Genomic DNA, 55,364 nt, shown 5'->3' with positions numbered 1-55,364 from the left:
CCCTTAAAGCTTTGTATTTTTCCAGATATAGTATATTGTTTCCGCAAAACAAATTTTTCCTTCATGTAGGGCTGATTAAACCATTTTCCTTTTATTATTCCATTGTTATATTTAAAAACTACCGTAGATATTACTCTTTTAGTTTTTGTTCTTACATCCCTATCTATTTTGATAACAGTACAATTAATAACAACCTTATTTCCATCTTTTGTACTATCTAAATTTTTATCCAATAATATTTTCTCATAGTCCCTTGGAAAATAAAGCAATAAATCTATTACATTATTTATCCCACAATTATTTAAGAGTTCTTTCATCTTAGGTCCAATTCCTTTTATATAACTTATTTCACTATATAAATCCATAGTTTAACACCTCAAACCTATAGATAATAAAAAAAGCCCACGGGCTTTTTTTATTCAACAGCTATTAAAAAATAGTAAAGCGGCTGTTTGCCATTATAACTTTGAATATCCTTATCAGGATACTTTTCTTCCAATTTTTCCACAAGAAGATTAACTTTATTTTCTTCTACGTCCTGTCCAAAGAAAATAGTAATTAGCTCACTGCTTTCTTTAGTTATATTATTAATTACAGTTTCACATACTTCATAAACATCTTTACCTACTTCATTAATTTTGCCTTCTACAAGACCTAATATATCTCCTTCACTGATTTTCTTTCCATCCATTTCTGTATCTCTAACTGCATAGGTTATTTGTGCAGTTATAACATTTTTAATAGCTTCTTCCATAGCAGCAATATTTTCTTCCAAGCTAGCTTCAGAGTCAAAAACTGTAACACAACTTATACCTTGAGGAATAGTATTTGCAGGTATTACAACAATATTTTTATCTGTAAGTTCAGCAGCTTGTTTAGCAGTCATAACTATATTTTTATTGTTAGGAAGTATAAAAATATTTTCAGCATTTATATTATTAATACAATTCAACATATCTTGAGTACTTGGATTCATAGTTTGACCGCCTTCAATAACATAATCAACACCAAAATCTTTGAAAATGTTTTTTATCCCTTCTCCCATTGCCACTGATATAATTCCAAACTTTTTCTTTTCTTTTACAACTTCTTTACTTACAGATTCTAAATTTTCCTTTTCGGTAAGAACATAATCATCATTAAGTATATGTCTATGTTGTTCTCTCATATTATCTATTTTAATTTTAGACAATTCACCTAGCTTAACAGCTTTTGAGAGTGCTAATCCAGGATCATTAGTATGTATGTGTACTTTTACAGCATCCTCTACACCTACAACTATTATTGAGTCCCCATGTGGTTCTAATTCATTTCTAAAGGACTCTACGTTAATATTATTACCTAAAACAAAAAACTCAGTACAGTATCCAAACTTAATATCTTGTTCATCTATAAAAGAAGCTGGATTAGATATATAAGATTCTGCGTTAACTGCATTTAATGCTTTAGCTTGAATATTGTCTTTTAATGCTTCATACATACCTTTTAGTATAATTAAAAGACCCATTCCACCAGCATCTACAACTTTAGCTTTTTTCAGCACAGGAAGCATTTCAGGAGTTTTATTTAATATAGCTTCACTATGTTCGCATACTTCTTTCATAAGCAAGGTTATATCTGTACTACTGCTCTTTACTGCACTTTCCCCAGCAGCTCTTACTATAGTAAGTATAGTTCCCTCTGTTGGCCTCATAACAGCTTTATATGCAGCTTTTGAACCCTCCAGTAAGCTATTTGCAAATTCTAAAGCATCAACCTCGTTCTTATTTTCAAGTCCTTTTGCTATTCCTCTGAAAATCTGTGAAAGTATAACACCTGAATTTCCTCTTGCACCCATAAGTGCCCCTCTAGATACTTTCTTTGAAACCTCTCCTATGGAAGTATTGTGCATGTCTTTAATCTCTGATACTGCTGCTCTAAAAGTCATAGACATATTAGTTCCAGTATCTCCATCTGGAACAGGGAATACATTCAATGAATTTACAAAAGCTTTTTGTTCCTCCAACTTGTTTGATGCGTTTACTACCATGTTATAAAACTGTATTCCATTAATTTTAAAAAATTCCATTAAAAGTACCCCCTTAGACTCTAACACCTTGTACATTTACTGTTATACTATTTACTTTAAGTCCAGTATAATTTTCTATGTTATATTTTATTTTCTGAATTATATTATTAGCAATTACAGAAATTTTAGTTCCATATTCTACTATTATATATAATTCGATAGACAAATTATTTTCTTTAGAACTAATTTTTACACCTTTACTTAAATTTTCGCCTTTTATAAGTTCCCAAAGACCATCCTTTGCATTTTTAGAAGCCATACCAACAACACCATAGCATTCCATGGTTGATACACCTACTATATTTGCAACGACTTCTTCTGAATAATTAAGATATCCATTTTCATTTATAATATTACCTATCATTATAACCCTCCTTGCATAAAAGCACCATATAGACCATTTTATATTAAATAAATAATTTATTCAACAAAATAAATATTTAATTATATTTATTATAATAATTTTATATTCTACTTGAAAAAATTATACAATATATGATAAAATAAAACATGTTTGAATTGAGAAGATTACTCTTCACAATTTCTAAGGAGGTGTTTTTGGTGTCAAGAAGATGTGAAATTTGCAATAAGGGTGTTATATCTGGATTACAAGCAAGCCATTCAAACCGTAAAACAAAAAGAAAATGGGCTCCAAATTTAAGAAAAGTTAAAGCTGTTGTTAATGGAACCCCAAGTACTATACACGTTTGCACAAGATGCCTACGTTCTGGCAAGGTTCAACGTGCTATATAAAAAATAAAAAATGCAGTTGTTAATCAATTGCATTTTTTATTTTTTGTTATTTTTTACAATATACTAAGAATGTTTTCTTCTAAAGAATCTTATAATTGAAGATATAAATTTTGGAAGTTTAATTGCTATTATCTTCATATTTTATTTACCCCCCTTTAATGATGAGATTGCTCTATTAAGTACCAGCCTACATAGATCAAAGCAGCCCCTACTCCTATTATCCACCACCATACAGGTATAATAAATGTTATAACTATACCTATTCCTATAAATACAATAATCCATCCTATATTATGCTTCCATTTATGTCGTTTTGACAAACACTATCCCTCACCCATAACTGCTTTACTACTATTATATGATTCAAATTTAAATTTGTTCCATAAAAAAATAGGATGCAATGCATCCTAATCTACACTTCTTATCACCAACAAAGTACCGCTTTTAAATGTTATTTTCACTTTATTTTTTAAAAACTCATTAGAAACAGTTAGTCCATCTCCCACTTTTAAGTAATAGCTATTTAAATTATACTTTGCTCCATAAATTGTTAAATCTACAACTGGTTCATTATAAGCTAGAAGAGAGAAATTACTATTTGTTTCACCAATTATTTCAGTACTGCAGTTTATCATATTTATTATATTATTGTTATCCTTTATACACGCTTCAAGTTTAAGAGTTAAACACTTTAAAAGTAATCCTAAATTACTTAAGGTATGGTCTAATCTGCTGCCTGTACATCCAAGAAAAATAACTTTGCTGACTTTTAACTCTTTGGCCTTAAGTAGCGCTAGTTCTGTATCAGTATAATCCTTTTCTTTAGGGTATCTTTCTATGATACATCCTTTTTTTGCAAAATAATCAAAAACCTCCTCATCAATTGAATCGAAATCACCTATTAGGTAGTCAGGAACAATCTTATATTTATATAAATGATTTGCTCCACTGTCTGCACAAATTAAAAAACAAGGTTCTTCCAATTCATTTTTTATAAGTTCCATTGATGGAGAAGCTCCACCAGAAACTATAACAGCTTTCATTTTAAAATCCTCTTTTTAAAGTTTCTATATTTTCTTTTATTTTATTCTCTTTAAATATTGAAGAACCTGCTACTATAACATTTGCTCCAGATGAAACAACCTTACCAATTGTACTGCTATCAATACCACCATCTACTTCTATTAAAAGCTTCGGGTTTATTGTTTCAGCTAAATTTTTCACTTCTTTTATTTTATTTGTTGAATATTCAATAAATTTCTGCCCACCAAAGCCAGGATTTACTGTCATAATCAATACCATATCTAAAAAACAAATTATATCTTTAATGTTTTCTACAGGAGTACCTGGATTTAAAGCAACAGCAGCCTTAACTCCAAAGCTCTTAATATAGTTTAATGTTCTATCTATGTGTCTATCAGCTTCATAATGAACCGTTATAATATCCGCACCAGCCTCAACAAAATCTTTAATATATCTACCAGGTTCTTCTATCATAAGATGAACATCAAAAGGCAAGTCTGTGTATTTTCTAATACTTTTAATAATAGGTGGTCCTAAAGTAATATTAGGAACAAACTTGCCATCCATAACGTCAATATGAATCATATCTGCTCCACATTTATCAAGTTCAATAATTTGTTCTCCTAGTTTTGAAAAATCCGATGATAATATTGAAGGTGCTATTTTTATCATCTCTTATTCCTCCTATTCATTAACTCCTCAATTGTTTTTACATAAAAATCATATCTTATGGTATTTATTTTTTTATCCTCAACAGCTTGTTTGACTGCACATTGAGGTTCCTTGTAATGTAAACATCCAGTAAATTTACATAAGTTCATATAATCTTGAAACTCGGGGAAACAAAATTGCAGGTTTTCTTTAGTTATAAACTCCATTTCTAATGAAGTAAATCCAGGTGTATCAACTATAAAACCATCTTCAAATTCTACTAATTCACTATGCCTTGTAGTATGTTTACCTCTGCCTAGCTTCTCGCTTATTTCTCCAGTTTTCATTACATCCTTCATTAATAACTTATTTAAAATAGTTGATTTTCCAACTCCAGAAGGGCCACAAAAAACAGTTATGTTTTGTTTAAGTTTTTCCTTAAGCATTTCTAAACCATAACCTTCTTTTGCTTTAATAAATATTACATCATAACCTGCATTTTGCAGCATATAAATTATCTCAGTATATTTAGATGCTTCTACCAAATCCATCTTATTAAAGCATACAACTGCTTTTATATCGTTATATTCACAGAGCACCAAGAATTTATTGAGCAAATCTATATTTAAATCTGGATTAGTAAAAGTAAAGATTACAAAAGCCTGAGTAACATTAGATACAGAAGGTCTTATTAACTCACTAGTTCTAGGATATATTTTATCAATAACTCCCTTATTATTTTTCACTATGATCTCTACTCTATCACCTACCATAGGAATAAGTTCATCGTATCTAAACTTACCCCTAGCTTTGCATTCATACGTATCTTTTTCAGTTCTAACATAATAAAATCCACCAATACCCTTCACTATAGTTCCTTGCATAATTCCTCCTAAAAATATCTACTTATGCTTTTATTTTATCATTGCTGAGTACTATTTTGACTTTGCTCTTGTTGATCTTTCTGCTTTTGTTCCTGCTGCGGCTTAGCTTCTAAGATAATCTTTGTTCCTTTTACTACTGTACCAGCTCCAGGATTTTGAGAAGTAACCACATCATTCATATTTCCTATTGATTCAACTTCTAATCCTTTCGACTTTAGGATATCTATAGCTTCCTGTAATTTAACTTTATCTTTAACAAAGTCTGGAATAACTATTTTTTCAGGTTCCTTGTATTTATAATAAGTTATATCAACAGTGCTTCCTTCCTTAATATTTTGTGTATTTGGTGCTGGATTTTGATTTGCTATTTTATTGTCTTGGTTTTTATCTTCAGTATCTATAGAAGTCTTGTTACCAATTTTAAGATTTACACTTCCTAATAGATTATCAGCTTCACTAAGACTTCTTCCAATCAAATTAGGAACAGTAGTATATTTGATTTCTGGACCTTTACTTAATACCAAATCAATTTTAGAATTTTTCTCTGCATCCTTATCTCCTTCTGGACTCTGTCTTATAACTGAGTCAGCTGGAATAGTATTATTAAACTCATAATCTACTTTACCCACTTGAAAACCATTATTTTTTATTATTTCAGAGGCAACCTTATAGTCTAAATTTACAACGTTTGGAACTTTAACTGCCAAAGCTCCTGCACTAATATAAACTTTAACCACTGAACCTGTTTTTACCTTTGTTCCTTCTTCAGGAAAAGAGCTTAAAACAACGCCCTCTGGTTTATCACTTTTTTCTCTAGAACCTACTATAAATTCAAGTCCACTATCTTTAATTAATTTTTCGGCTTCTTTTTCATTTAACCCTACAATGCTCGGTATAACTATTTCATTTGAAGCAGCATTAAGATTACGTGAAGCAGAGTACTTACTTACAATATACCAGCCTAAAAAAGAAAATACAGCTATTACAATAAGAGCTAAAGGTATTAAGGTTAATACTAGTTTTTTGTTATTTTTTTTAGGTTTATATAAATTATCTTCGTCATCTTCCTCATCACCAATTATTGGAGACATCACTCTTGTTTGCTCTGCAAGAGGATTTTCTAATTCAACTTTATAATCAGCATTATTTTTAATCCTCTGTAAATCTAACAAAATATCTTTTATATTTTGATATCTGCTTGATGGATTCTTTTCCATAGCTTTAAGTATAAGATTATTTAAACCCTCAGGCAAATTGCCGTTTATCTGTTTAGGCGGAACTACAGGCTCTTGAAGATGTTTTAAAGCTACTGACACAGGACTTTCAGCATCAAAAGGAACCCTACCAGTAACCATTTCATATATTACTATACCTAAAGAATAGATATCAGTCCTTCCATCTACGAAAGTACCTCTTGCTTGTTCAGGAGAAAAATAGTGTGCTGAACCCATTACTTTATTAGTATTAGTAATAGTTACAGAATTAGCAGCTTTGGCTATACCAAAATCTGTAACTTTTACATTCCAATCATCAGTAACCAATATATTTTGAGGCTTGATGTCTCTATGTATTATATTATTTTTATGTGCACACTCTAAAGCCTTTGCAATTTGAATTGCAATATCTAATGCTCTGTTATAATCCAATCTTCCATTTTGAATTATAACTTCTTTCAGCGTCCTACCTTGAATATATTCCATAATAATGTAATTAATATTATCTTGAGATCCAACATCATAAATATTTACAATATTATTATGTGAAATACTTCCTGCAGCAGCTGCTTCTCCTTTAAACTTATCTACAAATTCTTTATCTTCAGAGTACTCTTTCTTTAATATTTTTACTGCAACAAATCGATTTAATAGTCGACATTTAGCCTTATATACCTCAGCCATGCCTCCTTCCCCTATTTTTTCTATTACTTCATATCTATTGCCCAGTAAAGTCCCTACCATCTTTACACTCTCCTTCAAAAATAATAACAGTTATGTTATCCCTACCACCTCTTTTTTTACTTAGCTCTACTAACTTATGACAAGCTATATCATGATTATTTTTTATTATGATCTCATACATTTCCTTTAATGTAAGAAAATTAGACAAGCCATCAGTACATAACATTACTTTGAATATATCCTGTAAATTAACTTGGTACGTATCAACCTCGACTTTGGGACTTGTTCCTAAAGCTCTCGTAATAATGTTTTTATTTGGGTGTGTCTCAGCTTCTTTTTCTGTTATACTTCCACTATCTAAAAGTTCTTGAACTAGTGAATGATCTTTTGTAATCTGATACATTCCATCCCTGTCAACTATATAGCATCTACTGTCTCCTACATTAGCTATTACCATCTTACCACTATTTATTAAACAAGCCGTTAGCGTGGTACCCATCCCATATAGAGTAGAACTAGTTCTAGATAATTCATAAATTTTTTTATTTGTAAATTCTACTGCTTCCCTTAACACTTTTTCTAAATTTTCTAATGAACAAATAGAATTTATATATTCTATAATAGTATCTACAGCAAGCTTACTTGCAACTTCTCCAGCATTATGTCCTCCCATACCGTCTGCAACTATGTATAGCTTCTTTTCAAAATCTTCATGATAACCATAATAGTCTTCGTTAACTTCTCGAATATTACCTATATCCGAAAGCATCCCCGCCATCTACCTACACTCCTTTATTTTGCTTATTACTTTTTAAATAACTTCGTCTAAGTTGGCCGCAAGCAGCATTAATATCTGCTCCCATCTCTTTTCTAATAGTAGTTTCAATTCCAAAACTTGTCAATATATTATAAAATGTTTTTATATTTTCTGAGGAAGGTTTTCTGAATTTATTCTCCCTTACTTCATTTACGGGAATTAAATTAATATGACATAGCATATCCTTTAATAATTTTACTAGCATTTCAGCATCTTCTCTTCTATCATTAACATCTTTTACTAAAGCGTATTCGAAGGTTATCCTTTTATTTGTCTTTTCTATATAATATTTACACGCTTCAATTAACTCCTTAATTGAATATTTATAAGCAATAGGCATCATAGATTTTCTTAAAGTATCATTAGAAGCATGTAATGAAATAGCCAGGGTAATCTGCATTTTTTTATCTGCAAGCTCAATTATTTTTGGAATAATTCCACACGTAGACAAGGTTATATGCCTTTGACCTATTTTAAATCCATAATCAGCATTAGCATAATTTATAAACTTTATAACATTATCATAATTATCTAAAGGCTCACCGCTTCCCATAAGTACAATATTTGAAATTCTTTGCCCTATTTTCTTTTGAGCTACCATGACTTGTGCCAGCATCTCACCTGCTGTAAGATTTCTAACTACACCTTCAAGAGTTGAAGCACAAAATTTACACCCCATTTTACAACCTATTTGAGTTGAAATACAAATCGAAATACCATGCTTATATTTCATTACAACACATTCAATTACGTTTCCATCTGCATATTCCAATAAAAATTTCTCTGTTTCATCTAAATTCGATTTTAGACATTGCAAAATTTTAGGTATACCTATATAAAAATAATTTTGAAGCTTTTGCCTTAATGATAAAGGAATATTTCTCATATCATCAAAATCCCATACATTTTTGTAAATCCAATCGAAAATCTGTTTTGCCCTAAATTCACTTTCCCTATTTTCTCTCATCCATAATTTTAAATCTTCCAGGCTTAAATCAAGAATATTGGTCATATAAACACCTACCGTACTTTTTTAAATTTAGCGATAAAAAATCCATCCATATACTTGTTAGGTAATATAGTTAAACCAAAATCACTATAAATAAAATTATCAACATTCCCAAAAAAAAGAGGCTCCAGCTTATAATCTTTATAATTGTTTAAAAACCATTTAACATTTTCTTCATTTTCTTCTTTATTTATAGTACAAGTTGAATATAATAGTACTCCTCCAACTTTAACATATAAGGCTGCATTACTCATAATCTTTCGCTGAATTTCTATAATTTTATTAAACTGTTCATACTCCTTAGTCCACTTAATTTCTGGCTTTTTTCTTATTATGCCAAGTCCAGAACATGGAACATCAATTAAAACTCTTTCAGCAGAATTTTTTAAATTATTATTATAAATAGATGCATCCATTACTTCACAAATTATATTATTTATTCCAAGTCTTTTAGCATTTTGTTTTATTAATGATAGTTTATCTTTATGTATATCGAAGGCAAAAACCTTTCCTGTATTATTCATAAGCTCTGATATATGTGTTGCTTTACCCCCAGGTGCACTGCAAAGGTCCAAAGCAACAATTTCAGATGTAATATCCATAGAAGAAGCTACTAACATTGCACTTTCGTCTTGTACCGTTGCTAATCCCTCTTTGAACAATGGATTATGTTCGATGCTTCTTCCCCTTATAATTCTCACAGCCTCTGGACACACTATTCCCTCTTCTATTTCATAACCATATTGCCTTAATTTTTCACAAGCGTCTTCATAATTTACTTTTAAACTATTTATTCTAATAGTCACATTTGGCGTACTGTTTAATCCATACAATATTTTCTCTGCAGTCTCTTCTCCATATTGCTTTATAAATAACTTAACCATCCAAGGCTCATAAGAATAATTAAAACACAAATGTTCTATTTTATTATCAGGATTATAATATACTTTAGATTTGTTTCTTAAATAATTTCTTAATACAGCATTAACTAATTTAGATGCACCTATTGATTTATACTTTTTAGTCATTTCCACAGCTTCATTTACAGCTGCAAATTCTGGTATTTTGTCTAAATATCGAATTTGATAAATAGTAACTCTTAATATATTTAAAATAGTACTGTCTTGTTTGTTAATAGGAGTTTTTAAAAAACTGCATAATATTTTATCTATGGTATACTTATATTTAAGTGTACCATAGATAATTTCTGTAACTAAAGCTTTATCTCTTTCTTCTAAATTTACTTTATTAAGTTTTGCATTTAAAACTATATTTGAATATCCACCTTTATTTATTATTGCATCCAATATGTCTACAGCAATTTTTCTAGTATTATTCATCCTATAACCTCATTCTATTACTAATCTCTATTACGGTTGCTTATTAAAATAAGCCTCAAAAGCTGAGAAACTGCCATTAAAGCAGCAGCTACATATGTCATAGCAGCAGCATCTAATACAGCTTTAGCTCCAGTCAGCTCATTTTCAGAAAGAATAGATTTATTTCTTAATATCAACAATGCTCTTTTCGATGCATTAAATTCTACAGGCAAAGTAATGAGCTGAAATACAACTACTGCACTAAATAGTATTATACCTAAATTAATAAGTCCTGCCCACCTTAATACTATTCCTATAAAAAATATTACCCAAGATAAATTTGAACTTATATTTACTAATGGCACTATAGAGTTTCTAATGTTTAATGGAACATAATTTAATTTATGCTGTATTGCATGGCCAGTTTCATGTGCTGCTACTCCTATGGAAGCTACAGAAGTACCATAAAACACTTCATAAGATAAACGCATAACTCTTTTACTAGGGTCATAATGATCCGAAAGCTTACCACCTACTATTTCTACAGGCACATCATATAAACCATTTGAATCTAACAGTATTCTAGCCACTTGAGCTCCTGTATATCCGTTAAAACTATAAATCTTTGAATACTTATCAAAGGTAGAGCTAATTTTCATCTGTGCCCAAAAAGATATTACTAAAGCTGGAATAAGAATCATAAAGGTTGAATCATAAAACATATAAACCCCTCCTTTGAATTAAGTTAGTATTACTCCATCTTTTATTATATTACCCCTTATATACTCTTCTACACTTAGAGGCTTTCCGCCTGGAAACTGAATTTTTTTAATTAAAAGTATTCCCTCTCCTGTTGCCACTTCTATGCCTTTTTTTCCTACACTAAGTATTTGACCAGGTATTTTCTTAATATTAATATTTGCATCTATAGCTTCTGCTTCATATATTTTCATAATATCTCCATTATACTGAGTATAAGCAACAGGCCAAGGGTTTAATCCCCTGATTAAGTTTTTAATTTCTTTATTTTTTAATGCCCAATTTATTTTTGCAATTTCTTTATTGAGCATAGGAGCATAAGTACTTTTACTATGATCTTGTTTCTCTGGAATGATTTCATTTTTCAGTATTTTTTTTATTGTTTGGATTAATAGTTCTGCTCCATCTTGTTTTAAAATATCATAAAATTCTCCATAAGTCATATTTTCATTTATTTCATATTTACTTTTTAATAGCATATCTCCAGTATCTAAACCAACATCCATAAGCATAGTAGTATTACCACTCTCAGTTTCGCCATTAATTATAGCCCAATTTATAGGAGCTGCACCTCTATATTTAGGTAAAAGAGAAGCATGTAAATTTATACATCCATATTTAGGTATATCAAGCACTTCTTTGGGAAGTATTTGTCCAAAAGCTACTACTATTATAAAATCAGGATTTATTTTTTTTAAGTTTTCAATGCTTTCTATATCGTTTTTAATTTTCAAAGGCTGATATACTGGGATTCCATGTTTTATTGCTTCCTCTTTTACAGGTGACATAGCGATTTTTTTTCCCCTGCCTTTAGGTCTATCTGGTTGAGTGAAAACTGCAGTTATACCGAATTCTTCTATAAGTTTTTTTAAAGAAGGTACAGCAAATTCAGGTGTACCCATAAAAACAATATTCATTATTGATTCTCACCCTCTACTATTTTATCAACAAATAATACACCATCTAGATGGTCTATTTCATGACATAAAGCTCTTGCTAAAAGGCCTTCACCATCTATTATAATTTCCTCACCTTTTTCATTTAATGCCTTAGCTTTTACCCGTTCAGGTCTTGCAACTTTTCCATGTTTCCCTGGTATACTTAAACAGCCTTCTTCATCCAAATATTCTCCTTCAGTCTTAATAATCTCTGGATTTATTAAATTTATTGGTCCATTTCCTACATCTATAACTACAACTCTTTTAAGTATTCCTACCTGTGGAGCAGCTAAGCCAACTCCCTCTGCCTTATACATAGTATCCTGCATATCCTTAAGCAAAGTAAGTATTCTATCATTTATCTCTTCAACTTTTTTACTCTTTTTTCTTAATATTTCATCACCAATAGTTCTAATGTTTCTAATTGCCATGATTTATACCTCCAAAATTTATTTTATATAAGACTATTAGGGTTTATATCAAGACTTACCCTAATTTCTGTATATACTTCTTTTAAAGTTTCATATACAGTATTTTTTATATCATTAGCTAATTTGTTGTTTATATCACCTTTTAATAATATCTGCCACCTAAAATGTTCATTAATTTTAGAAATTGCACAAGGACAAGGTCCTAACATTTCTATTTTATCATTATGCTCTAAAATATTTTTTAATATTACGCCAACGTTTTGTATATTTTTTATTAATAAATTTTCATTTTTACTGCTCATATTTATTAATAATATTTTTGAGAAAGGAGGATAACCCATATCCCTTCTTATTGATATTTCCTGATTATAAAAGTTTTTATAATCATTTGCTATAGAATTCAGTATACTGTAATTTTCAGTATTATAAGTCTGCACTATTACTTTTCCAGGTTTTTCACCTCTTCCAGCTCTTCCTCCTACTTGAGTTATAAGCTGAAAAGTCCTCTCTGCTGAGCGATAATCTGGTAAATTTAAAGATAAATCCGCTGCAATAACACCTACTAAAGTAACGTTTTTAAAATCTAAACCTTTTGCTATCATTTGTGTTCCTATCAATATATCTGCTTTATTATCTTTGAACAAGTTGTATATAGTTTCATACGAATTTTTTTTTCGAGTAGTATCAAAATCCATTCGTAGTGTTTTAGCCATTGGAAAATATTTTTTAATCTCCTGCTCAACTTTTTCTGTTCCAACACCGAAATATTTTACATACTTACTCTTGCATTTTGGACATACATTAGTTACCTTTCTTTTACTGCCACAATAATGACAGCTAAGTATCCCATCCTCATTATGATATGTTAATGAAATATCACAATTATTACACTTAAATACAAAACCACACTTTCTGCAGGATACAAAAGTTGAATAACCTCTTCTGTTTAAAAAAAGTATTATTTGTTCACCATTTATCAAGCTTTTCTCGATCTCACTATACAATTTTTTACTAAATATAGACTTATTATTTGCTACAAGTTCTTCTCTCATATCAACAAGTTCAACTCTAGGAAGTACAGCATTATCAGCTCTATTTTTCAAGACTAAAAGCTCTAGTTCTCCTAAAGTAGTTTTATAATAAGTTTCAACAGAAGGTGTTGCTGAACCTAATACAAACTTACTTCCTTCTATGCTACATCTATACTGTGCGATTTCTAAAGCATTATATTTAGGATCGCTATCAGATTTATAACTGTGTTCATGTTCTTCATCAATTATAATCAAGCCTAAATTATTGAAGGGTAAAAAAACAGCAGACCTAGCTCCTATGGCTACTTTTACTTCACCATTTTTAACTCTAAACCATTCATCAAATCTTTCACCTTCAGATAGCTTACTGTGAAAAACAGCTATATTTTTTCCAAACCTGCCTTTAAATCTTTCTACCATTTGGGGAGTTAAAGAAATTTCAGGAACCAAAATAATTGAATCTTTTCCATTGTTAATCATATTATTAACAAGGTTCATATATATTTCTGTTTTCCCACTTCCAGTTATACCGTGAATTAAAAAATTATTATTATTTGAATTTACAATTCGATCAAAAACATATTTTTGTTCTTTATTAAGAACTTTTTCTGGATAACTACTGAATATCCTTTCATCATATCTATTTATAGTTATTTTTTCAGTAGTTAAATAACCATACTTTAACAAAGTATTTAAAGAAGAAAGTGAAACTCCAAACTTTTTACTAAATTCATTCTTATTATACTTTCCATTATTTTCTGCAATTAAACTATATATTAATTTATAATTTTCCTTTTGATACTTTCCATCCAGATTTTTACCAACATATATTACATCACTAGTTTTTCTATTTATTCCTTTTATAATCCCAGTTGGAATAATAACTTTAATAGCTTCTAGATAAGTACACAAATATTTTTCTCTCATAAATTTAATAAGCTCTATATCTTCAAGCCTTAATATTGGATATTCATCACTAAGTTCTAATATTTCTTTTATGTTGGAGTTACTAGAATATTCTTCATATAAAGCAACTATAAACCCATCTATTATTTTGTTACCAACTCCAAAAGGAATCTTTACCCTAAAACCTACTTTTATAATTTCTCTTAACTTTTTAGGTATATAATATATAAAAACTTTATCTAACTGTATAGAGTTATTATTTACTATGATTCCAGCATATTTGTACACTTAATCACCCTTCTAAAATTAATAAATTAAAAGGGCTTAATCCTGTAATATAACTACCAGGTTTGCCCCTATAAAAAATAAACTTGACATTATACATTTATAAAATTAAAAAGCTCCCTAGCCACCATTTTTTTAGGCATTTTATCAAGATTTATAATTTCACCGTGTTTACTTAATATTACAACTTTGTTATTATCTGAAGCAAACCCTGTATCACTGCTAGTAATATCATTTGCAACAATATAATCTAAGTTTTTATTCCTGAGCTTTGCTTCAGCATTTTCAATCAAATCATTGCTTTCAGCAGCAAAACCAACAAGTATTTGCTTTGTTTTTAATTCACCCAATTTTTTTAATATATCATTATCTTTAATTAATTTTATTTCTAAGCGTTCATTATTTTTCTTAATCTTTTTGGGCGAGTACTGTTCAACTTTATAATCCGCCACTGCTGCAGACTTAATAACTATATCTTGAGAATCAAAATGCTTTAATACCTCATTATACATCTCTTCATTTGTTTTAACATTTATTACATTTATACCAAAAGGATGCTCTAAACTAGTTGGTCCTGATATCAAAGTAACTTTAGCACCTCTGTCTCTAGCTTCTTCAGCTATTGCATAGCCCATTTTACCAGTAGACTTATTGCTTAAATACCTTACAGGATCAATGGGCGAAATAGTAGGTCCAGCTGTAACTAATACTCTTTTTTCAGTCATATCCTTTATATCATACAACATGCTGCATACAATAGCACTTATAAGCTTTGTATCAGCTAATTTCCCTTCTCCTACATCGCCACAGGCTAATCTTCCGCTAGAAGGAGAAACAAAATTATAACCATGCTGCTTTAACTTGTTAATATTTTCCTTTACTATAGGGTTAGCAAACATATTTGTATTCATAGCAGGTGCAAAAATAACTGGAGCTTTTGTTGCCATTATTGTAGTAGAAAGCATATCATCTGCTATGCCGTTTGCAACCTTACCAATTATATTAGCAGTGGCTGGCAGTATAAGCATTAAATCTGCTTTTTTTGCCAAAGATATATGTTGTATTTCCCATGCCTTTGGTTCTGCAAACATATCTGTAACTACCATATTTTGACTAAGAGCTTGAAAAGTAAGGGGTGTCACAAACTTTGTAGCATTTTTAGTCATTATAACATTGATATTTATATTTTTTTTCTTTAAGTCACTTATTACATCTAATGCTTTATAAGCTGCAATACCGCCACATACTCCTATAACTACAGTTTTTGAAAAACCCATGTTACTTTATTCCTTCTTTCAAAGTTTCATAAGTAATAACTCCAGCATTTACTTCATTAATAGCAACTGTAAGAGGTTTATTCTTTTCTACATCAATTAAAGGCTTATCACCTTCAATTATTTGTCTTGCTCTTTTCGAAGTAATTATAACTAATGAATATCTATTTTCAACCTTTTCTAATAAATCTACAATAGATGGATTAATCATAGAGTTGTTCATGAATTAACTCCTCCTTTGAATTTAAAATAGTATCTTTCATTCTATCAACTCTGCATCTTTCAGCAATAACAATGCTTTCAATTTTTTTAACAGCATCTTCAACAGTATCATTTACAACTGCATAACTATATTTAGATACATAATTTATTTCTTTATAAGCAGACTTAAATCTAGTCATTAAAGATTCAGGAGTTTCGCTGCCTCTTTTTATAATTCTTTTCTTTAGTTCATCCATAGAAGGCGGAAGTATAAAAATAAAAACTCCTTCTGGAAAAACTTCTTTTACTTTTAAGGCACCCTGAATATCTATTTCTAATATTACATCTTTACCATTTTCAAGCATTTGTATAACATTTGATTTAGGGGTTCCGTAAAAATTACCATACACCTCAGCATATTCAAGAAAATCATCATTTTCTATTTTTTCTAAGAACTCATCTCTACTAATAAAGTAATAATTTTTCCCATGAATTTCACCCTGTCGTGGCTGTCTTGTTGTAGCAGAAACAGACAACCAAAACTCATTTTTATCTAACAATGCTTTACATATAGTGCCTTTTCCCGCACCAGAGGGGCCAGAAATAACTAATAAAAGTCCTCTTTTCTTCATTATTCATCAACCTCGTCAATTTCTACTTCGTCTTTATTTGTTGACAATCTGTGTGCTACGGTTTCTGGCTGTACAGCTGATAATATAATATGATCACTATCTGTAATTATTACAGCTCTTGTTCTTCTTCCATAAGTAGCATCTATAAGCATTCCCCTATCTCTTGCTTCCTGAATTATTCTTTTAATTGGTGCTGATTCAGGACTTACTATAGCTATTAATCTGTTGGCAGAAACAATATTACCAAATCCTATATTTATTAACTTTATGCTCATCATTATCCTCCTAATTTATTCAACATTTTGCACTTGTTCTCTAATTTTTTCAACTTCATTCTTTAAGCTTAAAACTATATTAACAAGTTCTAAATCATTTGCCTTAGAAGCTATAGTATTTATTTCTCTATTCATTTCCTGAACTATAAAGTCCAATTTTCTTCCTATTGATTCATTTAATTCAAGTGTCTCTTTCAATTGTATTAAATGGCTGTTTAATCTGACAATTTCTTCATCAATATTGACTTTATCAGCGAATAAAGCAACTTCTAAAGCTAGTCTACTTTCATCTACAGCAGTATCATTCAACAAGTCATTAATCCTTTTTTCTAATTTTTCCTTATATTCTTTAACAATCATAGGAGATCTTTTCGATATCTTATCAATACAATCTTTTATGTAATCACATCTTTTAATTATGTCTTCCTTTAACTTTAATCCTTCTCTTTCTCTCATAGCTATAAGTAAGCTGATTGCTTCATTTAAAGGCGTGCTTAAACTTGACCATACCTTATCTAAGTCCTCTTCCTGCTGATTAAGTGTAATTACCTCTGGAAACCTTGATATAAGAGATACGGAAATATCATCCTTCACATTATATCTATCTTTTATTTCCTGAAGACACTCTACATAACTATCTGCTAACAAATAATTAAAGTTTGCAATAGCATTATTTGAAGCAAAAGAATTTAAAGTGATAAAAACATCAACTTTACCCCTGCTTATCATTTTAGAAATCGTATTTCTTATCTTCTCTTCAAGAGATATTAAGTTTCTTGGCATTTTAATATTTAAGTCTAAATATCTATGATTAACAGACTTTATTTCAACTATAAAGCTTTTACCACTTTCTTCGATACTCCCTCTTCCAAATCCTGTCATGCTTTTCAACATATTTGACTCATCCTTCCGACCAGTATTCAGTTTATAACTAATTATACATAAATCCTCCTAAGAAATGCAAGATAAATTTAGAATCTATAACGTTTTTCAAAAAATAATAAATAAATATATGAACATTATTAATTTTATAGATGTTTCCTTTGACACATAAAATTATAATCAAAAGAAACATCTATAATAAGATTTCATCAAAAAATCAATATACTTTTAAATTGCTAAAAGCTTGCACTATTTCCTGCTTATCTTTTGTTAGAGCTATTCTAAAATAATCTTTACCTAAATCTCCAAATGCAATTCCAGGAGTAACTATTATTCCATAATTGTTTAATAATTCTTCACAGAAGGTCTCAGTAGTATACCCAGCTGGCGTTTTACACCAAATATAAAAAGTACCTACACTTTTAAAGAAATCTATATTGTGTTCTGTTAAAACTTGCTCAGCATTTTGTCTTCTCTCATCAAAAATCTTTCTAATATTATCTACATAATTTCTGGTAAGTTTTAGTGCTTGTATTGCCGCATATTGAATAGGAATAAATTGCCCTGAGTCAACATTACTCTTCACTTTAAGAAGAGCCTTTATAATTTGAGAATTCCCAACAGCATAACCAATTCTAAATCCTGTCATATTATATATTTTAGAAAAAGTTCCAAATTCTATACATTGCTTTTTCTTATCTATCTGCAATAAACTTAGAGGAGCTTCACCCTCTTTAATTATTTCGTTATAGGCTCCATCATTATATAAAACAATATCATTTTTTATGCAAAACTCTATTATTTCCTTATAAAATTCACTGTTTGCTACTGCCCCAGTAGGATTGTTAGGATAGTTAAGCACAAATAACTTGCTTTTTGGCAAAATATCCTTAGGTATAAATTTTACTTCTGGTAAATATAAATTTTTTTCCAGCAAAGGAATTTCAAAAGCATTTACCCCCCAAAGATGACAGGATGTTTCATAAACTGGATAAGCAGGTTTTGGTATAATAGCATAATCTCCAATATCACAAACTGCAGGTACTATATTATTAATACCTTCTTTTGAACCTATAAGTATTAAAACTTCTTCAAACTCTAATTTAACAGAAAAAACTTGTTCATAGTATTTTATTATACCTTTCTTTAACTGCTGTATTCCTTCATATGGTGGATATTTATTAAAATCTTTTATTTTTAATCCTTCTATTAAAGCATTAATAATACTATTTTCAACAGGCAAATCAGGATCGCCAATACTTAGATCTATAATTTTTTTGCCATCATTTAGCATATTTTTTTTTATTATATCTAACTTTTGAAAATGATATTCCGATATAGTTTTCAATCTATTATTGGGTTTCATTAATATACCTCCATTTATCAGTTTTTTATTATACTATTCTAAAAAACTGATAAATGTTACAAAGGGAAAAATCCAAAGTTAACTACTCTGATAATGACCGAATTCAAATATTTGTTTTATTTCACTATTATTATTTGTTTTACCTAAAGCAACCATAAGTTTGATTCTGGCCTTCTGACCTGGAAGGTTGTCTCCAAAGATGACTCCTAAGTTTCTAAGTTCTTTTCCTCCTCCAGGGTAACCATAAGAATCTAACACTCTTCCTTGATAGCACCTAGATACTAACACTACTGGTATTCCTGTTTTTATTGCCCTTTTAACGCCATCAACCATTTTAGGAGGTATATTCCCTCTTCCCATAGCTTCAACTACAATTCCTTTTGTACCACGTTCAACACAAAAATCTATAAATTTAGAATCCATTCCTGCTGCACATTTAATTAAATCTACACTAGTTTCAATATTGTTAGTTTTAATATACTGTTTCATAAGACTGTTTCTATAAAAAATAACTTCATTACTATCTACAATTCCAATAGGACCAAAGTTAGGACTTTTAAAAGTATCAAGACTCATAGAATTTGCTTTAGTAACTTCACTGGCACAATTTAATTCATCGTTTAAACAAACTAACACTCCTCTATTTCTGGCTTCTTGTGAAATCGCTGTACATATAGATGCTGATAAATTAGCTGGACCATCATAACCTAATTCAGAGCTGTTTCTCATAGATCCTGTTACAACAACTGGCTTTTCACTGTTTATTGTTAAATCTAAAAGATATGCAGTTTCTTCCAAGGTATCTGTACCATGAGTAACTACAACCCCTGTAATGTCTTCTCTTAACAATATATTTTGAATATATTTTGATAATTCAAACATAGTTTTAGGACACATATGAGGACCCGGTAAGTTTGAAAAAGTATGAGACTCTATTTGAGCATACCTTTCAATTCCTGTTACCATAGACATAATCTCCTCACCACTTAAGGTAGGTACAGCTGCTCTTATCCTAGGGTCTACTTTCATGGAAATTGTGCCTCCATTAAAAATAACTGCAACTTTTTTCAAGACTTTTACCTCCCACAAATAATGTAATGAATTTATTAATATTTATTGATTTATGATTTATTCTTTATTATTCTACATCTTTTAACTGTATAAAACTACTAAAAATTATAATATGTTTTAAATTTACATGCATACTGTTAATAAAGTTACACATGCTAACCTCAAGGAGGTGTCTTTAATGAATGTTAAGCCTATAGAGCCTGAAGAAAATGAATCATTATTTTTAGAAAATACAGATTCATTTACAGAAATGGATGATGCTTATGGATATAATGATAATATTACTGCAAAGTTAGGTGGCAATTTCACAAAAATTATTGAATTCTATGATAATCATTTATAAAAAAATTTAAAGCCTGCGAACAATAAGTTTGCAGGCTTTATCATGGTCTGGGTAACAGGATTTGAACCTGCGACCTCTAGAACCCCATTTATAAAAAACCTGCTTTCACTTAATTGAATAAGGCTTTATTAATTTAAACAAGCCCTTTATTTATCATAAAAAATGAATTTTTTATTTCATTAAATTTCCATTCATTTCACCAGTTTTTTGTTAGATTATGGTCGAAATTATGGTCGTAAATTTAAGTGTATATATTATGAAGAAATCTTTTACCTACCTAATGTATTTTCATTATAATTTATAAGCTGTTTTATTTTCTTTTCATCAATTTTATAATAATTAGATATTAATTTAACAGCATTTTCAAAATAATTCTTATCTTTCTTAAGTTCTTTTAATTCCTTATTAAGTTTTTCATTTTCTAAAATTATATCAATATTATATTTTTTATAAATTTTTAAAGTATTTTGTATTGATTTTAATTTAAGCTCTACTAGTTCATTATTCAATGCTTTAGCTTTAACCTGTTCTAAATCTTTTTCGTTTAGCTGTTCATTAATAAGTGTGTACCATTTTCTAACTTCTATATGTTTAGCTTTACTATATTTTATTCCACGATTAAGGCTTTTAAAAGTGCTTTGCATTGAGGAAGCGTAATTATCCTGCCATGTTCTTAATTTATCTACGCCGTCAAAATAACGGGCATTAGAGAGTATATAACTTTGCTTCTTCTCTGAGTAGAATTTAGGAATAATTAAAGCATGTATATGCCATGTGCTTTCATCTTTATGAAGCACAGCATAAATACAATTATCTTTAAAATTGTTTTGTAACCATTCTTTGTTTATTGTTTTCCATTGTTCTAACTGTATATTAGATAACCCTTTAAAAAATCCTGGTGAAGCTGTTAAAAGTATTTCTCTAGCTATTACATTATTGCTACGAAGCTTAACATCTTTTATATAATTTATAACTTTGTCATATACATTGTTATCTCCTATCAGTATTTCATTAGGTATTTTAGTATCAGCATTAGGTACATCTATTTCCCTTTGCATATGTTTTTGAAATCCTCTTATACTTATCATAGCTTTATGTTTTTTCCCAAATCTTAAAATGCAGTAAAAATAATTACTGTTAATACTTCTATAAGTAGGTTCTTTGTATAATTTTTCTTCTTTGTTTTCTACATCTTCCCATACCATATATTCCTCCAATTTATTATTAATATAAAAAATATTAATATAAAAAATATTAATATAAAAAATATAAAAAAATATAAAAAAAACTCACTACGGTTTATTTATTTTTCTATATTAAATATTGTTTGTCTACAAAAGGTAATTTATTGTGAGCAATAATTAAAACTGTATCATCACTATTTTTATTACTGTTAGAAAGCCTTCTAACTTCATCTGGCGTAAATAGTTTTTTTGAATGTTTTGTAATCTTGCCTTTATCATGATTGATAATTACCTCTGTTTCTCCACATAATTCACTAACATATTTAAGTGCTTCTAAATCACTAATGGAAGGCAGTATACACTTAGTTTTTAAACAGTTTAATATAGTCATAGCATTATTTTGCCCGTAAATGTCATAAAGTTTAGATATATTTTGCAGGCAGCATAAAAAAGGCATTTCGTAAATTCTATTTAATGCTAAAATACTTTCTAAACCTTGAATTTTCCCTAAGTTCTGTAGTTCTTCCAACATAAAAATAACAGGTAGACTATTTTCAGTATAAAAATCCATTGTTTTTTCTATCAGTTGTGTATAAAAAATACCTAAAAAAGGCGAAAGATATTTAGCTTTTGAAGGTTCATAAGAAATATAGAGTGCTATAGGTTCTTCTCTTAAATCTTTTGGTGAAAAGCTGTTTTTAGATATGGTTTTAATGAGTTTTATATCACCATATAAAGCAAGACTTGTAGCCAGAGTACTTCTTATACTATCTACAGTTCCTGGACTTCTTAGACTTGTTTTAAATATTAAAAATTGCTTTTGTGCTTGTGGATTTGATTTTAAAAACTCTTTCTCTAGTGTTTCTTCATCATTTAATATTATTAAATCTAAAGCTTTATCTATAGTATTTTCTTTAAGCAAAGCTGCTGTAAGAAGTGGAGCTGACATACTAATCCATTCGCTGTTTTTATTGTCTTTATCAACTTGTGCATTTTCTAATATATTTATTGCAAGTTTTCTTATCTCTGCAAAATCATCGCAGTTGCTTAAAGGGTTATAAAATCCTTCTTCTCCTAGTATTTCAAATTTTATAATTTTTCTTCCTATGCTTTTTTGATAATCTGCTGTACTTTTCCATAACTCACCTTTTAAATCAGGTATTACTATCGAACTTTTTGGGAAACAATTATTTAAAAGATTTGTTGTAAAAAACGAGCGTGTTTTCCCCTCTCCTGGTGGAGCAATAACGACTACATTTTCACATGATTTTTTAAAATTAAGCTGAAAGTTTTTAGATAAAATAAATCCATCATCACCTGTTAATTTACTCCTTTCAATTTGAAGTTTTGATGTGCCAAGTTTATTTTTTTTTACTTTTCTAACTTCAAAAAATAGCCATAAACCGCATCCAAACAAACCTACCTTTAATAGTTTATCAGCTAATAACAAACAATAAAATAATGGTTCCATTATGCCCCCATGTATAAATTATTATGTACGTGAAAATACTATTTTAAAGGAGTTGGTTAGTATGATTTTACTTTTAGATATACTATCTGCTATAATAGCTATAGTTACAGGTTATATTGGCTATACTATTTTTAAATAAGAGGGCATTTGCCCTCTCTTAGTCCCCAAGAATATTATCTATAGCATTTCTTATTTTGTTATCTTTAGTTTTTTTTACAGATTCTAACGTAGCCGCTATTTCACCACAATCTTTATTTATTAAATAAGTTAAATAACCGCTGAAAGTCATTCCTAATTGTTCAGCTCTTTTTTCACCTTTTTCTATTACTTTATTATCCATACTTATAGTTTTTCTACTCAAATTTATCCACTCCTATTAAATAAAATGCTTTTGCATTAGCATAAATATCTTCTTGTTTTATCTTTACAGGAAGATAATCTTTTAATATATAACTTCCACCTCCTATAAATATCCTTTTGCTTGTGTCATATTCACTAAGCCCGTTTTTAATATTTCGTAAAATATTTTCTGTGTGTTTTTTAAGTATTTCATCGACTAATTCCTTAACATTAATTGTATTACCATCTTTTATAATGTTACCTGTATATATAATACTTTCAGCTTTTAAAATATCGTAAGATACACCATATATAGATTTTATAATTTGTATTATCTTATCGTATAATTTTAATATTCCTAATTCATAAGTTCTGCTTTTTAACAGTTTCATATCATTAAAGTAACTAACATCAACAGTTAAACCTCCTATATCAACTATAATATTATCACCTACAAATTCAGAAGGATTTAACACAAATAATCCAGCACTCTGAGGAAAAACTAAACAGTTAGTTATAGTAAATCTTTTAGGCTCACCATTATAAATAACAGTTGCTCTGACACCTTTTAAACTTTCTACAAGTTCCTGTTTTTGTGTTTTATAATATTCAATAGGCAACCCAGTAACAAGATTTATTTCATCTACTAGATTATTTTTCATAGCTCTAGAAATAGCAGTAAACAAACATAATTTAAAGGTTAAATCATTGATTTTATTTATATCTGTAGAAAAAGCTCCTGTTTTTTCTCCTATTGTATATTCAATGCCTTCATATTCAATTACAATAGCTTTGTTAATATCATTTACACCTTCTTCTACTGTACTCATGAATATGTCAATTCCTTTGCTAGAACATGTTTTCGTCATAGAATAACCTACATCAATGCCTAATATCATATAACCTCCTTACATCAAAATTGCTTAAAAATTAATTAAAAATTAATTAAAAATTACTTATTATAATTTATAATATGATAAGATTATGTAAAATGTGCTTAAAAATTAAATAAAAATTATGTAATAGAAAATTAAAATGAGCAAGATGAGCTTAGAGAGAAGTATTATAGAAGATAAAAAGGTAACCTCGATTGAGGTTACCTTTTTTAATAAATTTAAAAACAATTATCATCAAATTCTATTTTATCTACTTTTAATTTTTTAACATTATTAGAATTATTTATTATTATCAGTATTACTACTAATTTTAAATTTTGGTATTTCATTATTATAAACTGTATATGGGAGATAGCTATCATTACATATCTTTTCTACTTCGTTGTTTACATATCCTATTAACATTATATAATAAATATCCCTTTCTTTTAATGATTATTTACCTGTTAGGTTAATTTAATGCATGTTTTTAATAAAATTTATTTTTTATATTTCTACAAAATTATAAAAAATCCTCTCAAAAAAATAAAAAACCCGGGGAATTTCCCCGGGGTAAATTAATCACTTATTCCTGGAGTAGTTGGATCTATTACAACACCTAATATTGTAAGTATCACTAGAATTGTATTAAATATATCTGCAGCATTATCCGGAAATATATTAACACCTAACTGCTGACATAATAAAAGTACCGCAGAAAACAGCGATACTAAAAAGGTTTTGTTTCTCAACCTTGATTTTATATCCATTTTACACCCTCCCAATAAACTTTAATACTTGAATTATAGTGTCATATCTATCTTTACCAGTAATAATTTTCTTTGCGTAACTTGTCCATGGTAAACTTGGAGCACCACCTACACAATATACATTCTCTACGTTGCTATAATCATAAGCAATGTTGCCGTCTAAAGTTGCACAACCTAAATAATCAGCCAGATATTCTGCTGCCCTTTTATCAATGCTATTTCCATATACGACTAAATTTTTCACCTTTACTTCCTCCTTGACATTAATTTGATTTACATTTAAATTTTTTACTTCATTCATAAAAGCATTTTTATCTATTGAAGTACCTGGGCAGGTCTTTGGAGCGTTTTCTCTGTGAAATCTTATATACCTGCCTTTATCATAAAAATATCTTGCAAGTTTTATTATGCTTTCTTTTTGAGCCCCTTTTAAAACATCATTTCCAGAATCAAAATTCCCCAGCATTTCACAAGCAAAAGCACCTGTATTATAGCCTGATATACTGGCAGGAGTTTTTGCAAAATCTCTGCCGGTAACAAAAGTACCATCTAAAAGTAATGTAACATGTTGTCCTATATCATTCCATTTCAGAGTATTTACATGATAATCTCTCATGCTTTGCTGAAGCTTAACACCATTTGAACCATTGAAATCTTTATGGCTTGGTTTCCAAGTATGATGTACGTGAAGCTCTTTATGATTATATTTATCTAGTCTTTTTAAAAGCTCGTCAATAGTTATAACCTCAAACAATATTAGCACCTCCTATTTACCAATTAAAAAAGCTATAGCCCCTGTAATTACTGCACCTACTACAGCTCGCCATAGCCACGTTTGATTTTCTTCAAGTTTTTTAATTCTTTCTTCGAGTTCTTTGGTCTTTATATCTGTAATTACAAATTTTTGCTCGAGTAAAGTTTCTATTTTAATAAGTCTATCTCTTAAATCTTGTATAATTAATTCGTCAGCCATTTTGCACCTGCCTTCTTAAAGTTTTCTACTCTCCAATTCAGTTCTAACTCTATCTCTAAGATTTATAGGCACTATTGGAATACCACCATCATTTTCTTCTAAAGCTCTTAAACCTTGTTCTACAAGGTCAGCATAAATTTTAATCATTATATACCTCCTAATATAGTTTCATACATTTCTGCAATAGCAAGTTTAATTTCAACATTTTCTTTTTTTAATATTTCTAATTCTTCTGTTTTATTTATATCAAATTCTTGTCCTTCTTCTAATGTGAAAACAGAAAAATCAGTTATACCTTTAAAAGAAAAAACTTCATTATCTCCTATGTAACCAATTATTTTATTTTCGTATTTTATAATTTTTTCAGCTTCTAAAACTTCATTATCAAAAAATAGTTTTTTCATCATACTATCTGACCCCCTTTAATTGCTGTTTCATTTGCAGTTGTTCCTGTTGGTTGAGTTCCATATTTTCCAATTTTACCAGCTTCACTTACATATAAACCATATATATTACTTCCACTAGCTGCATACCAATCTGCAGAATACACTTCGCTTCTTAATGCAAGTAAAGCATATTGTCTGTTTCTAACTTCACAGTTTTCAACAGCACCTTTTGAAGCAAAAAATCTAAATGCTGACTGGTCTGAGCTATTAATAGATTTACATTGACTGAATTTTACATATTGACAATAATCAACAGCAAACGTAGCAGAACTTATTCGTGTACATCTTATTCCTGTTACAAAAATAGGACATGCACAATTAGCAATACTTATTGAAGTAGTTTGATGAGTGTCTCCACTTATATCAGCACCAATTAATCTAATTTCACCTCTTCCTACAAAACCATTTATGCCAATTGTTTCGGCATAATCTCCAGCAGCTAGATTAATTGTTATTGTGTGAAAAATGTATTTGGGTAAAATATCAATTGCTTTTTGAATAGTTCTATATGGATTACTGCTACTTCCGTCTCCAGTTGAATCGCTTCCAGTTAAACTTACATAAATTTGCATGTCTGCCTGTGTTCTACCAACTTTATAATTGCTTAAATCACTTAAAACAGTTTCTACATTACTTCCAGTATTTGTCGTAACTTGACTTGCTTTTGTTTGAAAATGAATTGTATCAAAGTCTGTACCATTATGCACCTTATAAATTGCGTTTTTAATTGTTCCCATATTAAAACCTCCTTTATGTTAGTTGAATCCATACATCTCCATTAATCGGAGATGTTGGAGATGAACTGCTTACAGTTTGTCTTATAGCGTTTACTGTAAATCCTACATCATTCTCAAACTGACTTAATTTTGTTGGCATATCGGTTATTTGAGTTTTTGTATGAGTGTGTCCTTCAATACTGACGTTCTTTCCTGTTCTATCTTGAAATGTATTAAGATATTTCATTATCCGGTCACCACCACTCTATATTGTCCACTTGTTGGGGCTGTAGCAAATAATAATTTTATATTGTTTGCATCTACCATTTGCCAATCTGTTATTACTCCATTATAAGGACTTGCAGTTTCTCTAAGTGAAACAATAACATCTGTAGTATTTAAATTATGAGTTACAGTTATAGTTGTAGATGTTCCATCTCCAATATTTGCAGCATATTTTCCTACCGCTCCTAAATTTGTTCTTGCTCCTGAGGCAGTAGTAGCTCCTGTTCCTCCGTAAGCTACTCCTATTGCAGTTCCTTGCCATGTTCCTGTTGTAATTGTTCCAAGAGTAGTAATTGATGTTTGTCCAACGTAAGTGCTTGCAATATCAATATTATCCGCATTTACAATTATTCTATTTGCTGTACCTACAACATCTAATTGATTACCTGATTTTGTAAGACCTGCACCTGCTATTATATCTGAAGCTTGAAAGTCTTTTGTGAAAGTTAATGAAGTTGTACCAAGAATTATGGTATCATTTGTTGTTAATACCCAACGGCTATCTCCGTTTGTTGTACCCTCATTAACCCATACGCAAAGCCCAGCTTTTACTTCTGAAGAAGTATTTGCATCTGATGCCCTCGACCAAGCCCCAGAAGCAACTACATATATACCATTCTGACTTGCTGTTGTTTGATTTTTGACTAAAACTCTATCACCTGCAACTACGGCCACGCCATCTATTGTTTGAGTACCACTTAGCGTAATATTAGCTGTCGTTGCAACTCTTACAGGGTCTTTAACACTTAACCCTGCTCTTGCAGCATCAACATAATTTTTGTTAACTGCATCTGTTCCGTTAACTGGGTCAGCTAAATTTGTGATTTTTTTACTATTCATTGATATATCAGCTGTCGGAACTGCCATCTGGTCAAGTCTTGACGTTCTTACCTGTGTATCAAAATCAGAAATTTTTGAAGCTGTAAGCGAAGGTATATCGCTTGCAGTTAAAGTAGTTCCTGCAGTTGCTCTACCTTTGGCGTCAACTGTTACTTTTGTGTACGTACCTGCTGTTACTCCGCTATTTGCAAGCGTTAATGCAATGCTTGCATTTGCTGAGCCGTCAAAACTTGCAGAACCTGTTGCATCTCCTGTAATTGAAATAGACCTTGACGTTTGAAGTTTCGTAGCAGTTGAAGCATTTCCAGATAAACTCGCTGTTATAGTACCTGCTGAAAAATTACCAGAAGCATCTCTTTGTACTAATGCATTTGCTGAATTTGAATTAGTTGCAGAATCTAGTTTTGATTTATCTGAAGCAGACATCAAACCATTTGATGATGTTGTAACTAATGGTATTGGGTCAGTGCCTCCAGTTAAGTGTTCACTGGCATGTATAGGATATGGTGTTACATTTATAAGCTGTATATATTCAGCAATAACTGTATCTCCTGCGTTAAGTCCTGTTTTTAAAGTGAAACTTGTAGTAGATGTTTCAGTAAATGAATCAGAACTCAATTTTGTTCCATAAACAAAAATAGACAAAGCCCCTAGTCCTTGCCTATAACTTCCTTGTGTTAAATTAAAAACCGTTTGCCCCTCTGTTGCTGTAAACTTTTCCTGTTTAATAATATATGATGTTGGATTGTCATTTGCATTTAAAACACCATTTGCGTCTATAGTTAAATTAGCTCCTACTTTGATACCTCCAAGTGTATCAGCACTTGCTACTGGTGGAGTGAATGTGCTAGGTTTTCCTGTTACATTCGCCCAATCTATAGTATCCTGTCCACCCATTTGTGTCCAAGTACCTAAAGCTGTATCTTTCCATATTTTTTTTGTATCTGTAGATAGATAAATTGCCCCGCTACCAGTTGCTGATGGTCTTGAAGCTTCTAAACCAGATTGAATTGACGGAGAGTTACCATTATTTTTTACAGCGTCTGTTATACCATAACCTGATAAAGTAGTGGGGTTTGTACCTGCTGTTACTCTACCTTTGGCATCTACCGTTACAGATTTATACGTACCTGCAGTTACTCCACTGTTTGCAAGTGTCATAGGTATTGTTATATTAGCAGAGCCATCAAAAGATGTAGCTGTACCAGTAACATCACCAGAAGCTGCTATTGTTCTTGAAGTAGTTAATTTCGTTGCAGATAATACGTTTTTATTTACATCTGCTGTATTATCTACATTGCCAAGTCCAACATCTGCTTTTGTTGTGCCGTGAGGGTTTGTTCCACTTCCAGGATGTGTATATACAGTTGTTTCAGTACCATTTATTTTTATATTCCCATTTGTTAAAGAATTTGTTACGACTAAACTCAAGTCTACCCATGACGTACCATTATACCCGTAATATTTATTATCTGTTGTATTATAATATATTTGTCCAGTTACAGGACTACTAGGTGCTACTGATAAATTTTGTACTCTTGCATTTTGAAGCTCATTTTTATTTAAATCTAAATTACTTAACCATTTCACTCTCATAACCTCACTTTTATTTAATTTAGATAGGCATTACCTGCAAAAGCTGACGAAAAAGTAATTTTCACGTTATTTTCATCAATATATTGCACATCTCCAATAACTGTATTCCCAGAACTATCAATTATTGTTACACTAGGCCTTTTGTTTAAATTATGATTTATGTTCCAAACTGATATTGGAGCAATTTGTGTATAAATAAAAGTTGATGTTCCTATAGTCTGTTCTATTTTTTTATCAACTTCTGTTTTAGTATAATATCTTTCATCATATTTAGTTTCGCTAGGTGTTTCTATAACAGGATTGTCAATTACCTTTTTTATTTTATCTGTTAACGTAGGTATGCTATTTCCAAATGTTACCTCAAGTTTTAAACCTGTATTTTCGTATATTTCTTTAACTTCTGTTATTCTAGTGTCCATAGTAATACCCCATTTTCTATTTTGGCAGGTTACTATGTCTCCTAAATTCCAGTCTTTTTCATATTCAAATACATTGTTTATAATTTCTGAAGTAAAGCTCTGTATATTTTTAAATTCTAATAGTTTTTGAATACCTCTTTGAGCTAAATCTTCATTTTCGTTTATATCTCTAGCATCTATGAATGTTTCAATTCTATCAAAACCAGTTATTTCATCACCAACTTCAATAATATTTCTTTCTTCACCTTCACCTTGACCACCTACATAACCATAATTTTTATACCCTATATCACTATCTGTATATTCTTGATTTTGTATATTGTCAAAATCTATAGAAAATATAACTGGTGGTAAAATATTTTGATTAACTGTTAAATCTCTTCCTTGAAGAATATCAAATACAAATTTGAAATTATTAAAATCTAAATATATTTCATAACCAAGTCCGCTTAATTCACATATTTTACTTACTTCTTCATCTAGTTGTTTTAGTCTACTGCTATATGATACCTGTTTTCCTCTACCTTTATCTTCTGCAATAATTAAATTTGAAATCTTACGTTTGACATCAATCGGATTAACGCAATTAACATCAACATAATGTTTTATAGCTGTTTCTCCAAAAGAGTTAATAGTATCATAAGCTTGATTTACAGGTGGTATAGTTATTCGCCTGTTTAAAATCGAACCTAAAGTATATCCTTTAATTAAAAATTCTTCTCCATTCTCATTTTGGTTTATTTCTCTATGAAGTATAATGCCTGATTTTCTACCATTACCGCCCAAAACAATAATATTGCCTTTTTGTAGTTTATCTGCATTAAGAACATCAGCACCTATATGTATTTCAAAATCGCCATAGTTAGAATATTTTCTAGTAAAAATTAAGCTAGTATAATTGTCTATTTCTCCAATTAAATTAAAACTTCTGTCTATTATTCTTATAGGCATCATATTCAATCACCCTTTAGATATATTGTATCCATATATCCCCTTGTGTTAAATTAGGTTGAACGGCATTCAAAATTATAACAGGTTTTACAATCGCTGAAGCTAAACCGCATACACTTAAATCATATCTTTCATCGGTAATATTTGACGCTGATATAGTAGTTGCTCCTGCTGATACATAAATCTTTGCTAGGCTAATCTCGTATATATTACTATCTCTTTGTAAACTTGGAGCAAACGGTGAACTTGAAGTATTTCCTTTCTTTACTACTGCGTGAATTGTTCTTGCTATTAAATCAAGTTTCAAAACAATTCTATCTATTCTAGGCAAATTAGGGTCTGAATTTTCAATTGCAATAGCAAATGCTCCGTCATTCTTGTAAAAATAACCTTGAATTATTGCAAAACCTTGAGCTAAAGAAACATTCATACCGCTTGTAGCAGAAATTTGTAATCCGCTACTTACTCCTGTTGTGAAAAAACTTCTAAAATATTCTGCAAAAGTATTTGCTGTGTATTGCCTGGTATCATTTATTCCACTATCAAAAAAACCATAACTTTCTGCCATAATTTCACCTCGCTATACTCCTATGTATCTATTTTTATATTTAATTGATACACTAGACGGATCTATACCATTTTCACTGCTGTATTCCAAAACATTATCACCTACTTGAAGTTGAAAAAAAGTAGAATTTAAATCAATATAGTTAAAAGCATTAGTTTTACTTCCATCTACATTGAAAATTTCCACCTTTTTATTACCAAACTCAGTGTTTATTATTAAAGTTTCATCAGCAGTTAAACTTTTTTTTACTCTTATAAACTCACCCGTAAGTAAATTTGTTATCTTAGGATTTGAAGCAGGTCCTTTAAATATTATTTCTATTGGTGTTTCCACATCTCCAACATTTATTATATTTTTCTTTGTTTCTCCCTTAGTTGCAAAAGATATTGGGAAACTTATAGGAAATGCTGCTCCACCAATCCAAGATATTATTTCTTCTCCTGTTACAAATGTATCAAGCCAAAAGGGATTTAAACATAATAAATTAATATTAAAAGTCTGAGTAAAATAAGAATTACCATGAGGGAAAATAGGAGCTTCTTCAACTTCACACAATATTTGTTTCTCTCCTCCATCATATTTATAAGTCAAAACGCCCTTATATTTTGGATTGAATGCTCGAATCAACAATGCTCTATACTCCATCATATCTTTTTTATTGTATGCTAATATACACCCTTCAAGGCTTAAATCTCTTAAATCAAGCGTAGAATTTTGTTTTGTAGCTCCATCTTGAAATGGACTTTTAAAAGTGCTTATATTGTTTTTTACACTTCCAAACCCATCAAACTTTTGCAGTAAAAAGGGTTTTTTAGTGCTTAATTCTACGCTTAAACCTTTTTCGTTTTCATATATAAGAACATTAGCCACTAAAAAACCTCCTTTACAAATCTAAAGCAAGCCTTTGACTAGCTTTTTTCACCTGTCTTGCAACTTCACTAGGTGAAGCGGTTGGACTATAGATATTTATAGTCTGATTTATTCCTGCTCTACCTTGCATACCTACTTTTTCAATTGCCCTAGCCATTAATTCGTCAAGTCGGTCAATTGGAAGAACTGCCTCTGTTCCTGCTTCTCCAACACCGATTATACTAGGTCTGTTAAATATACCTCCCTTTGCATACCAATCAACGCTTAATTTTGGCAATCCTTCAGTAGGCCAATTTATTGGATTCAATGACCCTGAAAAACTAAAATGCGGCTTTTTGATATAAGTATCAAAAATATTAGATATAGCATTTTTTATTTTACTTATCCACCCGGCTATATTATCAAAAGCACCTGAAAATGGTTTTGTTAAAATATCAATAATAGGGCTGACCTTACTTGTTATACCGCTTATTAGTCCGCTGAAACTGCCAGTAACATCAGATATAATAGTTTTAACTTTACCTAGTAAAGAGCTTCCCCACTGTCCAATTTTTTTAATGAAATTCCCTAAAAGCTGTTCAATTAAAAGTCTTACGATAAACTCCAAGACATTTGAAAATATTTGTTTTATACCATCCCAAACACTCTGCCAATCTCCTTTAATCAGTGATGTAATAACCTTAAATATACCGCTAATAACACCTAAAATATTTCTTACTCTATCTAATAAAAGTTGAAGATAAAGCACAGCAAAATCAAATATATACTTACCGAAATTATTCCATATAAAAAGTATTATAGTTACTGCATCATTTATAATTTGTTTTATATAAGTCATACAAGTACTAAAAGTATTTATAAGCCTGTTTATAGTATCTTGATTATCTGTATACCATTTTTTAGCAACTTGAATTATGTTAGTTACTATATCAACAAAACGGTCTTTTACAGTTAGAAAAATATCCTTTAAAATATTTAATGCATTTCCTACTGCTCCAGCTGTTCCACCAGTATCAGAGAGCTTTTTGATAAAATCTGTAATATTAAAGCTTTGAACCCTTGCTTGAAGCTGTTCAACTATTCCAGTTAATCCTTGAACTATTTTAACAGCACCAGAAAGTATGGGACTTCCTAAAACATTTAGAAATCTATCCCATGTAGCTTTAAGATTTTCTGTAACGTTTGACCAATTATTAGCCTCTCTTGCACCTTGCCCCATAGCTCCACTATTTTCATAAATCTTTGAAACGGTATTTATGAGAAGGAATTCCTTTTGAGTATCAGTTAAATCTTTCCAAGCTTTACCGTATTCTTTCTTTGCGGCGGTATCCATCTTTGTTGCATTAATATTAACTCCAATAGCGTCACCTGCTTCAAAGTTTCCCATAACTAAAGATTTAAGCCTTGAACTAACATCTTCTAAAGTTAAATCATAATACGCAGCACCATCTGCAGCTAATCTCATATATTTATTTGTAAGTTCTAACGCTTGATTTGCGTCAGCTCCATTACCCCTAAAAGTTCCATAAAAAGACGCCCAAGTACCTTTAAGCCTATCTACATTTATACCTTGCTCTTTAGCTTGTTTTGTAATTAAGTCTAAAGCTTTCGCCTGGTCACCTTTAAAAGTCTGAGTAAACTGACTGTCTAACGCTTGTATTTTAGCAGTAGTTTCAATCATTTGTTTACCAAAATCTATAATCTTATCTACTGCAAAAGCTGTTACTATGGCTGTTCCAATTTTCTTAAAAGCTTTTGTCATACGTCCTTCTGACTTCTCAGCATTTGAAGTAATATTATCAATATCCTTATTAGCTTCATCTGCATTTGTTGCTATTTTACCAAACAATGTAAATAACTCCATTATATCACCTCCTTGGCACTATATATTTAAATGCTTCTTCCATTACTTCATTTACTTCCTTCTGCGTCATCTTTTCAGCTTGCATCTGCTTAGTTATTTTATCTTTAAAATCAGAATAACTAATATCACTAAATATTGATTTGTGTAGATAATATTCATATATTTCTTCATCCATAGATTTATCTAATAATTCTAAAAGATACTCTGTTAAATCTTTAAAGTCATTGAAGGTACTTAACAACTCATTAACATTTGAATACCTTTTAAACAATAAATCCTTTATCTTAAATTCTTGAATACGTTGGATGAAGAAATACATTTGAAAAAATCACTTAATTCATCCTTAGCAAAGAATTCCATAACTAAAGTTGTATAATCTATCATACTTAATTTTTTTATTTCATTTACACTAACATTACATAAATCTGCTAAAAGTTTATTTATATCTTCCTTAGCCAAGTCTAAATTGCATAATGCAGTATCAATTATATCTGCAAATACTGCCATACCTATATCTTTTGTTTCTTCTTCAGTAAATTCTTTCTCCCATTTACTTAATTCTTCTCTCTTTTTTAAAAAATCTAAAACCATATCCTTAACTTTCACTTTACTTAAAATCTTAAGCATAGGAAATAAATCCTGCCCGCTCAAAGTTCTCATTATAAGTTTATTATCTTCCATTTTTACCTCCTAAAATAAAAAGACCAGGACAAAATCCTAGCCTTAAATCGTTGTTTCAGGATATATAATTTCCCAAATACCGTTAATATCTTCTGGTTTATCTGAATCTGCCCTGGCTTCAAATTTGAATGGAATGCCTGCTTCATCTTTATCCTTAGCTTCAAAAGATAATCCACTTGTATTTATAGCGTTTTTCAGCATAATAATTACAGGTTTATCTTCTCCAGATATTTTCCCCACATAACAAATATTATTTACATAATCAGTAGGCAATATTGTACTTCTTCCAGTAATAATTTTATAATTTGTTGGAGCTGTAATTCCATCTCCAGTAGTAATATCTCCAAATAAAGCTTGAGATATATTTTCTTTTTTCCATTCTTTTAAAGTTCCTTCTATAGTAGCTTCTACACTTTCTATTAAATCATTACCTTTAACTTTTGCTAATACCCCGTCTACTTCTGGCTGTCTTAAATTAACTTTAATTTCAAATTTAGCTCCGCCAACAGTAGCACCTAATGGTTCACCTTCATATTTACCACTGGTTGTATTATAAGCTACATTTTTAAATATAGCACCTGTATTAAGTAAATAATGTTTTGCAGTATCAGCAGTATATCCATTTGTTTTAATCTCCGTGGTCATTTTTAATTCCTCCAATCCACTTTACAATATAATTGAATCCAACGTCTTCTAAGAGTGGTCGAGCCTGTTGGAATATTTCTACTTGTTTGATATTGAAATTGTAACAGTAAATCATTATTTAAAATAATATTACTTTTAAAATGTTGCTTAATATCATGAGTTAATTGCTCTAAATTAAGCGTATTTGCCCCACAGTTATCGAATATATCTACATCAATATAAAAACCTTCTTGATTTTCTAAGTTCTCACTATTTAACGTATATGTTAAATATGGGTATATTACGTTAGTAGCCGTATTGTACTCAAGATAACTTTCAGGACACACCTTTTTAAATTCCTTATTTAACTCTTGTAAAAAAGGTATCATTAAATCACCTTATTTCTTTTTAAAACTTACGGATGCTTCAACACCTATTTCTTTAAGATATTTCTCAAGCAGAGCCTTTACATTCTGTTTTTGGCTTCTAAAGCCTGGTCTCATGTAGGGTTTTGGGTGACCTCCTCGTGTGAATATCAAGTCACCAGTTTTATAATTCTTAAACATCCATCCACCTTTACGTCCTTGCCCATTTTCTGCATATTCTCCAGTACCAAATTCCACATACATGGCATAATGTTCCCCAACCCCTATAATAACCTCCATCTTATCAATATCCACTTTATAATCTAAGGATGTTTTAAGACTAGAAGTATCTACTGGGATTAACGGCCTTATAGCACTTACCAAAAGTTCTCCAACAGCATAGAGCCATTTCTCCTGAGCCCTTCTTATAGCCTTCTTACATGCTTTTGAATTATCATGAAAACTCATACTTTATTACCAACAAACTTTAGATAAACTTCTAAATGATGATGAAGATTTAAAGGATCATCTACTAAAATTATATTGTAATGATTGCCTTTTTCATCTACAATCCAATGCTCTTTGCTTTTAATATCTTGTCTATAATCTGTTAATAAAATATGAGAGGATTCTTCCATAAAAGTGTTATTAGTAGTTAATTCATTACCTGAAAGTAAATCCAAATAACCTTTAATTTTAAATAGTTCTATTGGAGTTTCTATAAATCCGCCTATGCCATTAAACGTTTGGATATTTCCATAAACTGTATACTCAAGACAATTTAAAGTATCCATTATGACCACCTCAGCTTTTTATATTTATTTAAAAACTTCATAAGTGTTACTGGATAACCTTCTATACTTTCAGTACTATTTAAATCATAGTAAGTAACTGAATATCTTGATATAGTTTCCTGTTTAATACCGATTTTGTTCGACATTTTAAAATCGTATTGTATAAGTTTTATAACTCCTTGTACTATATCATAAGGATACACAACCTTAGTAATCATTGTCTTTATACCGGTTTCATATTCTAGTATCTTATCTACTATTATGCTGCTGTTATCAATGGCAGTTATAACATAAATACCGTCATTTAATTTACTATCAACTATTTCAATAGTATTATCCTTCCTGAAACCATAATCTTGAAAATTAATTCCCATTATTTTTTTATCTTGGAATAAAAAATTACCTTTTACCCTTATTCTCGTATCTAAAAACTTATTATTAGTTAAATTTCTAATAGTTATTTCTAAAGATTTTAATTTCTCTTCAAGTTCATAATCTTTAGAGTTGTCATTAATTCCTAAAAGTTTTTTTGCATTTTCAAGTGTAGTTATCAAATTATCACCACCTAAAAGTTAAAGAGCAGTTTATTTACTGCTCTTTTTAGGTTCTTTTTTAATCTGCTGTTCTACTAGCTTATAGCCTTGTTTTATAAGATTATCTCGAGCGTTTTCACTATTTACAACACGCTCTACATTCAATTTAATTAATCTAAACATTATACAGGTTTAGCCTCCTTATAGTTAACGTAAATAGAATTTGCGGCGTTATCCTTTACCCATATATCATGATATCTTCTATAATCCATAGCCCACGCATTAGCTTTTTGGTTAGTTTGTGGGTCAAATATTCTCATATTATCCTGTTTAGTAATTGCTATTGGTGTAGTTCTAGGTAATATAATAAAATTTATTTGAATACCATTAGAAGCCTTTGCATATCCTCCCTGTTCTTGTCCAGAAGTTACTCCGTCATACAACTGAATTGCTGAATACATTCTATTTTCAGGTGTTTCAATTAGCGGACACCCATCTATAGCTGGAACCTTAGTAGTAATTCCTCCTCTTGAAAAGTCTGTACTTGATATTTTACCTAGTAATGCAAGCTCAATTTCCATCATAGTATCATAAGTTAAATGTATAACAAGATTGCTATTATATCCTTGTTGTCTTATTTTCTTGATTCCAAGTTTAATTTGTTCTATAATATCTGTTTTATCTGGAGTATAGGAATAAACTTTATTCTCCTCTAAAGCTAATGCTGATAAAGTAGATAATCTGTAAGCATCTATTTCTGGTATAACCTTAGTTCTTTGGAACTCACCCATGATATTACCAGCTGTTACAACAAAACCAGTTTCATCAACATCATTTGCATCAATAGAAAAAGACCTTCCTCTATCCTGGGTCATAGTTTTAGTTTCATACCCAAAAGTTACACTTCCGCTAGTAAATCCATTTCCACCAATTCTATCATAGTCCGCAAGTCCATCTACTGATAGTTTTGGGATTTTTACTTCTCTTCCACCAGTATATTTTACTTGTCCAGCATTACCATCCATCCAGCCTGTTACCATTTCTTGAATTGCAATTTTATCCAATTCATTTTGGAATATAGTTGAATATTGTAATAAATTTGCCATTATTTATACATCTCCTTTATTAATTAAAATTACCATTTAAAGCTTTAGCAAAAACATTTGCCACATCATTATCATCAGTACTTGGAGTACCCTCGGGTAATTTATTTTCAATTACTTTCGGTTTGTTTTTATTATCACCTTCTAAGACTTTAAAGAAATTAGAATTATTAGCCTGTAAATCTTTTATTTTATTATCTAAATCTTTAATATTACCCTCAGCATCCATTTCAAGCTTTGAAATATCACCAAGTTTATAGATCATATACTCTACATCAATAGCACCTGCTTTTTCTAAAACACTTTTAATTGTATATATTTTTCTGTCCTGTTCTCTGGCTGTTTCAAGCTCTTTCATCTTTTTCTTATAGTTTTCAATTTCAGTTTGAAGAGCTTCAACATCCTTATGATTTTTCTTTAAATTCTCCAATATTTTATTAGCTTCTTTAAGGTCATTAGATACCTCATTAAACTTATCCTTAGGAACTGCATTTTTAGGAAATTCAGAATTTATGGAAGTCATTAAAGCTTCAACGTCTAATTTCCCATCTTTTATTTGTGCGTTTTCTAACAATTTTCTTAACCATTCCATTTATATATTCCTCCAATACATTTTTATACAGGTCTGTACCTGTTAGAGTATCTTTGTTCTTTATGCTCTACAAACTTGTAAAAAGAGCAAAATAAAAAGCCTTATTTCTAAGACTTAATTTTAATATTATAAAAGCACCTACTCTGTTTGATAAGTAAGTGCTTATAATAATTCTATTTCTGAAATTATATCTTTTAATGCTTTACCTTGAATAATCCAATTATTAGCCATTTCTTCAAAAGTATCAAAAGAATTATTATCTCCAACATTGCCAGCTTCTCCAACATAAATTTTTTCTAAAGGACATATTACGTAATCCTTGTCTTTATATGAAAAAGCTATATCATTAGTTATTAATTCTTCTTCTAACTGTTTCAATGTTACCAATTTAATCATCTCCTTTTAATATATCCCTATGTTCTAATCTATCTTTTTCACTTAACTCTCCAGTTATTCTGGATTTTCTATTTCCTTTTTCATCCCAAGAATATATATGTCTATGTTCGCCATTATTACCATATTTATGTTGTTCTGGTCTATTATGATGGCCTGAATGAATTTGCTTATAAATCATTCCATTTTTATCATAAATTGTTCTATCAATTTGAGTATACCCGTTTTTAAACTGACTTTTAGTTTCAATAACAGCATATGGTTTATATTTTCTTGGTATAGACTTGTGTTGCCCTTTCCAGTCATCTGTTACTCTTATTATACCATCTTTTGTATATCTATAACCACCTTTAAAATAATCGTCACCAAATTTATTTTTTTTCCATTCTTCATAATTATTATATTTATTTACTTTACTAGCTTCATTATCTCTTCTAAGTTCTGGAGATATATCCTCAACTATAGTAATAGTATCACATCTACACCTTATATCCTCACTAGCTATACCAAATAATCTAGGCTGTGGGGCTTTATACCCATTAATCTCGAATTCTTCATCTATAGAAACTATCTCACCATCTAACTTTTGATGTGAAGGTCTTGTATTTTTATCTAAAGTTGAAATCCACTGCTTTTGCAGTTTAACACCTTTATTTACAGCTTCTTCTTGTCCTTTTTGCCTAGCTAAAGATTTTATTCTTCCTGCTTCAGTTATAGCTATAGTCATAGCGTGATTAAAATTAGTCCAGCCTATATCAGCAACAGATTGAGCAATAGCAGCATAACCACTACTATTAATTAATCCTTGCGTTACAGCTCCCTTAACTCTATTTTTTAAGTCCATTAAATGCTTATCATAAAGTCTTTCTGAAAGCTTCAAGCCATCTACTGGGAATTCTATAGCTTCTTGTACGTATTTTTCATTTAACATAGAAAAACTTAGATTTATATTTGCTATATTTTCAACCTCATAGAATACACCAAAGTATTCACGTTCAAAAGTTTCTTTGTCATAATAAGTTATAATATCATAGTTTTTATCATAAAGTTTCTTAAGATTAATATTAATTTGCTCAATGAGACTTTCATATCTTTTCATTTCAATCTGTTGAGCATAAGTTAATTTCTCGTTTATAATTATATAATCTTTAAGTTTTTTTTTTATATCAGCAATAGCAGTTACATAGTTTCTAAGGAGTAATTTTCTTACTTTTTTTTCGTCTTTTTCAGCTAATTTTAAAAGTTCTTCATAATACTTACTCATTAGCTTCACCACCAGAAGTATTATTTATATTTCTAGTAATTAAATCATCAGTAAGAGCATTTATATCGACATAAGGTTCTTGTTTCTCTAATTTTTCCTTTTCTTCTTCATAATCAAGCTCCAGCACATCACATATAAGTTTAAGCTTTGACTCATTAGAAATTGTTTGGCCTGCTGATAAAATATAATTAATAATAACAGCCTTTGTTTCTGCTTCAGTTTTAGCATTTACTGCAATATCATTTTCATTAACTATAGATTCTCTAACTATATTTATTGTTAAAGTATTATAATCATATGCTGTTCCATACCTAGAATTAATATCGTCAACTATAACTTTTAAAAGCTGTCTTACTAACTTTCTTAGCCTTGTTTCTGCTTTATTACATTTAAGGTCTAAAAGAGCATATCTGGATTTAATAACTATATTTGTTATATTCCCATCACCTATTTGAGAAGAATCAAACCCCATACCAAATTTGTAAATAGAATTTTTATCAAGCTCCAATTTTGTTTTTCTAGCTTCTACAGGAATATCTATAGTCTTAACATCTATTCCACCTTCTGCATCTACACCAATTGTTTTTCTAGTTTTAAGATTTTTTGTTAAAGTATCTAAATCATCACCAGGATAACCCTTTACTACATAAATAGCTTCTTGAAAGTCCTGAAGATTATTAGAAAGACTGCAAGCCATTAAATCATAATCATCTATTAATGCTTTTATAGGCTCCAAATCGGTTTTTTGATACTTATTATTATCAAGTCTAAAGAAAGGAATATACCCAAAACTTCCTCCATCATAAAAAGCTTTATCGTCTTCTAAAATCACGTGTGGTCTAGGATTAGGTTTAATATCATTATCAAGCTTAAACCTATGTTTATCTTTATCTTGTGTATAATAAGTAACCTGCATATTTGTCCAAATCTCAGCTTTAGTAATTGTTATTTCATTATCATTATTATCAAAAACTACAGTATCATAATATCTCACTATACCTTTTAATTTAGAGTTATCTGCCTTATCATAAATAGCTATAACTCCTAAACTATCAGCAATTTGAAAAGCTATTTTGTTATTTTCATCCTTATATGCATAAATATACTCAAGTCCTTTATTGCTAGCTCCTTCCACAGCATTTTGAAGTAATTCTTGGAATTCCTCATTTATATACTCTTTTAATCTTTCTTGAAACTGTTCATCTTCAGTAACAACTTCTAAAGGATTAGAAAGTAAATACTGAACTTTCTGGTCTACAAGTTCTGTATGAAATTGATGCTGTATTTTTATATTAGACCTATACTTATCTTCTTTTAAAACTCCATCTGAATTAAAATAAAAAAGCCTGTAGTTCAGGATTTCATGTTCGCCTTTATAATAATTTAATCCTTCCAAAGCTTTCTTCTTTTTTTCTGATTTTTTATCTTTTAATATAGCATTTTCTAATGCTTTAGTAACTACGTCTGGATTATCTGAAAGAATATCTAATAACAATTAATTCACTTCCTATACTAACCATTTTGGTTTTTTAACATCTTCTAGTGCATATCTTAAAGCATCCATTAAGTGATTATAATCATCAATAGGCTTATTAATAACCTGCCCGTCCTTAGTGTCCCATACATAATTTGAAAGCTCTACAATAGTATTTGAACACTTTGGATGAACATATATTTTATAATCCTGAATATACTGTATTCCATTAAGTATACTGTCCTTACCTTTTGCTGCAGCCTTTATTCTATTTACTCCTAATTTCTTAATTTCATCAATACTTTTAGGTTCTGCACTATCGGCTACAATTTTTTCCTTCGCAAAACCTTTGTAATTAATCATGTCAGCTATCATGCTATTCGTCATAGCCTTTTGATAATGTTCATCAAATATAAAAAGCTCCTTAGTATCAGTATCAACTAAGCAACATATAAAAGCTGTTGGGTCATTAGTATATCCAAAGTCTAAACCAAAAGCACTTACAACCCCTTTGCGTTTACTAACCTCTTTATAATTGAATTCCTTTTCTTCCCAATTCTCATATATAAGCCCTTCTGCTATACCCCAGTTACCTAATCCCTCTATGGAATATCTTCTAGGATTATTTTTTTTCATCTTCTCAAAAATTTTTCTGTCATCTTCTCCTAAAAACTCATTGCATTTATAAGTAGTTGTTAAGGCTAAAATATCTTCGTCTTTAACATCAAAAAATCTTTTTTTTAGCCAATGTTTTTCGCTCCAAGGGTTAAATGTTAACGTCAATTGTTTAAAGTAACCTTTAGGTAATTCTCCTCTTATAGACATATCTACTTTATTAAAATCATCTTCATTCATTACTTGAAAAGCTTCTTCAAACCATGCCCAACACAAATAACCTTTTTCAACAGTTATTGATGTAATACTCATTGGGTCATCTAATCCTCTGAATAATATCTTTTGACCCGTAGGTATATATGTTGCTTCAAGTGGTGATTTACTAAAATGCCATAAATGACCTACTCCTAAGTTGTATGTTGCCCATTTAAGTTGTGCATAAGTACTATCTTTATGGGTATTAAAAACACGCCTAACAACTAAAGTATTGGCTAGAGGATATTTCATCATGTTATAGATTACCCATTGAGCCTGTGTGGTAGACTTCTTACTCCCTCTACCACCTTTTACTACTCTGTATCTTCCTTTGAAATTCCAAAAGGTTTTATATCCCTTTCCTATTTTCTCAGGGAGATTAATCTTCAAGTTCATTTTCACCCTCAAAAATTATAGTTTGATTTACATCTGCTTCTATTTTTTCTGTAAATAGTCTATACCTCTTACCTAAAAGTTCTGCGGCTTTCGTCCTATCTTTTGCACTTATTTCTTTTCTTACTATCCTTGCTGAAGAACATCCTTCTCCTTCTCCCTCTACAATAACTACTTCCTCTGTTATTTCTCCTCTCATAGCTGAAGTTAGATATTTTAAAATTTCTTCTGATTTTGCTATCTTCTCGCTTTCAAGTAATTTCATCCTTTCAGCTAGATAATTTTTAACCGAGTTTTTACCGAGTAGCTTCCTTGCATTTGCTTCAGCTACCTCTCTAGTAGTAGCTTTATATCCTGCTCTAATATAACTTTCTGTGGCATTGCCAAGTTCAATATAATAATCAGCAAATGCCTTTTGTTTTATTGTTAGCTTCACAACGCCACCTCCTTAATTTATCTCTGCCTCAATGCTCCTCTGTGTCTTTTATATTTTCTTTCCCTCATAACTTCTTCTATATCGTCATAGGGATTGAGCGTAAGTTCTATTTCTTCACATTGTTTAGTATCTTTACAGCAAGGATTAAGCTGTAAACAAGCACATAACATATCATGTTTATTCCATTTTGATAAAAATATATATTTTCTTTTCATATTCTCACCTTCTTGCAAAATAAAAGAGCAGTTACTTTTATCTAACGTAGATAATTTCACTGCAATATGGGGGATGGGGATAAATATTAAAAATCTATATTACCATAATATCTCGTTTTATCCATAGATAACAGGACATATAACAGGACATTATTTATTTTTAAACTTAGCTTCTATTCTTCTTACATGTCTATCGCTTATATCAATTAATTCTCCTACTTGCTCCTGCGTAAGTCCCATAGCTCTTAATTGTGCAACCTTAACAGTTATATCCGCCTGTTCTATACATTCATCTATAAGCTTAATTTTCTCTTCAAGATTTTTTATATTTTCTTCTTCTATGTAAATCATGTTTTCATAATGTTTTAACTCTTCTAAAATTCTATCAAGAGGCTTATTGCTAATAGTATCCCTGTTATTTATTTTTTTGTGTTTATCAAATAACTGCTTATTATAATCATATTCAACCAGTGCAGCTTCTTTAAATCTTTTGTGCATCTCAAGGTCATTAAGCAGTTTCTTATACCATGCAAACATCAGTTTTCCCCCTTTGTACCTCAACATAAATATAATTTTCATATACTTCTATAGTAATTTTTTCTTTCTTTTTCAACAATTCTTTTATAACCCTAATTCGTTCCTTAAAATCTTTATATGGAATAACCTCTATAACAATCATTCCATCTTTTCCTTTTCTCGTTGTTCATTCCACATTCTAGCCCATTTAAAACTTTCCTCTTCCTCTATCCTGCTGTACTTGCTGCTAGTTTTTATAATGCTATATATTATTACTGCAATAACCAAAGCTGTCATTAGTATAATTGCAGTTAACATTTGTTTATCCCCCTTTTTATAATCCTTTCCGTTCTGCTTCTATTTCATTTTCAAGTATTCTAAGCTCTGTTTTAAGCTGTAAGATTTTCTCGTAACAACATTCATAGTCAGATTTTTTGACATCTCTTCTAAATCTAAGCTGTGCTACTTCTTCCTGTCCTCTTGCAAGCTCACTACACGCTGTCCATGCAACACCATCTTCTAAATGTAATCTTAAAAATTCTTTTCTAAGTGCTATCCTGTATTTCATTTCTGCTTCAGCCAACTGCCTTCCTGTATTCTTATAAAAAACTAAACATTCGTTTAGCTGTTTACGTGCTGTATTTATTTCATTTGTTAAATCCTGCATTTACACATACCTCTTAAACTTATCATCGGCTTTTATTACAGATACAAAATTATCAAATATCTTTTGTTTTGTTTTCATGCTTAATCTGTTATCTATATTTAAAGCTGTATTCATAGCTTCATCAACTTTTTTCCCTAATTCTTCCGCCCACTCATTGAATTGTAAAGTTGCCAAAGTATATGCTATTTTATTGAATGTTTTCTTTTGCATCATTTTTCACCCCTCCATAAAACTAACAATTACTTTTGGTTCTTCTGCATACATCTTAGTACAAGTTACCTTGTATATTTGCGTATCATCTTTGTACGCTATACCGTTTAGAGCATCAAAAATAATTTTCAATATGTTGTCTATATCAGGCTTTTTAGTAGGTTTTATTTTCCCCTCAAGCATAAGCTCTTTTTTCTTTTTACTTGTGCTTATTGGAATATCATACTGAATTGTCACATCTACACAAATTTGACCTGTCATATATGGAAGTTTATTTGAAATGTATATTTGTTTAACCAAATTTTCATAGTTTACAGTTTCTTTTGGTGTATAAGTGAAACCTTTTCCTAATCTTGGTCTTTGTTTCCCCATAGGTCTGCCTGGTATCTCAAAAATAATCAATACAGCTACCTCCTATTAATAGTTGTTCTTTTGCCTTTCTAAATTTTTATGCCATTTTTCTAAATATGCTTTTTCTATATCATCAGCGGAATATTCCAGTAAATTTGCTATGCTAAGATAGAAAAACAATATATCTGCAAACTCTTCAAGTGCTTTCTTTCTATTTTCCACATGATAATGTTTCCAATATTTAAAAGTAGATAACTCGTTTGCAAATTCTCCGATTTCTGTAAACAAAGCTAGTAATTTGTCGTTTATTAATTCTTTAGTCCCTATATTGCAACCTAATTTATAAAACCTATCCATAATTTTGTTATCTAGTGTTTCCTGCATTTTTAGAAGTTCTTTTATTTCCATCTTTTAACCTCCTGTATTCTATCATTTTTAAAACTTTTTCTGTTGCTTCTCTCAGGCTGTACCCTTCAATATACAGCCTTTTTATTTCTTCTATGTAATCTGTTTCTGTCATTTTAACCCCCTGTTTCTATATTAAAATGGTATGTCTTCGTCATCAATCATTGTCATATCTATTGACGGTTTATCTTGATTGTTTTTTACCCATTCTAATATCTGTACTTCTTCTGCAACTACTTCTGTGACATATCGCTTGCTACCGTCTTTTGCATCATAGTTTCTTGTCTGTATTCTTCCTGCGATACCAATAAGTTTTCCCTTACCTGAATAAGTTGCAACAGTTTCTGCAATCTTACCCCAGATAACAATCGGTATAAAATCAGCTTCATACTTTCCGTCTTTATTTGCAGTTTTTCTATCTACTGCTAACATTCCTGTGCATACTGCTGTGCCTGTTCCGGCTGTAAATTTAAGTTCTGGCTCTCTTGTCCATCTTCCTATAAGCATTACTTTATTCATTTTCTGCTTCCTCCATAATTTCATTAGTTACTGTATTCATAAAAATAGCAGGCATATCTTCAATTAAAAATATCTTTTCAGGTATATAGTGAATTCTCTCATTACTGTTAACAACAACTAAACTTATATATTCTTTGTCATTAAATTTATTTAAATACTCTTTAAAATCTTTAATAGTTACAAAGTTATCTTTATTCATTACTTCTCCCTCCACATCTAGGACAAATATCAATATATCCTGTTGTTAAATCTAACCTTTCACCTATATCACTTTCCCATCCATTTGGACGTCCATATTCCAGTGCATCTTCAAAGGTTTTAAATCCGTTTACTTCTTCTCCGCACATATCACAAATTAGAATAAATTTCCTGTATTCTCTATCTATCATTTATTCTCTACCTCCTCATATTTCTTACAACTATCTGTCCTTTGCCTATACTTGCATTTCGTTGCTAGTAAGCATTTACCGTTGCAATATTCAACCATAATTCCCATTCTGGCATCTTTCTTTATTTTTGGTTCATAATATTTACAACTGCCACATTTACCATTCAAATTAGTTGTTATCTTCCCTGTATGGTACATTTCCTTCTCCTATCAATTCTGGATTTTCGTAGATGTTTCCTACAACTTTTAATATATATCTTCCTAAACTATTCGGTTCTTCTCCTTTAATTGTAAAATTACACTCATAATTATCATCAAAATATACTTCTCCAACTCCTAGGTTGACTAATTCTTCAAGCCCTTCATCATATTCAAAATACTTAACAATATCTCCTTCATACACATCTTGTCCATTCTCATCTATCATTCCTGTAAATTGCATCAGTTCAATTGTGTCCAGAGAAGTAATTAATTTGTTGTTATCATATTCAATTAATTTTCTTTTGTGTATTTTTTTAAGTAATTTTAGTTGTTCTTCATTTATTGCAACTAATACTACTTCGTTATGACATAGATTAATCATGTCAACATCAAACATAATTTTCAAAGTTTTATGCCATGCTCTAAACTTAAACTCTCTCATTTTATTTAACCTCCCTGCATATTATATTCTCCGTGTAAGTTTATATTTTTTAATTAAATAACTAATCTTGTAAGGTTTCATATTAAAAATAGCTGCAATTTGTGCTTGTCTTAATCCTTGAGTAACATATAATTCTTCCAGTTTTCTTTTTTCAATTTCTTTTGAGGAATGAGATAATTCTTCATAAGGCACAATACAAATAGATTCATATTTATTTTTCAATCTTTTATACTCTTCAAAAGAAATTGCAACTTTTATACCTGCTAGCTTTGCTGTATCAATAAAATCTTTTACTGTAACCTCTTTCGGTATTCCAAAATCAAAGCTTTGTATTTTTATACCCCAATCTATCAAATCATTTCTATATATCACCCCTTTAATACATTTTTTCATTAATGCTACAAGTCTGGTTCTTGTATGCTCAGTTAACAAATATATCACTCCTATTCATCCCATGGACATTTTTCAAATACTTGTATCATTCCATCTTGTTTATTCCAACTATAAATTTTGCGATTACAAGTACCGTCTTCATTTAATTCATAAAATCTTTTATCCTCTGTACTGAATATCAGTTTTACTTCTCCTAAACTTCCTTTATTTCTGTTTTTAAGTACCCTAAGTTTGCAATCGTAGCTGTCATCATCACTTTTATTTCTTTCAACTGCAATAACATTATCAACCCTGTTAGATATTTCAGCAGTACCACTTATATCTTCTTTTTCAAGCTCTCCCTTTTGTTTCTTTGGGTGAGCCACTAAATGCACATGTACATTGAATGATTTAACAAAACTAACTAATTCACCTACAAACTTCCCCTGAGCTCTATAAAAATCATCAGCATAACCTTCAAAATCTGCAGTCATAAGATTATCTATAACAAATATTTTACAATCATACTTTTTTGCAGAATATTTACACATATCAAGAATTGATGTATTTTCAATATTTTGTGATTTTATAGTATTGTCATAAAGAAAAAGTTTTCCTCTTATCCAATTATCAATTTTCCTTATAACTTCCTCAGGAAACTCCACATCATAACTTTCAAACTCATTTTTCACGAATTTAAGATTTTCTTTCCCTGCCGCCTGAGAATATAACCACTCTTTAAAATCTCTTTGTGTAAGTTCTCCGCTGTATACAAACACCTTATTATCCTGTTCAATAGCTTCAAGTATAACCTCGCTTAATATTGTACTTTTACCTTCTCCGTTTTTTCCTGTCCATACTGTTATTTCCCCCAGTCTTGCTCCATTTAAAAGTTTATCTATTGTTCTAAATCCAAGCTTTATACCTTTTGTTTTAGGTTTAAATAAATCTATTTCGGACACATCAATTATTCCCGCTTTTGGTACTTCCTTAGCTTCTTCTATAGCTTTTAAAACAGCGTCTGAACCTTTTCTAAAAAGCAGTTCATTAGCGTCCTTGTATTCATGATTTGCTATATAACACCGATATTCTCCTAGTTTTAAAATGACTTTGTTTATCATTTCCCTGCCAGCTTCATCATTATCACCAAAGAGAATTATTTTATTTAACTTTTCAAGCCATTCCCAACAGTTTTCAACCCAAGTAAAATCACTTGAACCACTTGGAACACTAACAACATTTTTATAACCTGATTCATATACAGCCAGACAATCAAACTCCCCTTCTGTAATCACAACAGGCTGTAATATATCAATGTTATTCATGTTAAAAAGTATAGGTTTTGTATCAGCTTCCCTAAATGCTTTTTTCTGTCCTTCTTTTACTTTACCTATTGGTCTGTACTTAACAAACACAAGCTCATTGTTTTCATCATAATAAGGGAAAACATAATTATTATCTTTTTGAGTTATTTTAAAAGCTTTCAGTGTAGTTAAGGATATTTTTCTAAGGTAAGCATATTTTATAGCGGCATCAGATAGCTCATTTGTTTTTATATTAGGTTTTTTGTAACTCTTTTTAACTGCCCTTAGCTCAAAATTATTATCCGTTTTATATACCTCCCCAAAATCCCTGCATAATTCAAATAAATGCCCAGACTTTTGACAATCCCCATGAAAGCACTTAAATGTTTCTTTATCCATGTTTAAGAAAAATTTGTATTTGCTTTTATGTCTGTTTCCACAATAAGGACATTTTTCAGCTATTATTTCTCTTCCTCTGACTTTATAAGGGTATAAATGTTTACTGGCAAAATCTATAGCGTTCATTTTATCCTCCTTCTGCAAATATTAATTCTCTAGTTTTTTTAGTTTTTTTCAGTTCTTCTGGCTCTTGCTTAGATTTATCAGCATAGTTATTTTCTAAAACTTTGATGAAATTATTAGGCTTTATGAACCAATCAAATGTAATAACCCAGCCTCTTTTGTTCTGACCTTTTAAAAAACTAGAATTATTAATATTCTCAATTGCATTTATAACTTCATCAATTCCATAATCTTTAACCCTTTTTCTAAACTGTTTATACCTATTTGTATCTGGATTAATTGATTTTAGGGAAGATAATCCTAAAGAGTTCCATTTATCAATTACTCTTTGTAGCTCTTCAGTGCTACATATATTATCTTTAGATAATATATTTATTTCTTTATCATTCTTATATAATTCTTTATCATTCTTGTTTGTGTTCCGCAGTTGTTCCACAGTTGTTCTCTTGTTGTTCTTTTGTTGTTCTTTTGTTGTACCTTGATTGTTTTCTAAGTCTTTATTTTCAATATCTAGACTTGTATCTTCAATTATGCTATCTTGATATTTATAAAAATTCATAATTACTATAGAGGTATATTTATTTGGTTCAACTATTTTCTTAATCATTTCATCATCTTCAAGGAGTTTTAAAAAGTTTCTTACAGCTTTCCTGCTCCAATGCCAACGTTCAGCTAATTTTACTTCACTGGTAATAAATTGACCTTTTTTTATTTCTATAAGTTTATTACCTATTAGCACTTTCTTCTCAGCATGGTTAGCTAATAACAACAGGTCTATCCATGCACTTCTTTTATCAAAAGGCTCTTTATCTGACCAAAGCCAAGATTCATTGATTTTTCTATATATCTTAATCCATCCCTGTTGCGCCAATTTATCACCCCCAACAAACACCTATAAAGTTAATCACTTTACATCAGATGAATATTTTCTCTTTGTAGCTTCTCCGCCTCTTATGTGTTTTTCTTCTAGATTCTTATGTAAAATTTTTTTTATAACCTGTTCCATCAATGGATTAACATATTTAAGCCTTTCAGCCATATCCTTGTGTACTGTTGTTTTACTAACTTTAAATTTTTTAGCAGTAGCTCTGATAGTATCTTTAGTTTTTATAATATAAGCCGCTTCTTCCAATATCCTCTGTTCCATGTATTTTTTCATTACCCATTACCCCTTTGTTTTTATCTTTAAACCGTAGTGAGTTTTTTTATTTAACCTCAAAAATCAAATAATTACCATCTGTTTCAATATCCTCTAACTTTATACCAAATCTTTCAGCAACTTCTTTTCTGCTTTCTCCGTCTTTTAAGTAATAAATCATTTTTATAGGCTTTGAATATTCTGCATAAAAATTGGTTACAATACCGATTAGGGAAGTTATAATTAAAATTGATATAAATAAAAATTTAAAATTCTTTTTATTTAACATTGTTTTTTATCCCTCAATTCTGTATACTGAAAGTACAGGTACTGCAATACCTATACTTTCATTTATTTAAAATGCGTTTAGAGCCTTTTTAAGACTTGTTTTTTATCGGGTAATATAAAAGGTCTGATTTACTTTTTTTATAGCTCTTAAACGCTCCTATGTGTTTTTAAGACCATATTAGAACCAATATTCCTCAAACTCATAGGATAACCTTCTTCAAACTCTTTATAGTCAAAATTTTTAATATATTCCGCATAAGCTTCTTTAACCTGTTCTTTTATTGACTTTGTTTCAGGTTCGTCAAACCAATCTGGTACAATCATGCATTTACCACCTTTTCTATCTCTTCAACTATTTTGTTGTAATCAGTCTTTTTAATTTGTTTACTTTCTGTGTAACCATATTTAAGCATTATCTCCTTAGCTTCTTTTGTTTTATTTTTTGCTATAGCGTATAATCTCTTTGCTTGAGCTTCGCTAATAATATCACCTTGCAGGTCTACAGGAATATCTTGCTTAGATTTGTCTTGCTGATAATGATTATTGCCGTCTGTATCATCTTCAGAGCTTATACCAAGCATTGCACTAAGCTGATACCTTCTTGCGTAAGTTATACTTATTCCTGCTGCCTGTGCTAAGCTTACGCCTTTACTATCGCTGTTGTTAAGTGTTAACGGTTCGCTTTCTATCCACTCACCGCTTATATGAGTAATCATAGTAGTAACTGTTATACTTTCGCCATTACCTGATACATTTTGAAAAACAGCCAGACCATGTTTTGTAAGTGCAGGCTTTACAGTATTTATAACTACATCAAGAGGAGCATATTTTGATTGAAAAAAATTATTTTTTTCTGTGTTTTTAGGATTATTAACCTCCATCTGAAATTTATTAAGAGCTGTACAAAGTTCTTTAATGCTTTCAGATTTGTTCATTGTAAAGCCTCCTTAGTTGTTCTTCCAGAATGTTTATTTTATTTATACATTCTGCATAAGTTCTTTTCTGTACTTCTTCATCTATAACTTTCAAATAACGTTTTTCAGCTTCTAATTGTTTTACAAGTTCCTGCTTTGCTTCCTTCATAGTTATATATCTAACTCTTACATCAGGCATTTATATCACCTCTATCTTTATTGTTTCTGGCTGTTCTTCTACGGTAATACCTTCAATAATTTCTCCAGTATCTTTAAGTACTACATGACCGTTTATTACATCAGCAACTTTCTTAAGTTCTGCCTTGTTAATTTCTTCTTTAACTCTTATAAAATCAAACATTGCATGTCTTTTAAGATTTAATAAAACTGTTTCCTCGTCATATTTCCATTTAGGCTGTTGCTTTCTAAATGACAGTTTTCCGTATGGCGTGCTTAACTTAAATTTAGGATTCAATCTTCTCTGCTCTATTGCGTATTCTGTCAGTAAACCATTAAAAAAGGCTTCCTGATTATTTAACTTTTCTTCTTCAGCTTGTAGCCATGCAGTAATTCTCTCTATTTCCTTTTCTGCCAAAGCTTTATATTCTGCTCTTTGTTCTTCAATAGCTCTTAACTTTCTAAATACCCAATTAGCACTTTCTAAATTGTCAACTTTAAAATTTTGATGTTCTCTCTGAATTTCCTGAAACTCATTTAAAACTAATTCATTTAACATTACATATCCCTCCAATCAATATCCTGTTCCATTTCTAAAAGCTGTTTTAACTCCTGTTTTTCTTTGCAGGACAATCCTACTTCTTCCTGTTTCTCCAAAAGATAATTTAGCCTTTCACTCATACCCCTAACCTCCTATCAATTTTTTTAAGCCATATAAGTAACAACTCTAAGCTTGTTTTGCATTGAGTAATTTTAAAAACTTTCATAAACCCCTCCTATTCTTCTTCGCTAATAAAAATAACTTCACCATTTTCATCTATATCAAATGTGTATACAGTTTCCATCTTTATGACCTCCCCTTTATTTTCATGTGTTAACTACTTTTTAAGCTTGATATTTTGCTTTAATCCATGATAAAAAATCAGATTTAATTATTCTGGTTCTTCTAGCTCCTAAATTAACAGCAGGAAAATCTTTATTTGTTCTTATAAGCTCATACATAGCTGTCTTTCCTATATTTACAATTTTTCTAGCTTCATCTACTGTTAAAAGTTCTGGTAGTTTTTCTATTTCTTCCTTTGTCATTTTTCTATCCTCCAACCTATAATTAGTTCGTTAGGCTCACATTCTAAAACTTTGCAAAGCCTACATATTGTTTTACTAGGGTCATACTTACCGCTTTCTAATTCACTTATATAGCTTCTTGACATACCTGCTCTTTTAGAAAGCTGAAGCTGACTAAGTTTTTTCTTTTTTCTAAGTCTTGTTAAATCAAGCGGCATTTTTAATTTAAAACACCTCCGCATTTATCTTGCACAGGCAATTTCACCTTTAGCAGTTTTAAAATCTAAATTATCAATAAATGCATAAACCATATTGTATTTACTTGCAGGTATATCTTCCCATTTAATAACTTTAAATTCTTTAAATATTAAAGCTTTAGTTCTTTGATAAACTTGACTGTTTGCACTTACATTCATTCCATATACTTCGCTAAGTTTTTCTTTTAAAAATTCAGTTAACCTTTTAGTGTTTACAGCTCTAAAACCAATTAAACTCTTTAAATCCTCTCTGTCCTGGTCATAATTTATAGACTGGTCAACTATCATCTCCTGCATTTTGTTAACCTGCTGTTTAGTTTCAATAATCACTGGAGCAAACTGTTTAATAATACTCTCAGTAAGACTTGGTAAAATTCCTTGAACTGTCTGGCTAACCATATTAGCAAGTTCCATGTTAGGTAAAGTTAAAGTATTTTCTCTTTCTTCATCTAAACTGACTAAAAAGTTTTTATACCTCATAGCTCTTTCGCTATGGCACTCTAGTGCTAATCTTTTACTAAGCCAGCTTGACATATAAATTGAGTTTCTGTCGTCAGTGTTTTCTATTTCGTCTAAGATATATTGAATTTCTTCTTGATATTTTTTCGGTGCATCTGCCCCGTAAAGTTTTTTAAGCTTATCCACAACCCCATTTCTATTTTTCCAACTTATCCTTTCTACTCCCCTATCTAAATTTATTAACCCGCAACACTTAGCTGTATGAGCTAAATTAATAAGTTTTTCTCCTTTGTCAGTAATGATACTTACCTCTTGACCTTCAAATAAAACTATATTTGACATTTCCATCTCTCCGTTTATTATTAAAATTCTAATAACTGCATAAAATAAACTAAGCACTATCCTCTATAAGACTTTTTACAGAGGTATGAAGCTCTTTTGCTATTCGC

The 55,364-nt window shown here is 30.1% G+C and carries 81 protein-coding genes (1 of these 81 running past the window's edge); 2 read left to right on the top strand and 79 right to left on the bottom strand.

The annotated features are described in order from the left end of the window. The 3 genes in view from recG to M2651_RS06010 are tightly spaced (at most 50 nt apart) and all read right to left on the bottom strand, a layout consistent with a single transcriptional unit that may run on beyond the window. Nucleotides 1-365 carry the start of an ATP-dependent DNA helicase RecG gene (gene recG, locus M2651_RS06020; RefSeq protein WP_252131448.1) on the bottom strand. It extends 1,717 nt beyond the left edge of the window, so the window shows 365 of its 2,082 coding nt (coding positions 1-365); its start codon is at nt 363-365; its stop codon lies off the left edge, out of view. 50 nt (nt 366-415) lie between these two features. Continuing rightward, nucleotides 416-2,068: a DAK2 domain-containing protein gene (locus tag M2651_RS06015; protein WP_252131447.1), complete on the bottom strand. Its 1,653-nt coding sequence runs from the start codon at nt 2,066-2,068 to the stop codon at nt 416-418. 13 nt (nt 2,069-2,081) lie between these two features. Beyond that, nucleotides 2,082-2,432 (bottom strand): Asp23/Gls24 family envelope stress response protein, encoded by a 351-nt coding sequence (locus tag M2651_RS06010; RefSeq protein WP_252131446.1) that lies wholly within the window; start codon nt 2,430-2,432, stop codon nt 2,082-2,084. A 197-nt stretch (nt 2,433-2,629) separates the two neighbouring features. Here M2651_RS06010 and rpmB point away from each other — a divergent pair, with 197 nt between their 5' ends. Then, nucleotides 2,630-2,821, top strand: a complete 192-nt coding sequence (rpmB, locus tag M2651_RS06005) for a 50S ribosomal protein L28 (RefSeq protein ID WP_252131445.1) — start codon at nt 2,630-2,632, stop codon at nt 2,819-2,821. A gap of 155 nt (nt 2,822-2,976) precedes the next feature. Here the strand turns inward: rpmB and M2651_RS06000 are convergent, their stop codons facing one another. The 19 genes from M2651_RS06000 to M2651_RS05910 all read right to left on the bottom strand — a co-directional run bounded on the left by M2651_RS06000 (nt 2,977) and on the right by M2651_RS05910 (nt 20,473). After that, nucleotides 2,977-3,141, bottom strand: a complete 165-nt coding sequence (locus M2651_RS06000) for a hypothetical protein (protein WP_252131444.1) — start codon at nt 3,139-3,141, stop codon at nt 2,977-2,979. An 87-nt stretch (nt 3,142-3,228) separates the two neighbouring features. After that, nucleotides 3,229-3,864, bottom strand: a complete 636-nt coding sequence (locus M2651_RS05995; RefSeq protein ID WP_252131443.1) for a thiamine diphosphokinase — start codon at nt 3,862-3,864, stop codon at nt 3,229-3,231. A gap of 1 nt (nt 3,865) precedes the next feature. Then, the gene (rpe, locus tag M2651_RS05990) at nt 3,866-4,516 is read right to left on the bottom strand and encodes a ribulose-phosphate 3-epimerase (RefSeq protein WP_252131442.1); all 651 of its coding nucleotides are present in this window, start codon (nt 4,514-4,516) and stop codon (nt 3,866-3,868) included. Beyond that, nucleotides 4,513-5,379: a ribosome small subunit-dependent GTPase A gene (gene rsgA / locus M2651_RS05985; protein WP_252131441.1), complete on the bottom strand. Its 867-nt coding sequence runs from the start codon at nt 5,377-5,379 to the stop codon at nt 4,513-4,515. The genes rpe and rsgA overlap by 4 nt, the downstream gene beginning before the upstream one ends. A gap of 38 nt (nt 5,380-5,417) precedes the next feature. Continuing rightward, nucleotides 5,418-7,337 carry a Stk1 family PASTA domain-containing Ser/Thr kinase gene (gene pknB / locus M2651_RS05980; RefSeq protein ID WP_252131440.1) on the bottom strand — a complete coding sequence of 640 codons (1,920 nt, stop codon included), beginning with the start codon at nt 7,335-7,337 and terminating at the stop codon, nt 5,418-5,420. After that, nucleotides 7,312-8,055 carry a Stp1/IreP family PP2C-type Ser/Thr phosphatase gene (locus tag M2651_RS05975; protein ID WP_252131439.1) on the bottom strand — a complete coding sequence of 248 codons (744 nt, stop codon included), beginning with the start codon at nt 8,053-8,055 and terminating at the stop codon, nt 7,312-7,314. The genes pknB and M2651_RS05975 overlap by 26 nt, the downstream gene beginning before the upstream one ends. A gap of 4 nt (nt 8,056-8,059) precedes the next feature. Beyond that, complete coding sequence (gene rlmN / locus M2651_RS05970) at nt 8,060-9,106, bottom strand: dual-specificity RNA methyltransferase RlmN (protein WP_252131438.1); 1,047 nt, start codon at nt 9,104-9,106, stop codon at nt 8,060-8,062. An 8-nt stretch (nt 9,107-9,114) separates the two neighbouring features. After that, on the bottom strand, nt 9,115-10,443 hold the full coding sequence (rsmB, locus tag M2651_RS05965) for a 16S rRNA (cytosine(967)-C(5))-methyltransferase RsmB (RefSeq protein WP_252131437.1): 1,329 nt from the start codon (nt 10,441-10,443) through the stop codon (nt 9,115-9,117). Nucleotides 10,444-10,463: 20 nt separating this feature from the next. Beyond that, the gene (locus M2651_RS05960; RefSeq protein ID WP_252131436.1) at nt 10,464-11,144 is read right to left on the bottom strand and encodes a zinc metallopeptidase; all 681 of its coding nucleotides are present in this window, start codon (nt 11,142-11,144) and stop codon (nt 10,464-10,466) included. 18 nt (nt 11,145-11,162) lie between these two features. Beyond that, nucleotides 11,163-12,098: a methionyl-tRNA formyltransferase gene (fmt, locus tag M2651_RS05955; RefSeq protein WP_252131435.1), complete on the bottom strand. Its 936-nt coding sequence runs from the start codon at nt 12,096-12,098 to the stop codon at nt 11,163-11,165. Then, a complete protein-coding gene (gene def, locus M2651_RS05950) occupies nt 12,098-12,550 on the bottom strand; it encodes a peptide deformylase (RefSeq protein ID WP_252131434.1) in 453 nt (150 codons plus the stop codon). The genes fmt and def overlap by 1 nt, the downstream gene beginning before the upstream one ends. A gap of 23 nt (nt 12,551-12,573) precedes the next feature. Next, entirely contained in the window at nt 12,574-14,775 is a 2,202-nt protein-coding gene (gene priA / locus M2651_RS05945) for a primosomal protein N' (protein WP_252131433.1), read from the bottom strand. 89 nt (nt 14,776-14,864) lie between these two features. Further along, nucleotides 14,865-16,049, bottom strand: a complete 1,185-nt coding sequence (gene coaBC / locus M2651_RS05940) for a bifunctional phosphopantothenoylcysteine decarboxylase/phosphopantothenate--cysteine ligase CoaBC (protein WP_252131432.1) — start codon at nt 16,047-16,049, stop codon at nt 14,865-14,867. Between the two features lies 1 nt (nt 16,050). Further along, the gene (rpoZ, locus tag M2651_RS05935; RefSeq protein WP_252131431.1) at nt 16,051-16,269 is read right to left on the bottom strand and encodes a DNA-directed RNA polymerase subunit omega; all 219 of its coding nucleotides are present in this window, start codon (nt 16,267-16,269) and stop codon (nt 16,051-16,053) included. Next, nucleotides 16,250-16,879: a guanylate kinase gene (gene gmk / locus M2651_RS05930; RefSeq protein ID WP_252131430.1), complete on the bottom strand. Its 630-nt coding sequence runs from the start codon at nt 16,877-16,879 to the stop codon at nt 16,250-16,252. Before gmk ends, rpoZ begins: the two co-directional genes overlap by 20 nt. Further along, nucleotides 16,879-17,154 carry an extracellular matrix/biofilm regulator RemA gene (gene remA / locus M2651_RS05925; protein ID WP_252131429.1) on the bottom strand — a complete coding sequence of 92 codons (276 nt, stop codon included), beginning with the start codon at nt 17,152-17,154 and terminating at the stop codon, nt 16,879-16,881. Before remA ends, gmk begins: the two co-directional genes overlap by 1 nt. 15 nt (nt 17,155-17,169) lie before the next feature. After that, a complete protein-coding gene (locus M2651_RS05920; protein ID WP_252131428.1) occupies nt 17,170-18,048 on the bottom strand; it encodes a YicC/YloC family endoribonuclease in 879 nt (292 codons plus the stop codon). A 205-nt stretch (nt 18,049-18,253) separates the two neighbouring features. Further along, the gene (locus tag M2651_RS05915) at nt 18,254-19,402 is read right to left on the bottom strand and encodes an aminotransferase class I/II-fold pyridoxal phosphate-dependent enzyme (RefSeq protein ID WP_252131427.1); all 1,149 of its coding nucleotides are present in this window, start codon (nt 19,400-19,402) and stop codon (nt 18,254-18,256) included. Between the two features lie 78 nt (nt 19,403-19,480). Beyond that, nucleotides 19,481-20,473, bottom strand: coding sequence for an asparaginase (locus M2651_RS05910; RefSeq protein ID WP_252131426.1), 993 nt, complete (start codon nt 20,471-20,473; stop codon nt 19,481-19,483). Nucleotides 20,474-20,651: 178 nt separating this feature from the next. Here M2651_RS05910 and M2651_RS05905 point away from each other — a divergent pair, with 178 nt between their 5' ends. Next, nucleotides 20,652-20,816, top strand: a complete 165-nt coding sequence (locus tag M2651_RS05905; protein ID WP_252131425.1) for a hypothetical protein — start codon at nt 20,652-20,654, stop codon at nt 20,814-20,816. Nucleotides 20,817-21,085: 269 nt separating this feature from the next. On the opposite strand, the gene M2651_RS05900 is transcribed toward M2651_RS05905, so the two are convergent. The 57 genes from M2651_RS05900 to M2651_RS05630 all read right to left on the bottom strand — a co-directional run bounded on the left by M2651_RS05900 (nt 21,086) and on the right by M2651_RS05630 (nt 55,257). After that, nucleotides 21,086-22,021 (bottom strand): plasmid recombination protein, encoded by a 936-nt coding sequence (locus tag M2651_RS05900; protein ID WP_252131424.1) that lies wholly within the window; start codon nt 22,019-22,021, stop codon nt 21,086-21,088. A 106-nt stretch (nt 22,022-22,127) separates the two neighbouring features. Beyond that, nucleotides 22,128-23,471 carry a type IV secretory system conjugative DNA transfer family protein gene (locus tag M2651_RS05895; RefSeq protein ID WP_252131423.1) on the bottom strand — a complete coding sequence of 448 codons (1,344 nt, stop codon included), beginning with the start codon at nt 23,469-23,471 and terminating at the stop codon, nt 22,128-22,130. 157 nt (nt 23,472-23,628) lie between these two features. Next, on the bottom strand, nt 23,629-23,832 hold the full coding sequence (locus M2651_RS05890) for a hypothetical protein (RefSeq protein WP_252131422.1): 204 nt from the start codon (nt 23,830-23,832) through the stop codon (nt 23,629-23,631). After that, on the bottom strand, nt 23,825-24,709 hold the full coding sequence (locus M2651_RS05885; RefSeq protein WP_252131421.1) for a ParM/StbA family protein: 885 nt from the start codon (nt 24,707-24,709) through the stop codon (nt 23,825-23,827). The genes M2651_RS05890 and M2651_RS05885 overlap by 8 nt, the downstream gene beginning before the upstream one ends. A gap of 554 nt (nt 24,710-25,263) precedes the next feature. Next, nucleotides 25,264-25,455 carry a phage holin gene (locus M2651_RS05880; protein ID WP_252131420.1) on the bottom strand — a complete coding sequence of 64 codons (192 nt, stop codon included), beginning with the start codon at nt 25,453-25,455 and terminating at the stop codon, nt 25,264-25,266. 1 nt (nt 25,456) lies between these two features. Continuing rightward, the gene (locus tag M2651_RS05875) at nt 25,457-26,209 is read right to left on the bottom strand and encodes a peptidoglycan recognition protein family protein (RefSeq protein ID WP_252131419.1); all 753 of its coding nucleotides are present in this window, start codon (nt 26,207-26,209) and stop codon (nt 25,457-25,459) included. A gap of 12 nt (nt 26,210-26,221) precedes the next feature. After that, nucleotides 26,222-26,428 carry a hemolysin XhlA family protein gene (locus M2651_RS05870; protein ID WP_252131418.1) on the bottom strand — a complete coding sequence of 69 codons (207 nt, stop codon included), beginning with the start codon at nt 26,426-26,428 and terminating at the stop codon, nt 26,222-26,224. A gap of 15 nt (nt 26,429-26,443) precedes the next feature. After that, complete coding sequence (locus M2651_RS05865; RefSeq protein ID WP_252131417.1) at nt 26,444-26,575, bottom strand: CD1375 family protein; 132 nt, start codon at nt 26,573-26,575, stop codon at nt 26,444-26,446. After that, entirely contained in the window at nt 26,575-26,835 is a 261-nt protein-coding gene (locus M2651_RS05860; RefSeq protein ID WP_252131416.1) for a hypothetical protein, read from the bottom strand. Before M2651_RS05860 ends, M2651_RS05865 begins: the two co-directional genes overlap by 1 nt. Beyond that, complete coding sequence (locus M2651_RS05855; RefSeq protein WP_252131415.1) at nt 26,832-27,611, bottom strand: DUF1565 domain-containing protein; 780 nt, start codon at nt 27,609-27,611, stop codon at nt 26,832-26,834. Before M2651_RS05855 ends, M2651_RS05860 begins: the two co-directional genes overlap by 4 nt. Before the next feature lie 13 nt (nt 27,612-27,624). Then, a complete protein-coding gene (locus tag M2651_RS05850) occupies nt 27,625-27,837 on the bottom strand; it encodes a hypothetical protein (RefSeq protein WP_252131414.1) in 213 nt (70 codons plus the stop codon). Continuing rightward, entirely contained in the window at nt 27,837-30,305 is a 2,469-nt protein-coding gene (locus tag M2651_RS05845) for a phage tail protein (RefSeq protein WP_252131413.1), read from the bottom strand. Before M2651_RS05845 ends, M2651_RS05850 begins: the two co-directional genes overlap by 1 nt. A gap of 20 nt (nt 30,306-30,325) precedes the next feature. Then, nucleotides 30,326-31,684: a siphovirus ReqiPepy6 Gp37-like family protein gene (locus tag M2651_RS05840; RefSeq protein ID WP_252131412.1), complete on the bottom strand. Its 1,359-nt coding sequence runs from the start codon at nt 31,682-31,684 to the stop codon at nt 30,326-30,328. 13 nt (nt 31,685-31,697) lie between these two features. Next, the gene (locus tag M2651_RS05835) at nt 31,698-32,249 is read right to left on the bottom strand and encodes a hypothetical protein (protein ID WP_252131411.1); all 552 of its coding nucleotides are present in this window, start codon (nt 32,247-32,249) and stop codon (nt 31,698-31,700) included. A 12-nt stretch (nt 32,250-32,261) separates the two neighbouring features. Further along, a complete protein-coding gene (locus M2651_RS05830) occupies nt 32,262-33,119 on the bottom strand; it encodes a phage tail family protein (RefSeq protein WP_252131410.1) in 858 nt (285 codons plus the stop codon). A 13-nt stretch (nt 33,120-33,132) separates the two neighbouring features. Then, nucleotides 33,133-34,983 carry a phage tail protein gene (locus M2651_RS05825; RefSeq protein ID WP_252131409.1) on the bottom strand — a complete coding sequence of 617 codons (1,851 nt, stop codon included), beginning with the start codon at nt 34,981-34,983 and terminating at the stop codon, nt 33,133-33,135. Between the two features lie 4 nt (nt 34,984-34,987). Beyond that, nucleotides 34,988-35,254 (bottom strand): hypothetical protein, encoded by a 267-nt coding sequence (locus tag M2651_RS05820; RefSeq protein WP_252131408.1) that lies wholly within the window; start codon nt 35,252-35,254, stop codon nt 34,988-34,990. Between the two features lie 8 nt (nt 35,255-35,262). Beyond that, the gene (locus M2651_RS05815) at nt 35,263-35,664 is read right to left on the bottom strand and encodes a hypothetical protein (RefSeq protein ID WP_252131407.1); all 402 of its coding nucleotides are present in this window, start codon (nt 35,662-35,664) and stop codon (nt 35,263-35,265) included. A gap of 42 nt (nt 35,665-35,706) precedes the next feature. Further along, nucleotides 35,707-36,309: a hypothetical protein gene (locus M2651_RS05810; protein ID WP_252131406.1), complete on the bottom strand. Its 603-nt coding sequence runs from the start codon at nt 36,307-36,309 to the stop codon at nt 35,707-35,709. A 2-nt stretch (nt 36,310-36,311) separates the two neighbouring features. Beyond that, a complete protein-coding gene (locus M2651_RS05805) occupies nt 36,312-36,677 on the bottom strand; it encodes a hypothetical protein (protein ID WP_252131405.1) in 366 nt (121 codons plus the stop codon). A 9-nt stretch (nt 36,678-36,686) separates the two neighbouring features. Then, nucleotides 36,687-37,121, bottom strand: a complete 435-nt coding sequence (locus M2651_RS05800) for an HK97 gp10 family phage protein (protein WP_252131404.1) — start codon at nt 37,119-37,121, stop codon at nt 36,687-36,689. Then, complete coding sequence (locus tag M2651_RS05795) at nt 37,118-37,447, bottom strand: head-tail adaptor protein (RefSeq protein WP_252131403.1); 330 nt, start codon at nt 37,445-37,447, stop codon at nt 37,118-37,120. The genes M2651_RS05800 and M2651_RS05795 overlap by 4 nt, the downstream gene beginning before the upstream one ends. Further along, entirely contained in the window at nt 37,447-38,001 is a 555-nt protein-coding gene (locus M2651_RS05790) for a phage head-tail connector protein (protein WP_252131402.1), read from the bottom strand. Before M2651_RS05790 ends, M2651_RS05795 begins: the two co-directional genes overlap by 1 nt. 30 nt (nt 38,002-38,031) lie before the next feature. Continuing rightward, nucleotides 38,032-38,163 (bottom strand): hypothetical protein, encoded by a 132-nt coding sequence (locus tag M2651_RS14325; RefSeq protein WP_286207942.1) that lies wholly within the window; start codon nt 38,161-38,163, stop codon nt 38,032-38,034. After that, nucleotides 38,163-39,086: a hypothetical protein gene (locus M2651_RS05785; protein WP_252131401.1), complete on the bottom strand. Its 924-nt coding sequence runs from the start codon at nt 39,084-39,086 to the stop codon at nt 38,163-38,165. Before M2651_RS05785 ends, M2651_RS14325 begins: the two co-directional genes overlap by 1 nt. 19 nt (nt 39,087-39,105) lie before the next feature. Beyond that, entirely contained in the window at nt 39,106-39,675 is a 570-nt protein-coding gene (locus tag M2651_RS05780; RefSeq protein WP_252131400.1) for a phage scaffolding protein, read from the bottom strand. Between the two features lie 162 nt (nt 39,676-39,837). Further along, nucleotides 39,838-40,062 (bottom strand): hypothetical protein, encoded by a 225-nt coding sequence (locus M2651_RS05775; protein WP_252131399.1) that lies wholly within the window; start codon nt 40,060-40,062, stop codon nt 39,838-39,840. 1 nt (nt 40,063) lies between these two features. Beyond that, nucleotides 40,064-41,332: a phage head morphogenesis protein gene (locus M2651_RS05770; protein WP_252131398.1), complete on the bottom strand. Its 1,269-nt coding sequence runs from the start codon at nt 41,330-41,332 to the stop codon at nt 40,064-40,066. After that, on the bottom strand, nt 41,325-42,827 hold the full coding sequence (locus M2651_RS05765; protein WP_252131397.1) for a phage portal protein: 1,503 nt from the start codon (nt 42,825-42,827) through the stop codon (nt 41,325-41,327). Before M2651_RS05765 ends, M2651_RS05770 begins: the two co-directional genes overlap by 8 nt. A 12-nt stretch (nt 42,828-42,839) precedes the next feature. After that, nucleotides 42,840-44,072 (bottom strand): PBSX family phage terminase large subunit, encoded by a 1,233-nt coding sequence (locus M2651_RS05760; RefSeq protein ID WP_252131396.1) that lies wholly within the window; start codon nt 44,070-44,072, stop codon nt 42,840-42,842. After that, entirely contained in the window at nt 44,056-44,505 is a 450-nt protein-coding gene (locus M2651_RS05755; protein WP_252131395.1) for a terminase small subunit, read from the bottom strand. Before M2651_RS05755 ends, M2651_RS05760 begins: the two co-directional genes overlap by 17 nt. Before the next feature lie 17 nt (nt 44,506-44,522). Next, nucleotides 44,523-44,720 carry a hypothetical protein gene (locus M2651_RS05750; protein WP_252131394.1) on the bottom strand — a complete coding sequence of 66 codons (198 nt, stop codon included), beginning with the start codon at nt 44,718-44,720 and terminating at the stop codon, nt 44,523-44,525. Between the two features lie 150 nt (nt 44,721-44,870). Continuing rightward, nucleotides 44,871-45,257: a helix-turn-helix domain-containing protein gene (locus M2651_RS05745; RefSeq protein ID WP_252131393.1), complete on the bottom strand. Its 387-nt coding sequence runs from the start codon at nt 45,255-45,257 to the stop codon at nt 44,871-44,873. Next, complete coding sequence (locus tag M2651_RS05740) at nt 45,241-45,399, bottom strand: hypothetical protein (RefSeq protein ID WP_252131392.1); 159 nt, start codon at nt 45,397-45,399, stop codon at nt 45,241-45,243. The genes M2651_RS05745 and M2651_RS05740 overlap by 17 nt, the downstream gene beginning before the upstream one ends. Then, nucleotides 45,396-45,554 (bottom strand): hypothetical protein, encoded by a 159-nt coding sequence (locus M2651_RS05735; RefSeq protein ID WP_252131391.1) that lies wholly within the window; start codon nt 45,552-45,554, stop codon nt 45,396-45,398. Before M2651_RS05735 ends, M2651_RS05740 begins: the two co-directional genes overlap by 4 nt. 16 nt (nt 45,555-45,570) lie before the next feature. Beyond that, nucleotides 45,571-45,903, bottom strand: coding sequence for a hypothetical protein (locus M2651_RS05730; protein ID WP_252131390.1), 333 nt, complete (start codon nt 45,901-45,903; stop codon nt 45,571-45,573). After that, entirely contained in the window at nt 45,904-46,116 is a 213-nt protein-coding gene (locus tag M2651_RS05725; protein WP_252131389.1) for a hypothetical protein, read from the bottom strand. A 3-nt stretch (nt 46,117-46,119) separates the two neighbouring features. After that, nucleotides 46,120-46,515: a RusA family crossover junction endodeoxyribonuclease gene (locus M2651_RS05720; protein WP_252131388.1), complete on the bottom strand. Its 396-nt coding sequence runs from the start codon at nt 46,513-46,515 to the stop codon at nt 46,120-46,122. A gap of 15 nt (nt 46,516-46,530) precedes the next feature. Further along, nucleotides 46,531-46,872 (bottom strand): dUTPase, encoded by a 342-nt coding sequence (locus M2651_RS05715; RefSeq protein ID WP_252131387.1) that lies wholly within the window; start codon nt 46,870-46,872, stop codon nt 46,531-46,533. Next, entirely contained in the window at nt 46,829-46,984 is a 156-nt protein-coding gene (locus M2651_RS05710; RefSeq protein ID WP_252131386.1) for a hypothetical protein, read from the bottom strand. Before M2651_RS05710 ends, M2651_RS05715 begins: the two co-directional genes overlap by 44 nt. A 20-nt stretch (nt 46,985-47,004) precedes the next feature. Then, nucleotides 47,005-47,388: a single-stranded DNA-binding protein gene (locus M2651_RS05705; RefSeq protein ID WP_252131385.1), complete on the bottom strand. Its 384-nt coding sequence runs from the start codon at nt 47,386-47,388 to the stop codon at nt 47,005-47,007. Continuing rightward, nucleotides 47,381-47,587 (bottom strand): hypothetical protein, encoded by a 207-nt coding sequence (locus M2651_RS05700; protein ID WP_252131384.1) that lies wholly within the window; start codon nt 47,585-47,587, stop codon nt 47,381-47,383. The genes M2651_RS05705 and M2651_RS05700 overlap by 8 nt, the downstream gene beginning before the upstream one ends. Next, nucleotides 47,580-47,777, bottom strand: a complete 198-nt coding sequence (locus M2651_RS05695) for a hypothetical protein (RefSeq protein WP_252131383.1) — start codon at nt 47,775-47,777, stop codon at nt 47,580-47,582. Before M2651_RS05695 ends, M2651_RS05700 begins: the two co-directional genes overlap by 8 nt. A 168-nt stretch (nt 47,778-47,945) precedes the next feature. After that, entirely contained in the window at nt 47,946-48,419 is a 474-nt protein-coding gene (locus M2651_RS05690; RefSeq protein ID WP_252131382.1) for a YopX family protein, read from the bottom strand. A gap of 21 nt (nt 48,420-48,440) precedes the next feature. Continuing rightward, nucleotides 48,441-48,851 (bottom strand): hypothetical protein, encoded by a 411-nt coding sequence (locus M2651_RS05685; RefSeq protein WP_252131381.1) that lies wholly within the window; start codon nt 48,849-48,851, stop codon nt 48,441-48,443. A gap of 11 nt (nt 48,852-48,862) precedes the next feature. Further along, entirely contained in the window at nt 48,863-50,620 is a 1,758-nt protein-coding gene (locus tag M2651_RS05680) for a DnaB-like helicase C-terminal domain-containing protein (RefSeq protein WP_252131380.1), read from the bottom strand. 1 nt (nt 50,621) lies between these two features. Beyond that, a complete protein-coding gene (locus tag M2651_RS05675; protein ID WP_252131379.1) occupies nt 50,622-51,488 on the bottom strand; it encodes a hypothetical protein in 867 nt (288 codons plus the stop codon). Between the two features lie 33 nt (nt 51,489-51,521). Further along, nucleotides 51,522-51,776 (bottom strand): sporulation transcriptional regulator SpoIIID, encoded by a 255-nt coding sequence (locus M2651_RS05670; protein ID WP_252131378.1) that lies wholly within the window; start codon nt 51,774-51,776, stop codon nt 51,522-51,524. Between the two features lie 46 nt (nt 51,777-51,822). After that, nucleotides 51,823-52,044 (bottom strand): hypothetical protein, encoded by a 222-nt coding sequence (locus M2651_RS05665; RefSeq protein WP_252131377.1) that lies wholly within the window; start codon nt 52,042-52,044, stop codon nt 51,823-51,825. Between the two features lie 146 nt (nt 52,045-52,190). Further along, nucleotides 52,191-52,367: a hypothetical protein gene (locus M2651_RS05660; RefSeq protein ID WP_252131376.1), complete on the bottom strand. Its 177-nt coding sequence runs from the start codon at nt 52,365-52,367 to the stop codon at nt 52,191-52,193. Beyond that, nucleotides 52,364-52,978, bottom strand: a complete 615-nt coding sequence (locus M2651_RS05655; protein ID WP_252131375.1) for an ERF family protein — start codon at nt 52,976-52,978, stop codon at nt 52,364-52,366. Before M2651_RS05655 ends, M2651_RS05660 begins: the two co-directional genes overlap by 4 nt. Then, complete coding sequence (locus M2651_RS05650) at nt 52,965-53,156, bottom strand: hypothetical protein (protein ID WP_252131374.1); 192 nt, start codon at nt 53,154-53,156, stop codon at nt 52,965-52,967. Before M2651_RS05650 ends, M2651_RS05655 begins: the two co-directional genes overlap by 14 nt. Beyond that, nucleotides 53,157-53,693: a host-nuclease inhibitor Gam family protein gene (locus M2651_RS05645; RefSeq protein WP_252131373.1), complete on the bottom strand. Its 537-nt coding sequence runs from the start codon at nt 53,691-53,693 to the stop codon at nt 53,157-53,159. Continuing rightward, nucleotides 53,693-53,815, bottom strand: a complete 123-nt coding sequence (locus M2651_RS14320) for a hypothetical protein (RefSeq protein WP_286207941.1) — start codon at nt 53,813-53,815, stop codon at nt 53,693-53,695. Before M2651_RS14320 ends, M2651_RS05645 begins: the two co-directional genes overlap by 1 nt. A 204-nt stretch (nt 53,816-54,019) precedes the next feature. After that, on the bottom strand, nt 54,020-54,220 hold the full coding sequence (locus M2651_RS05640) for a helix-turn-helix transcriptional regulator (RefSeq protein ID WP_252131372.1): 201 nt from the start codon (nt 54,218-54,220) through the stop codon (nt 54,020-54,022). After that, nucleotides 54,217-54,417, bottom strand: coding sequence for a helix-turn-helix domain-containing protein (locus M2651_RS05635; RefSeq protein WP_252131371.1), 201 nt, complete (start codon nt 54,415-54,417; stop codon nt 54,217-54,219). The genes M2651_RS05640 and M2651_RS05635 overlap by 4 nt, the downstream gene beginning before the upstream one ends. Before the next feature lie 24 nt (nt 54,418-54,441). Next, nucleotides 54,442-55,257, bottom strand: a complete 816-nt coding sequence (locus M2651_RS05630; RefSeq protein WP_252131370.1) for a hypothetical protein — start codon at nt 55,255-55,257, stop codon at nt 54,442-54,444. Between the last annotated feature and the right edge of the window lie 107 nt (nt 55,258-55,364).

Source organism: Clostridium caldaquaticum, from assembly GCF_023806125.1.
In the GTDB taxonomy this organism is placed as follows: Bacteria; Bacillota; Clostridia; order Clostridiales; family Clostridiaceae; genus Clostridium_AT; species Clostridium_AT caldaquaticum.
This window is presented reverse-complemented; position numbering and strand designations above follow the sequence as displayed.

Coding starts and splice junctions, on each gene's coding strand:
- M2651_RS06015 (WP_252131447.1), bottom strand. CDS start 2,068: ATGGAATTTTTTAAAATTAATGGAATACAGTTTTATAACATGGTAGTA.
- M2651_RS06010 (WP_252131446.1), bottom strand. CDS start 2,432: ATGATAGGTAATATTATAAATGAAAATGGATATCTTAATTATTCAGAA.
- M2651_RS05995 (WP_252131443.1), bottom strand. CDS start 3,864: ATGAAAGCTGTTATAGTTTCTGGTGGAGCTTCTCCATCAATGGAACTT.
- rpe (WP_252131442.1), bottom strand. CDS start 4,516: ATGATAAAAATAGCACCTTCAATATTATCATCGGATTTTTCAAAACTA.
- rsgA (WP_252131441.1), bottom strand. CDS start 5,379: ATGCAAGGAACTATAGTGAAGGGTATTGGTGGATTTTATTATGTTAGA.
- pknB (WP_252131440.1), bottom strand. CDS start 7,337: ATGGTAGGGACTTTACTGGGCAATAGATATGAAGTAATAGAAAAAATA.
- M2651_RS05975 (WP_252131439.1), bottom strand. CDS start 8,055: ATGGCGGGGATGCTTTCGGATATAGGTAATATTCGAGAAGTTAACGAA.
- rlmN (WP_252131438.1), bottom strand. CDS start 9,106: ATGACCAATATTCTTGATTTAAGCCTGGAAGATTTAAAATTATGGATG.
- rsmB (WP_252131437.1), bottom strand. CDS start 10,443: ATGAATAATACTAGAAAAATTGCTGTAGACATATTGGATGCAATAATA.
- M2651_RS05960 (WP_252131436.1), bottom strand. CDS start 11,144: ATGTTTTATGATTCAACCTTTATGATTCTTATTCCAGCTTTAGTAATA.
- fmt (WP_252131435.1), bottom strand. CDS start 12,098: ATGAATATTGTTTTTATGGGTACACCTGAATTTGCTGTACCTTCTTTA.
- def (WP_252131434.1), bottom strand. CDS start 12,550: ATGGCAATTAGAAACATTAGAACTATTGGTGATGAAATATTAAGAAAA.
- coaBC (WP_252131432.1), bottom strand. CDS start 16,049: ATGGGTTTTTCAAAAACTGTAGTTATAGGAGTATGTGGCGGTATTGCA.
- rpoZ (WP_252131431.1), bottom strand. CDS start 16,269: ATGAACAACTCTATGATTAATCCATCTATTGTAGATTTATTAGAAAAG.
- gmk (WP_252131430.1), bottom strand. CDS start 16,879: ATGAAGAAAAGAGGACTTTTATTAGTTATTTCTGGCCCCTCTGGTGCG.
- remA (WP_252131429.1), bottom strand. CDS start 17,154: ATGAGCATAAAGTTAATAAATATAGGATTTGGTAATATTGTTTCTGCC.
- M2651_RS05920 (WP_252131428.1), bottom strand. CDS start 18,048: ATGTTGAAAAGCATGACAGGATTTGGAAGAGGGAGTATCGAAGAAAGT.
- M2651_RS05915 (WP_252131427.1), bottom strand. CDS start 19,402: ATGAAACCCAATAATAGATTGAAAACTATATCGGAATATCATTTTCAA.
- M2651_RS05905 (WP_252131425.1), top strand. CDS start 20,652: ATGAATGTTAAGCCTATAGAGCCTGAAGAAAATGAATCATTATTTTTA.
- M2651_RS05900 (WP_252131424.1), bottom strand. CDS start 22,021: ATGGTATGGGAAGATGTAGAAAACAAAGAAGAAAAATTATACAAAGAA.
- M2651_RS05895 (WP_252131423.1), bottom strand. CDS start 23,471: ATGGAACCATTATTTTATTGTTTGTTATTAGCTGATAAACTATTAAAG.
- M2651_RS05885 (WP_252131421.1), bottom strand. CDS start 24,709: ATGATATTAGGCATTGATGTAGGTTATTCTATGACGAAAACATGTTCT.
- M2651_RS05880 (WP_252131420.1), bottom strand. CDS start 25,455: ATGGATATAAAATCAAGGTTGAGAAACAAAACCTTTTTAGTATCGCTG.
- M2651_RS05870 (WP_252131418.1), bottom strand. CDS start 26,428: ATGGCTGACGAATTAATTATACAAGATTTAAGAGATAGACTTATTAAA.
- M2651_RS05865 (WP_252131417.1), bottom strand. CDS start 26,575: ATGATTAAAATTTATGCTGACCTTGTAGAACAAGGTTTAAGAGCTTTA.
- M2651_RS05860 (WP_252131416.1), bottom strand. CDS start 26,835: ATGATGAAAAAACTATTTTTTGATAATGAAGTTTTAGAAGCTGAAAAA.
- M2651_RS05855 (WP_252131415.1), bottom strand. CDS start 27,611: ATGGGAACAATTAAAAACGCAATTTATAAGGTGCATAATGGTACAGAC.
- M2651_RS05850 (WP_252131414.1), bottom strand. CDS start 27,837: ATGAAATATCTTAATACATTTCAAGATAGAACAGGAAAGAACGTCAGT.
- M2651_RS05840 (WP_252131412.1), bottom strand. CDS start 31,684: ATGATGCCTATAAGAATAATAGACAGAAGTTTTAATTTAATTGGAGAA.
- M2651_RS05835 (WP_252131411.1), bottom strand. CDS start 32,249: ATGGCAGAAAGTTATGGTTTTTTTGATAGTGGAATAAATGATACCAGG.
- M2651_RS05825 (WP_252131409.1), bottom strand. CDS start 34,983: ATGGAGTTATTTACATTGTTTGGTAAAATAGCAACAAATGCAGATGAA.
- M2651_RS05815 (WP_252131407.1), bottom strand. CDS start 35,664: ATGGAAGATAATAAACTTATAATGAGAACTTTGAGCGGGCAGGATTTA.
- M2651_RS05810 (WP_252131406.1), bottom strand. CDS start 36,309: ATGACCACGGAGATTAAAACAAATGGATATACTGCTGATACTGCAAAA.
- M2651_RS05805 (WP_252131405.1), bottom strand. CDS start 36,677: ATGATACCTTTTTTACAAGAGTTAAATAAGGAATTTAAAAAGGTGTGT.
- M2651_RS05800 (WP_252131404.1), bottom strand. CDS start 37,121: ATGAGTTTTCATGATAATTCAAAAGCATGTAAGAAGGCTATAAGAAGG.
- M2651_RS05795 (WP_252131403.1), bottom strand. CDS start 37,447: ATGGATACTTTAAATTGTCTTGAGTATACAGTTTATGGAAATATCCAA.
- M2651_RS14325 (WP_286207942.1), bottom strand. CDS start 38,163: ATGTTTAGATTAATTAAATTGAATGTAGAGCGTGTTGTAAATAGTGAA.
- M2651_RS05785 (WP_252131401.1), bottom strand. CDS start 39,086: ATGGCAAATTTATTACAATATTCAACTATATTCCAAAATGAATTGGAT.
- M2651_RS05780 (WP_252131400.1), bottom strand. CDS start 39,675: ATGGAATGGTTAAGAAAATTGTTAGAAAACGCACAAATAAAAGATGGG.
- M2651_RS05770 (WP_252131398.1), bottom strand. CDS start 41,332: ATGAGTAAGTATTATGAAGAACTTTTAAAATTAGCTGAAAAAGACGAA.
- M2651_RS05760 (WP_252131396.1), bottom strand. CDS start 44,072: ATGAACTTGAAGATTAATCTCCCTGAGAAAATAGGAAAGGGATATAAA.
- M2651_RS05750 (WP_252131394.1), bottom strand. CDS start 44,720: ATGAAAAGAAAATATATATTTTTATCAAAATGGAATAAACATGATATG.
- M2651_RS05745 (WP_252131393.1), bottom strand. CDS start 45,257: ATGTTTGCATGGTATAAGAAACTGCTTAATGACCTTGAGATGCACAAA.
- M2651_RS05740 (WP_252131392.1), bottom strand. CDS start 45,399: ATGATTGTTATAGAGGTTATTCCATATAAAGATTTTAAGGAACGAATT.
- M2651_RS05735 (WP_252131391.1), bottom strand. CDS start 45,554: ATGTTAACTGCAATTATACTAATGACAGCTTTGGTTATTGCAGTAATA.
- M2651_RS05730 (WP_252131390.1), bottom strand. CDS start 45,903: ATGCAGGATTTAACAAATGAAATAAATACAGCACGTAAACAGCTAAAC.
- M2651_RS05725 (WP_252131389.1), bottom strand. CDS start 46,116: ATGATGCAAAAGAAAACATTCAATAAAATAGCATATACTTTGGCAACT.
- M2651_RS05715 (WP_252131387.1), bottom strand. CDS start 46,872: ATGGAAATAAAAGAACTTCTAAAAATGCAGGAAACACTAGATAACAAA.
- M2651_RS05710 (WP_252131386.1), bottom strand. CDS start 46,984: ATGACAGAAACAGATTACATAGAAGAAATAAAAAGGCTGTATATTGAA.
- M2651_RS05705 (WP_252131385.1), bottom strand. CDS start 47,388: ATGAATAAAGTAATGCTTATAGGAAGATGGACAAGAGAGCCAGAACTT.
- M2651_RS05700 (WP_252131384.1), bottom strand. CDS start 47,587: ATGAATAAAGATAACTTTGTAACTATTAAAGATTTTAAAGAGTATTTA.
- M2651_RS05695 (WP_252131383.1), bottom strand. CDS start 47,777: ATGATAGATAGAGAATACAGGAAATTTATTCTAATTTGTGATATGTGC.
- M2651_RS05690 (WP_252131382.1), bottom strand. CDS start 48,419: ATGAGAGAGTTTAAGTTTAGAGCATGGCATAAAACTTTGAAAATTATG.
- M2651_RS05680 (WP_252131380.1), bottom strand. CDS start 50,620: ATGAACGCTATAGATTTTGCCAGTAAACATTTATACCCTTATAAAGTC.
- M2651_RS05670 (WP_252131378.1), bottom strand. CDS start 51,776: ATGAAAAAATACATGGAACAGAGGATATTGGAAGAAGCGGCTTATATT.
- M2651_RS05665 (WP_252131377.1), bottom strand. CDS start 52,044: ATGTTAAATAAAAAGAATTTTAAATTTTTATTTATATCAATTTTAATT.
- M2651_RS05660 (WP_252131376.1), bottom strand. CDS start 52,367: ATGATTGTACCAGATTGGTTTGACGAACCTGAAACAAAGTCAATAAAA.
- M2651_RS05655 (WP_252131375.1), bottom strand. CDS start 52,978: ATGAACAAATCTGAAAGCATTAAAGAACTTTGTACAGCTCTTAATAAA.
- M2651_RS05650 (WP_252131374.1), bottom strand. CDS start 53,156: ATGCCTGATGTAAGAGTTAGATATATAACTATGAAGGAAGCAAAGCAG.
- M2651_RS05645 (WP_252131373.1), bottom strand. CDS start 53,693: ATGTTAAATGAATTAGTTTTAAATGAGTTTCAGGAAATTCAGAGAGAA.
- M2651_RS14320 (WP_286207941.1), bottom strand. CDS start 53,815: ATGAGTGAAAGGCTAAATTATCTTTTGGAGAAACAGGAAGAAGTAGGA.
- M2651_RS05640 (WP_252131372.1), bottom strand. CDS start 54,220: ATGACAAAGGAAGAAATAGAAAAACTACCAGAACTTTTAACAGTAGAT.
- M2651_RS05635 (WP_252131371.1), bottom strand. CDS start 54,417: ATGCCGCTTGATTTAACAAGACTTAGAAAAAAGAAAAAACTTAGTCAG.
- M2651_RS05630 (WP_252131370.1), bottom strand. CDS start 55,257: ATGTCAAATATAGTTTTATTTGAAGGTCAAGAGGTAAGTATCATTACT.